We start from the raw sequence: 57,671 nt of genomic DNA, 5'->3' as shown, positions 1-57,671 counted from the left end.
CTGAGTTAAATCATGCTGCACTGTTAACCAACATTGATGATGTCTCATTAGATCGTGTCCATAACACAGTGCGCATGAAACCGGGAATGAGCATAGATTTAGGCGGTATAGCAAAAGGATGGATGGCTGAGAAGGTCTACGATCAATTAAAGGTAGATGGTGCAGAGCAATTTATAATTAATGCTGGTGGCAATATTAGACACTTGGGGTTGCATCCTGAAGGAAGACAGTTTGCCACTGCGGTTGAAGATCCTGTGTGTAAAAAGAGTAACTATCAGCTTGCCAAATGTAATGAACCATCAGGTCAATATCATGAAGTGATCACAGGCAAGGATATTACAGTTGTCAGTAGCGGTAACTATTTGCGTTACTTTGTGGTTAATGGCCAGCAATACCACCACCTTATCGATCCAAAAACGCTTTATCCAAAACCTAAAGGAATCGCTACAACCGTTGTACTAAATAGTCATCAGTTGTACGCTGATGTGATATCGACAATGTTATTTTTAATGCCATTACAAACAGCATTGGACTATGTGAATAAATGGGATTATATCGAAGCCGTTTGGTATTTAAATGAACAAGGTGATAAAGTTAAATCAAATAAATTTGACTCTTTCACTGGCAATTAGTCCTACTTCATGTCTGTTGATATTAATATTGTTTCGCTAGTAAAGATGAATCCATCAATATTATATATAAATAACACTTGATATTTATATAGCGGTTTACCGCATACATACGTTGTCTGTGAGCAAGATCACCACTGCTAATTAAGGGATTAAGAAAATAGTGAGTTATGCGCCATAATAGATTCAATTCTCCGCTGACGTGAGCACTTATGAATCGACGTGCTATTTCTAGTTTTTGCAGTGTTATCTGCCCCACATTAAGACGAACATCGATGACATTGCTGTTGGTATGCGGTGCTTGTTTCGCCGTCGCACAAGAGGATGCGAGTCATTTTACTAATGCTACCGATACCAATGATGTTGCGGAAAAGCTAGGTGAACACAGCGTCAGTACCACGACTATCATCACGCCTCTAAGAGTTGGTGCATTGGCGTTTGCTGCACCCGATGCCGTTTATAAACGCTGGGCACCAACATTAGCACGCGTCAGCCAGGAAACAGGTATTCCGCTAGAGCTTATTCCCCTTACTCCTAATGAGTTGGTAGAAAAGGTATCAAGGGAAGAACTGGACTTCATTATTGGTAATGCTTTGATAACGGTAGCATTCAAAAAAGATTATGGCGTAAGCCATCTGTTGACCTTGATGCCGCGCAATCAAGTCTCACCTGAACATGCAGTGGGTAGTGCTTTAATCGCTAAGCAATCACTTAATATTTGGCATTTTAAAGATTTGATACACCTTAAGGTTGTGTCGTCAGATCCTAATGCCTTTGGTGGTTTTCAAATCCTTGCAGGCGAAATGGTGAAACAAGGGCTCAATCCACTTACTGACTTAAAACACCTAAGTTTTGTTGGATTCCCACAAGATAAACTGCTAGATCAGGTGCTAGATGGTCGTGCCGATGTGGCGATTTTACCAACCTGTGTACTGGAGTCGGCATTAGCTCGTCATATTATTCCTCCCAACGCTTTACATATTCTGCTCCCCAAAACGGATAGCGATATTGGTTGTCAAACCTCTAGCCAACTATATCCTTCCTACGCATTTTCTAAGTTAGGTAAAACCGATCATAAAGCGGCTTCTGCAATAGTGCGTGCGTTATTAGCAATAACCGCGCAAGACACACAGGCGGTCGCTGGTCATTACAAGTATTGGTCGGTTCCGGTCAATGATAGCCATGTCTTTGCGCTATTAAAAAATCTCCAACGTTGGCCATTTGTGACCAACTGGCAACGTTTGGCAGAAGATGCAACACCTTGGGCATTATTAATCGCTATTGGTTTACTGTTAGGCTACTTTCATCATCTTCGAGTTAAACGCCTCGTGGTTAAACGCACCAAGGCTTTAAGCGATGAGATGGCGCAACATAAACATACCCAAAAAGCCCTGTTTGAGCAGCAAAAGCAGTTCTATAAGGCACAGCGTGTACTCTTAACGGGTGAGATGGCCTCGGGTATCGCCCATGAATTAAATCAACCATTGGCAGGTATTAGATACTTAACTCAAGGTTGTATCTATCGTCTGGATGAGACTCAAACAGACTTAAAACAAGCGCTCAATAAAACCATTCTGCAGGTCGATCGGGCCCAGAGCACGATCAAGCGTTTTCGCCAGTTTTGCCAGCAGCCAAGTGTTTATCAAAATTGTGATTTAAAGGATCTCATAGATGAGACGTTAAATTTAATGCAGCCAGATTTTAAACGGATGAAATTAGTCCCTCAGTTGGCGCTTTGGCCGATAACCGTCTCAGTAGACCAAAGTTTAATGCAGCAGGTTTTGGTTAACCTGATCCGTAATGCTTTAGATGCTATGGAAACCAGTCATAAACCAAGATTACAAATTAGTGTGTTAGATGACGCTGGCCAAGTACATATTGTTATTACAGATTCAGGGGTCGGACTGAACGATGACGCACTACAACGATTATTTTTTCCTTTTGAAACGTCAAAAGCGAATGGCCTAGGATTAGGCATGGTTGTATGTAAGCGTATTGTCGAGGAGCATGGTGGTAAAATTCGGGCCTTCAACAATCAAAAGGCAACCACGGAGTTAGATGATTTAAAAGCCCGTGGCAATCTAACGTTTATTTCAGCCATTCCGCCAAAGGGGTTAACTGTATTAGTTACACTTCCATTAAAGGGACAAATAGATGTGTGATCTTTATCTAGTCGATGATGACCAAGATGTGCTCGACTCACTTAGCTGGATGCTTGAGGCGCTTGGACACAGCACTGAATGTTATATAAGTGCCGATAGGTTTCTCGCGAGTGTCGATTTAAGTCAGCCGGCTATCGCCATTTTAGATATTCAGATGCCAGGAACAGATGGTATCGAGCTACTGACTAAAATTAAATCGGCTAACAGCCCTATCAGTGTCATCATGCTTACAGGCCACGGTACCATTTCGATGGCAGTTCAAGCGATTCAAAAAGGTGCAATTGATTTTCTTGAGAAGCCGGTAGATGGCGATAAACTACATCATCTACTTGCCAAAGCGCTTGAACAAACCAATAACGCTTTTACTGAACACAACTTGCAAGCCAGTATTGTAGAGCGAATTAACACCCTAACCCCCCGAGAATTACAAGTGATGCACAAAGTACTGCAAGGTAAACTCAATAAAGTTATCGCCAGTGAGCTCAATATTGCCCAGCGTACTATTGAGTTGCATCGACAAAAAGTGATGCAAAAAATGCAAGTCAGTAATATTGCGGAACTTGCCTATCTGATGGCGAACAGCAAGGTGTGATCTTTATATGCGGCCAATACCTCGCCACGCTAGCGCAACTTGAGCGGACTAATTATACGCAAATGAGACTATTCTGGTCAGCAAATAGCCACTCTCATCGTTTTAGCGCGTCAAAGGCTTACATCTTTAACTTCGCTTGGCTAGTATAGCTATGTGTCAAAAGTGTGACATTTAAAAATAATCTGACGCTCAATGGTAGATGTTAAACCGATAGAACGCGAAAGCTCTTATGCGCCTAACTCCTTGGTTAAACTTGCTAATGCGAAGCAACTAAACGAAAAAACACTGACCAACTATAATAACTAATACCGTATTCATACGGATTTCTGGGTATTTTCATGTCTTTAAAAATGCTGTTTACCTCACTAGCCGTAGTACTGGGTGTAAGTGCTAATAGCTTTGGTGCCCAAACTTCACAATATCAAGCTGTGAGTGATAACTTTAAGCAAGAGTTCCATCAGAGCCTGAAAAAGAACAAGGTGCCAGGCGGTGCGTTTGTCATTGTCGAAGGCGATAAAGTGCTGAAACTCAGTACTTATGGTAAACGCCAGAAAGGCGGTAAGCAAAACATCAACGCCGATACGGTATTTCGGCTCGCGTCGGTATCAAAGACCTTTGCTGGCGCCCTAGCCAGCCTATTAGTGCATGAACACAAATTAAGTTGGCAACAGCCCATTACAGGCTATCTACCTGAGTTTTCCTTAGCGCCACCCGCTAAGAGCGAAGATATTACTATTGGTCACATTATTGGCCAAAGCACCGGCCTGATGCCAAACAGCTATGACAATTTGATCAATGCCAATATCAAGGTTGATAAAATTGTTCCTAAATTTAGTAAGCTCACGCCCATGTGTAATCCCGGCGTGTGTTACAGCTATCAAAATGTCGCGTTCTCTTTTATCGAGCAAGCCATTGAGCAACAAAGTGGACAAAGCTACGAAAGCTTGATCACCCAACGTTTGTTTGAGCCCTTAGGTATGCAAACCGCCTCAATTGGCTATAAAGCGTTTACCCAAATAGAGAATCGTGCAGCGCCGCACATTAAGACTCGCTTTGGTTTTCGGCAAGTAAAGGTGAAACCCAACTACTATCAACTTTCTCCCGCAGCAGGGATAAACGCCAGTATCACAGATATCGCAAAATGGTTAATGGCCAATATGGGACAACGCCCCGATGTCATTAGCCCTGTAGTGCTTGAAGATATCACCACCCCTGGCGTGAGAACCACTAGAGAACTTAGGCGGCGCGAATGGAAAGCTTACTTGGATGACGCCCATTATGGCAAAGGTTGGCGTGTTTATGAGTTTGAAGGTCGACCGCTTATCTATCACGCGGGATGGGTTGCAGGTTATGTGGCTGAAATTGCCTACTCGCCAGAACTGAATCTCGGGATGGCGATGCTCATGAATGGTGAATCTCGTGTCATTGCTGAACTCGGAGCCAACTACTGGCATCAAGTATTTGAACACGCTAAGTCCTTAAACAAAAGTGTAAAAAAGTAAACTAACGGCAAACAGTCATCACCAGTGATCGATTAATTAGCTTGCACAAGAGTGTGCCATAAAACAGTTGCTTTAGTAGTAGATTGGAGCAAGTTCTCACGATTAGACAAAAAAAAGAAGAGACCGGAGGGAGTGGTCTCTTCAAAAGGGTGTCTGACATAACTAGAAGTAGAATACACACGGAGAGCGACGTATTCTAATTCATGTCACACAGTTCTGGCGACGATGGATACCAAAACCATAACAAGTATTACGCCCTGCCTTTTGAAATCGATCACTTAGATTAAAAGTTTTTTTAATGTTAAGCCTTAAACTAAAAAGGCAGTTGGTTAACTCTCTACCGAAAGTGAATAGCTATTTATATTTATGCACTTTAGAAAGTATAAGCCCGGAGATATTTTTAACGATTATGCAAATAAGTGCGTAAAAATGCATCGAGCGAAAGTGGCTTTTGCTATTATTTTCTAAATCACTGCTTTTTTAGGTCGATGCGAGTATCACATTTTCCCTGAAATAAGCTTTTGATAGTGTTGCCATCCTTGATCGCCCGCAATGCCTTGGGACTGAACCGCACTATGCGTGATCACCGATTCATCCTCTGGCAATTGACAAAAGCGCAATAGCGTGCTGAGTTGTTTTTCTGCTTTGCTAATCAAGCGTTCACCATCTAGATCGAACACGACGCCGGGCAATGTTTTGTCCCAATGCGCCATAAGGCTGTTGTAGGCATGCTGATAGTGTTCAAATTCAGTTAGCGAACAAAAATAAGGCTGATTGCCGGCAAAGCAGCGCTGATATACCGCCCATTTTACTGCGTTGGCCTCACGACGAACATTTATCACTTTGGCATGAGGGAACAGTTTATAAATCAGTCCTATGGATTGAAAGTTTGCAGGTAGTCTATCTATGATATGGGTGACTTCGGGATGAAACCTTTGATTACTATGACTGAGCGCATTAGCATCAAATTCTGGGTTCACAAACTGCTTGAGCCGATTGAGATAATGCTCTGCTAGATGATTGAGCTGCTCGGTACTCAGATCAGACAGGCTTCGTGGATAATGTTTAGCAGTAAGTTTATAAGCGGTCGTGAGTACATCGTCAGCTAAATAACTGCACTCCCCTGCACTGTCAACTTGTGGGTGAGCACACAACATCTGCTCAAGTCTTGAAGCGCCGCTGTTAGGCAAGCCTAAAATGAAGATTGGCGTAACATCAAATGTTTGATCACTTTGAATGGCCAACGCATCAGGCCCTGCAAAGGCTTTAATTAAATCAAAGTAAGCGGTTAACTCTGAGGTTGTCACTTTACATTGCTCAAACTGTGATCTATTGGCCTGTTTATAATGGGTTAACGCTTGGGCGTAGTGAGTTTGACGATGAAATTGGTTCGCTAAGGCGTAGTGAAGCCTCACCTTAATGCCATCGACGGAGCTGTGTTGGCGATAGTTTTTATCGCAAAGTTCTAGTAATGCATATGTCTGTGTTTGAATTTGACTATCGAAGTGGGCGTTAGCGCTTTGGCAAGTTAACGGCGCAACCTGTTGTCTATCGAATTGCACTTTTTGTAAGCAACTAAATGACAACAGGCAGTTAGCAAATAGCGATAACGCTTCTATGGAAAACAGATCGGTTGCATCAAGATAACGTTGGGATAATTGTTCAATAGCCAGCTTTAGATGTGCCTTAGCTTGTTCACTTTCCCCCATCAAAATTTGTTGCTGTGCCAATTGATAGCGCAGCGTTGCAGATTCCGGAACAACTTGGTTGGCGTAGTTAAGCACAGTTAGTGCATCTTCGTGAGCGTTGACCATATTAAATGCATCAGCAAGTAAACAGAGCGGCTTTATTTCACCGGACAAAAACTCACAGGCATGACTTAGGTGCTCAACCGCCGCATCCCCTTTTTTTGCCATCAATGCTAGCTGCCCTAACCCCATAAAGGCATAGCCAGTCTCTTTGCTGCTAGGCCGATTATGAGTCAGCTCGGTGAAGGTTTGCTCTGCTAATCGATATTCACCTTTGACCAAATATTGCTCTGCTTGCGATAAAGAAGACACACCCAATTTCCTTGTTCATCTCTTTTTATTAGCAACAACGACTCATCATAACACTGATTAATGTCAGTCAATTGCTTGCTAACAAGTGGTTCTACCATCATCCTTTTTCTATTAAACAATGTTAAGCGCTTGTTGTATATGGAAATGAAATTTTTATTTAGGCTAAACGAGTAACTTCAAAGCTTGCCCAACGTTGACAAAACTCCCAGCGGCGTTGCTTGCAGAAGTAAGTGGCCTGATAACGATTAAAACTAAGAAGAGAGTCGTTTGCTTGGTCAATAGCGTTTCTAAATGTCGCGTCAGAAGTATTTGGCACTGCGGCGGTTAACAACAAGATTAAGGCAAATAATGTCGTGGTAAAAAAAGCTAACAGATTTGCAAAGATGTGTGACAAACGCGTTCCCTATTCATTGACGTGAGTTATTACTATAGGGAACACGCATGTAAAAGGCAAAAGTGAACGGCTTCGACGCTGTTCTAGGTAGTCATGGCAACGGTTACAGCCTATAACCACAGCTACTTGTGCAGACTTTGATGAAAAGCATAGGTAAGTTGATTAAGTGGTGTTCGGTCTAGCGTGCTCTTACGGCTCCGACTGAACATCGAAGACTCTATAAACAACGCAAACCAGGCATTTAGACTTGCTGCATTATGCGCTTCGCCAGCGACACCTAAGGCCAATGCCGCAACCTCTGCTGTCCCTAACTGAAAGTCTCGACTGCCTTTACGTAAACCATATTTAGCTGCAGTTTCAGGTGTAAAAGATAGCATAGGTAAAGAGTGTAAATAGGGACTCTTATTAAACATCTTTATCGCTTCTCGCCAACTGCCATCGAGCAATACAAATAACGGTCGTTTGTTGACTCCCGCACTACAAGGCCCGATCGGTTCGACCTTTTCCACCACGGTTTGTCCAGGCTGTGCATATTCGCTAGGAAACACCAGATAGGCTTGATACTGCGGGTCGTTAAGTAGCGCCAATAATTTTCGGTTTACTTGGGTGCGTGACCAGATGTATGCATGGGTATCGGGCACTAAATCCGCGATTAAGCGTCCTGAATTGCTGGGTTTTAAGACCTCATCATCATACATGATCAACAAAAAACTGGCATTCGAGGTGAGCTGACGTCGAGATCCACAGGTGCAAAACTGTTTTGCTAACAGACAAGCGTCACAACGGACCAAGTTTTTACCACGCGCATTGTAAGGCCTGGTTGAAATTGCTTTTCTATATTGATAGCGCAGATGCACTGCGTGCGATGGAAAACCCATAGAGGTAGCGGTTGCCTTTAAAATTATTGAACGCTTTATATGTGCCATAATATCAGCCTACCATTGAATTTGTATAGCTTTGGTAAATATTAAACGCTGTCGCGGGTAGATGATTTAATGCAATTAATGATTTAGGTGTGAGATTTTTTGATGGTGCTACTAACGTCACAATTCACAAGCATAATCACATTATGAGCAGATAAGATACAAAAAGGCGGCTTCTAAACGAGCCGCCTTCCCTTTTCGTTAACCACCTACTAGTGGCTAAAGAATACGCCGTAGTAAAAAATCAGCTTTCAATCGACGAATACGATTCATGATTTTCCTCACCGGCGCAGGATAATCATTTAGCGTTTCAAGTTGACTGTAATGATATAGACGCTCAGTGTGTTCAAGAATATGTTGCTGCTCTTGTTCAAACTTATCCGTCCACGCATTTGATTCATCTTGCAGCAGTAGACCATTCTCTAAATCTAGCGCCCAAGCACGTGGATTGAGGTTAGAACCGGTAATAAGGTGCAGTCTATTGTCGGCGCTGATCCCTTTTAAGTGATAGCTATTGCGGCCGTGTTTCCACAAGTGAATATTTAACTGCCCCGACTCAATCGCCCACTGTTGGCGCTTGGCAAACTTGCGCAGCGATTGCTCATACATGTATGGCAATGCTCCGATAGTGGAAAAAGTTTCTTCTGGTGGAATAAAGAAGTCGTTTGATGTCTTATCACCCACCACAATATCGATCCGTTTCCCCTGCTTGAGATGCTTCGATAACGCTCTAGACAAAATATAGGGCGGATTAAAGTATGGTGTGCAGATAAACAGTGACTTAGATGACTGCGACACTAAATCTATCACCAGTTTATTGAGCTTGTTGCGTTTACGACCTAACCCGATAACCGGTGTGATACGGTTACCAATCTTTGTCGGTTTAAAATCATATTTAGCCTTGGCTAAACGCGCTTTTAACGTACGCACGTCTTGCTTATCCGGTAACTGCTCGCTCTCTTTGGGTTGAGTCAATGATGTTACGGCTTTATCGCTGACGATATAGTCTTGCACCATTTGACGCATTGAGCGGGCTAGCTCAGCAGATTCAATCACATGGTACCGGTCGAAGCGATACTTATCACCTTGGTGTAGGTAAATATTGTTTAAGCTTGCCCCGCTATATATTACCGTGTCATCAATAATAAAGCCTTTAAGGTGCAGTACGCCCATGAATTCGCGTGACTTCACGGGGACACCCAAAATCTTGATTGGGTGTTTGGCGGCTTCGATGACTTTGCGGTACATAAAATAGTTACCGCTATCGCCTTTGTGGCCAATTAATCCACGACGCGCGCGATGAAAATCGACCAATACAGTTACATCGAGCTGTGGATTATTGGCTTTGGCCTCCATCAGCGCTGTAAGTATTTCGCGCCCCGCTTCATCATCTTCAAGATAAAGCGCTGCTATGGTTATCGCAAATTTAGCCTTGGCTATCTGCTGCAATAATTCGGCTTTAAGTGCCGCGGGCGTTAACAACCAGCGAATGGCATCGGGTTGTAACGCAATTCCACCTAGCTTATCCAGCAAGGCATCCTCCTTTAAAAATGATGTCCATCACGATAGTAGTAACTTGGCGTTAATGCCGTGAACATGATTGAGATATGCTTCGCAGATGAATAAACCGATAATATGGCTTGGCGAATATCTTGCTCAACTACGTGATGCGTTTCAGGGGCTTTGGGAAACCAGAGCACTTCTACTTGTACAAAGTCTCTGTCTACCTCTCCGTGGCGATAACTAATACTAGGTACCCAATCAAGCGTAAAACCGTCTGCGCTGACATTACAGCGAGCGGCTAGCGTATCGAGAAGATCCCTGCTTAAGTCAATAACCGCCTCTTGCGGTAAGCCTCGCATACGAATGTGTGGCATCTCAACCCCGTCCCTAATCTTAAGGGGATAGAAATTACCGATTTAAACCCGATGGAGCAAGGTTTTTCTCCATTAATGAGATTGATAGCGAGGATTTTTGTTTCTAATTTAATCAAATAGTGATGCTTGGTGCTAATTTTAGCCGCTTGGTTGGATATTCAGCTGCAATCACGGCTTTTTGGGTCATAACCCATTACAATCGATCTAGGTCTATTGGGAAGGTGAAACATGAACATTAAAATCTTAATCACATTGGTTGTTACACTGGCGGCTGCTTGGGCAATTTTTCATTTTAAAGCGCAGCTGGGTTTATTCATTCTGCCGCTATTTATGGGGCTCGTCGTATTTGTTACTTTACGTTTATATCGTTTAATGGAAAAAGATGCGCCTTCACAAGATGACTAGAAATAACCATATCCATTTAGTCTAGCTACTGACGTACACTCATATCAAGTTGTTGAGATAGAGGGAAATGTTCATACTTAATCTATATCGCAGTGTTAAAAGGCATCCTACTGCCATGCGTAAAACACGCCATTATTTCGTTACAGCCCCAAGTTTAGCTGTCGCCTTTTTGTGTCAAGCCCCTGCATGGGGAAACGACTATTTTAGCAATCTCATGGGGATTATCGAGCCTCGACACTCTCAGGTAGCACTCAGCGCCACTGACCTCACGACAGGTGAATTGATCTATCAGCAAAATGCCGACACCTTGCTGCTGCCTGCAAGTACCCAAAAGCTGCTGACGGCTGTGGCTGCGACGGCACAGCTTGGCAATGGATTTAAATTTGATACTCAAGTGTTTTCCCACTTTCCTATTCGGCATGGCAAAATAGCTGGTGATATCTACATCACCTTTAGTGGAGATCCTACCCTGACAACGGATAATTTAAGGGATCTCTTTAAGCAGTTAACTGACCAAGGCTTGTATGAAGTGAGCGGTAATATTTACCTTGTCGGAGAACCTGGTGAGCAAACTAAGGCTCCTGGATGGGTATGGGACGACCTAGGCATCTGTTATGCAGCGCCTGTATCTGCATTCGTGATCAATCAAAACTGTATACATGGGCAACTCAGGCCTAAAATGGCGAGCAACGAAAGCCAGTTAAGTTTTGCAAGTTATCTTCCCGTAAGTTTATCGACCAGCGCAGTCTTTGATAAGCGGAAACAAGGTTCATTTTGTGAGCTTGAATTAAGCCGGCTGGCAAATAACACCTTTCACCTCTCCGGTTGCCACGCTGGCGACAAACCCATTAACTTAGCCATAGCCATCAACGATCCGGCGCTATTTGCCTCAAAGATGATTGAGCAGCTATTAAAGTCTTCACAGATACGCGTCAAAGGCAAAGTTAAAGTCAGCAGCAAACGGGCTAAATACCATAAGGTGATCGCAAGCCATAGCTCTGAAGCATTACCAGCTCTGGTTGAAACAATGCTACTCAAGTCAGACAATTTAATTGCAGATAGTTTATTTAAGGCAATTGGTAAATCCTATTTTGGAGAGCCTGCTAACTTTAGTCACGGCGCAAAAGCTGTTGAGCAAATTCTAACGGCTGCTGGTGTTGACTTGAGCCATTCGCAAATTGTCGATGGTTCAGGCCTTTCTCGGTATAACCTATTAACAGCCAATCAACTCTCGCAAGTGCTGATGCTCATTTATGAAGATAAGCGCTTTCAGGGACTAATTGAACAACTTCCAGTCGCAGGTATCTCTGGTACGCTCAGGTACAAAGCGCACTACAATAGAGCGCCATTAAAACAACGAGTGGTGGCAAAGACGGGATCAATGCAAGGTGTCGACAACTTAGCGGGGTTTATCTCGTTAAATCAAACTGGCAAGGCGCTGTTTGTGGTACTTGAAAATGGTCAAAGCCCAAAAACGAAACATGATCAAATAGCACCTTTTAGTGCGCTGTTTTTACAAACCTTATTGGATAGTGCCCCCTTATCGGCAAAAGAAGAACCGCCTCTAGATACGCCCATTCATCAAAATGAGTCTGTTAAACGACAAACTGAAGCTAAATAGGATTCATGTAACAAAAAGCCCAGAATGAAATGCTCATTCTGGGCTTTTTTTCTGCAGTGTTCACTTAAAAAAGCGATTCATCCATCGTCATGATAGTCGCATCGCCTGCCGATACCTGTGCCAGATGGTAATCGACTTTAGGTAGTAGCTTAGCTAAGTAGAACTGAGCAAGATGCTGCTTAGTTGCGGCGAACTGTGCATCTTCATGATTGCTGGCACGATCGGCCATTAATAACCAGAAGTAACCATAGACTAAGTGACCAAAGGCATCGAGGAAATCGACCGCACAAGCATTGATAAGCGCTGGCTGGGCTAACTTATTATCATTGACGCTATTAGCAACGTGGAGGAGCGCTTCGAACCTCGATGAAATCTGTGCCTTTTGCTCATCAGAAATAGATTCTAATGTTGCCAACGTATGCTGATGTTCAGTGACAAACTCTGTCAATGCAGCCACATTGTCACCTGTCGTCTTTCGACCTAGGAAGTCGATGGCCTGAATACCGTTAGTTCCTTCATAAATCTGGGCAATACGTGTATCCCGTACGAGTTGCTCAATACCCGTTTCACGGATATAACCATGGCCACCAAACACTTGCTGCGCCATAATCGCAGCATCGAGACCGCGGTCACTCAAAAATGCTTTTGCAACGGGAGTGAGCAATCCAACATAACGACTTGCTTTGGATTTAACCTCACCGTCACCATACTTGGCGAGGTCAAGCTGTTGCCCTGTGTATACCGAGAGTGCTCTGCCAGCTTCGGTATAACAGCGAATATTTAGCAGCATGCGTCTAACATCACCGTGTACCAAGATAGGATCGCTCAAGGCCCCAGTAGGTGAACCGCCTGCGGCAACACCTTGGGTACGCTCTTTGGCATAGTCTGCAGCCATCTGGTAAGCCGCTTGTGATGTGCCTAGCCCCTGAATACCGATAGCCAAACGCTCATAGTTCATCATAGTAAACATGCAGACTAAACCACGATTAGGCTTGCCGATAAGATAGCCCTTTGCATCGTCAAAATTCATCACACAAGTGGCAGAACCTTTTAGTCCCATTTTGTGCTCAATAGAACCGACTGTAACGCCGTTGGTTTCAGCGAGTTCACCGTTATCATCGACGTTAATTTTAGGGACTAAAAATAAGGATATGCCGTTTGAGTCTGGCAATTTTGCAAGGACCAAATGAATAACGTTCTCAGTTAAATCGTGGTCACCACCTGTGATAAAAATTTTGCTGCCACTAATAAGATAGCTGCCATCCTCTTGAGGGACGGCTTTGGTGCGTATGTTACGCAGATCCGAACCCGCTTGCGGCTCGGTCATGTCCATCGCACCAGCCCATTGGCCACTATAAAGATTAGGTAAATACTTTTGTTTAAGCGCGTCAGTACCATGGGCATTAATACACAATGCTGCGCCAGCCGTTAATGAACCATAAAGGGTAAAGGCGTTACAAGCGCTATAAGCCATTTCGTCGACTAAGACACCCAGCATTTTAGGCATACCCATGCCACCGAGTTCAGGTTCGCCACATAACCCTACCCAACCGCCTTCGGCATATTGGTCATATACCGCTTTGTAGCCGTCAGGTGTGATCACTTTATCACCTTGATGACGAACGCCTTGTTCATCGCCATTGCGGTTAATAGGATGAATAAGATCCCGGGCAATTTTGTTGGCTTCATCCATGATAGCTGCAGCGGTGTCCATATCAACAGCTTCGGCTAACGCAGGGATACTTTCCCAGGTTGTCGGTGCATCAAACACCCTTTCTAACAGGAATTTCATGTCGGCCAATGGCGCTTGGTAAGGGTTCATTTATTGACTCTCAAACGTAGGATTAAAACGGTTGTTTTAATTTAACCTAGATAGTCATTAGAATAAAGTCTTTTGTCTTAGATTATCGTGATTTGGCTTGCAGCCTGATATAAAAAAGCCCCGCTAGGTGCAGGGCTTATAAATAGTCATTACCACATGAGATCGTCTGGAATCACGTAGTCTGCATAGGGATCATCCTCTTCAACCACTTGTTGATTATCATCTTGTTGCCACAAATAGCCACACCAATCAGGAACCAATAGCTGTACCCGTTCGGCTAGTTTATGGGGAACTAGGTAGCTAACCTCTTCGTGGCGGACAATACCAAGTTGGCCACTAAGCAGTTGGTTTTGTAGTTTATCATTGACATAGAGCGAATAGATTTTAGTGCCCAAGGTGTAGTTAAATTTAACTTCCGCGTCTCTTGGTGTAGCAATCGCTAGACGTTTAAATTCGGTGATAAGCCCTCTTACCTGGCCTTTTTCTGTAGCCTCGGCAAAACGCTGTTCATTAAGTACTTTATCTTTCTCGGCTTGCTGACGCTTCTGATCGGCTATCTGTGCTTTTAGCGCTGCACTGCCATCATCAACTTTAGCCTTGCGGTCACGACGTTTTTGCGTCTTGGCATTTTGAACCTTTTGCTTACTCACTAAGCCCGCTTTTAATAATTGCTCTTGAAATGGGTTTGCCATTGTACTTCTCACTTTCGGTGATGGAACTTATGCCCATCGCTTTTCTATTAATAAAATTTAGCGCATTTGCGCCAACTTACCGAGTTCACTCATTGCCATACTTGCGCCACCTAATGACCAGCCGCCGTCTACAGGTAATACAGTGCCAGTAATGTAATTCGCCATTGGAGAGGCTAAAAACAGTGCCGCATTGGCAATATCTTGACACTGACCATTGCGCTGGAGCGGTACGCTTTGCGCTACGCGCTGTTGTAGGGCTTCACTTGGCGCCAATCGATTAAAGCCTTCGGTATCGGCAATGGGGCCAGGCACTAAAGAGTTAACTCTTATTCCTTCAACGCCCCACTCCAACGCTAAGCTTTTTGTCAACATATCAACCCCTGCTTTTGCAGCGCTGACATGGGCCTGCATTGGCATTGCAATATACGCTTGTGGTGCTGAGATCTGAATAATGCTCGCGCCAGGTCGAGTGAGCAACGGATAAGCTTGTTTTAATACCTGAAAACTGCCCAGTAAATCGATATCCATCACTGACTTGAAGCCGTTCTCACTCAAGTTTGCCGCAGTGGCTGGGAAATTACCTGCCGCACCACTGACCAAAATATCGATATGACCAAACTGCTCTGCCACATACGCAAAACCAGCTTTAACTGCCGCTAGGTCTCGCACATCAAAACTAACACCTATCGTTTTACCATGAGGGTTAGCAGCTTGTAGCTGGCTCACCGCATTGTTGACTTTATCTTGGCTGCGGCTAGCAACGGCTACATTGGCCCCCGCTTGCGCAAAAGCGATTGCGATGCCCAAATTGATGCCACTGGTTCCGCCGACAACAACGACGTTTTTTCCTTGGTAATCGAACATGTTAGCTCCATAGGTATTATTTGCGTTAATGCTCTAACCTAAGTGCTTTGAAAATTTAGTCAATCTATTTTAGCGAGTCATGAATCGCTTTGAGTGCAGCCAAAGGATCGGCAGCTTTAGTGATAGGTCGACCAATCACTAAGTAATCAGACCCAGCCAATAATGCCTCTTTAGGTGTCATCACTCGATGTTGATCCCCTTTATCAGCGCCTGCTGGACGGATGCCGGGAGTGACCAATTTAAACTCTTTCCCAAAGGTTTCTTTAAGCATGCTTGCTTCTTGTGCGGAGCAAACAATGCCATGCAAACCCGCTTGCTGAGTGAGTGAAGCTAAACGCTTTACATGCTCTGCGGCTGGCACATTGATGCCTAGTAGTTTGAGGTCATCATCACTCATCGAAGTCAATACGGTAACAGCAATCAGCAGTGGCGCTTTATCTCCGTATGGGGCAAGTGCTTTTTGCGCCGCTTCCATCATGGCGAGTCCACCACTGGCATGAACGTTTGTCATCCATACCCCTAACTCTGCAGCAGCAGTTACGGCTTTAGCGACAGTATTGGGAATATCATGAAACTTGAGATCTAGAAACAGATCGAATCCACGATTGTGGATCTCTCTCACTAAATCAGGACCAAATAGGGTAAACATCTCTTTGCCGACTTTTAAGCGACACATGTTGGGATCTAACTTATCAATTAGCTGCAAAGCTTCGGCTTTATTATCATAATCTAAGGCCACTATAATCGGTTTGTCGCTCATTTATCTCTCCTGTTGCTTTGCATTATTGTGTTCTACTCACCGTCTAACCCTTTGATTCGCTTAACTGTGCCCCAGCTTTTACAGGAGGGACAATGCCAATAAAGCGTGTGGGACGGGAAACCACACTCTACACAACGATAACTTGGACGAAATTTAATTTGTTGCTCAACTAGCTCGGCAAGCATATTTAAGCTTTTTTTCGCTTGTCCATCTTCCGCATGTTGAATCTGCATCTTCATCAGGTGTTGAAAACTTTTCATTGTTGGGTGACGATAAAGACCGTCTAGCACCAACTTTTCAGCATCTTGCTTCTCTCCCTGCTCAATCATATGTTGAGCAAGTGTGATGGCTACACTTGCTCCCGCGCCCAGCTCGATGGCTTCTCGCAATAGTTCTCGGTAAGCCTGTTGGTCGCTTTGTGCTTCATAAGCTTGTTTTGCCATTGCTAAGGCTTCGGGAAATAGCTCAATATCAGCCTCTTTTAAACGATGTAACATCTCTTTGGCACGATCAGTCTGGTGCTGAACCAAATAATGTTTGGTGGCATTTAGCAGCGCCCGGCCGCATTGACCATCCTGTTTTAGCGCTTGATTAAGCAATTTAATTTTTTGCTCTATATCTTGCTGCTCATCACTTAACTCACAATATAGATGCGCTGATAGGTGCTTTAATGCTTGCTGACGTTTGCGTTTTAGCGATTTGATAATGTCGAGGGCTTTTTGCCAATCTTTGGTGACTTGATAAATGGCAATAAGTTGATCTTCGGCTTCTTGGCTGTGATCTTCTTGGCGAACCAGATTAAGAAATATCTCTTCTGCGCGATCATAAAAACCCGCAGCTAAATAATCTTTACCTAGTTCCATCATAGCGATATCACGTTGCTCTGTGGTTAAGCTGGGTCTGGCGATGAGATTTTGATGAATTCGAATAGAGCGATCGACTTCACCGCGTTTACGAAACAGTGAACCGAGAGAAAGGTGGGTGTCTATGGTGTCATCGTCGACATCTAACATCGAAATAAACAGATCAACGGCTTTGTCAGACTCATTAGAGAGAAGAAAATTCAATCCAGTAAAGTAATCTCTACTCAGCTGTTTTCTCTTACTATTCTGTTTATGCCGTATACTACGGCGCCCCATATACCAACCATAACCGGCAGCAATAGGGAGTAACAGAAAAAGGATCTCTAACATATTAAGCGTTTAGTTCCTTAGTCTCAGGGCCGTTCAGTTGTTTCTTATCACTGGCCAGCGAACTTGGATTCTTAGCTTCAAATTGCTCTATACGCTTATTAGCTTGACGAAGTACCAGCTTTAACTTTGCAATGTGATACATAGCAAAAATCCAACTAACCAGAAACCCAGCTAGAAACACCACACCTAACACGACAGGAAGACGATACTCCCCTTGTGCAACAAAATAGCTGATGGTTACCAGTTGTTCATTGCGAGCACCAAAGACCAATGCTAGGACAAAAAATAGAGCGACAAGTATGGTCGCAATCAATGACTTCACGTCACACTCCATAAACGCGTTGTGGTTGGTTGATTATCTAAGAATTTTAGCTAACTAGCTAGCTATACCTAGAATTTAGACATAAAAAAACCTCCTTTCGGAGGCTTTTAAAACAATGTCATTTACGAGTTGATTGCATCAACGCGCTCACGCAGTTCTTTGCCAGGCTTAAAGTGCGGTACATACTTGCCTTCCAATTCGACTGATGTGCCAGTCTTTGGGTTACGACCTGTACGTGGTGCACGATAATGTAGAGAAAAACTACCAAAACCACGGATCTCTATACGATCACCGCCTTCCAATGTTGTCGCCATCTGCTCCAACATCTCTTTGATTGCACCTTCTACATCTTTTGCCGACAGCTGCGACTGCCTAGTGGCAAGTTTTTCGATCAGTTCGGATTTAGTCATCCTGTACCCTCTATAATCAAGCCAAACACAGTCACCTAACGGGGATGAAACATCCCCGAACTTCAGGCGATTTACTTACGAGCTGCTTTGAACGCTTCAGCCATGGCACTGCTCATAGCAACGTCATCTTGCTTGTTCAAGTTAGCCATCGCTTCCTTCTCATCAGCTTCATCTTTCGCTTTGATAGATAGGCTGATAGTACGGTTCTTGCGATCAACACCCATGAACTTAGATTCAACAGCGTCACCTACTGAGTATACAGTAGACGCGTCTTCAATGCGCTCACGTGAGATATCTGCTACACGTAGGTAACCTTCTACAGTTTCAGCTAGCTCAATAGTAACGCCTTTCGCGTCAACAGCAACTACAGTACCGTTTACGATAGCACCTTTCTTCTTATCTGCAAGGTATGCATTGAAAGGATCATCTTCAGTCTGCTTAACACCAAGGCTGATACGCTCACGCTCTGGGTCAACAGAAAGAACAACTGCATGGATCTCGTCGCCTTTCTTATAGTCAGATACAGCTTCTTCGCCAGTACCGTTCCAAGAGATATCAGAAAGGTGAACTAGACCGTCGATGCCGCCGTCAAGACCGATGAAGATACCGAAGTCAGTGATTGACTTGATCTTACCAGAAACCTTGTCGCCCTTCTGGAAACGCTCTGCAAAGTCATCCCATGGGTTAACTTTACACTGCTTAAGACCTAGAGAGATACGACGACGTTCTTCATCGATGTCTAGAACTAGAACTTCAACTTCATCACCTAGGTTAACAACCTTAGATGGGTGGATGTTCTTGTTAGTCCAATCCATTTCAGAAACGTGTACTAGACCTTCTACGCCTTCTTCAATTTCAACGAAACAACCGTAGTCAGTTAGGTTAGTTACGCGACCAGTCAACTTAGTGTTTTCTGGGTAGCGCTTGCTGATTTCTAACCATGGATCTTCGCCAAGTTGCTTAAGACCTAGTGAAACACGAGTGCGCTCACGGTCATACTTAAGTACTTTAACGTTGATTTCATCACCAACATTTACGATTTCAGATGGGTGCTTAACGCGCTTCCAAGCCATATCTGTGATATGTAGAAGACCGTCAACGCCACCTAGATCTACGAATGCACCGTAGTCAGTAAGGTTCTTAACGATACCTTTAACCGCTTGACCTTCTTGAAGGTTTTCAAGAAGAGCATCACGCTCTGCACTGCTTTCTGATTCGATAACAGCACGACGAGAAACAACAACGTTGTTACGCTTCTGGTCTAGCTTGATAACTTTGAATTCTAGTTCTTTGTTTTCTAGGTGAGCAGTATCGCGAACTGGGCGAACGTCAACTAGAGAACCTGGTAGGAATGCACGGATACCGTTTAATTCAACAGTGAAACCGCCTTTAACCTTACCATTGATGATACCGATTACAGTTTCAGCATCTTCGTACGCTTTTTCTAGAACGATCCAAGCTTCGTGACGCTTCGCTTTCTCACGAGAAAGCTGAGTCTCACCGAAACCATCTTCAACAGAGTCTAGGGCTACGTCAACTTGGTCACCAACTGCGATTTCAAGAGCGCCTTGAGCGTTTTTGAACTGTTCAGCTGGGATTGGGCTTTCAGACTTCAGACCTGCGTCAACAAGTACCATACCGTTCTGGATTGATACTACAGTACCACGAACGATAGAACCTGGACGGAACTCAAGTGTTTCAAGGGATTGTTCAAATAGATCAGCAAAAGATTCAGTCATGTTTAAGTTACTTTCTTTAATAAACCACGGACCATCCTGGACGTGGAGTCAGATTAATAATTTGTCGCATCCATTCGACAAATGATAAAACGCTAGCCTTTACAGACTAACGTTAGGTAATTTTTTGGTGATGTGTGCAAGGCAAAGTGCCAATACTTCATCAATATCTATCGTTGTCGTATCAATAACGAGTGCGTCTTCAGCCGGAACTAAAGGTGCTACGGGGCGATTCATATCGCGCTCATCTCGTTCGATGACCTCGGATAAAAGACGGTCGATATTAACACCGAAGCCCTTGTCCTGCAACTGATTATAGCGTCTTTGGGCCCTTTCCTCAGCAGTCGCCGTTAAATAAAGTTTAGCTGGCGTTGTTGGGAATACCACTGTGCCCATATCACGACCATCAGCGATAAGCCCTGGCGCTTCTGCAAACGCGCGTTGACGGCGAAGTAATGCTTCTCTAACCGTAGGAAAAGCCGCTACTTTAGAGGCAGCGTTTGAGCATTCTTGACTACGGATGTCATGGGAAACGTCTTCGCCTTCTAAAACAACTTTAATGCCATTTCCATTAGCCGTGATGAATTGCACATCTAAATGCGCGGCTAATAAGGCCAATGATGATTCGTTGTCGAGTTCTACATTGTGATGGATCGCGGCTAACGCTAATACCCGATATATGGCACCGCTGTCTAGCAGTTTCCACCCTAATCGAGTTGCAAGTAACTGACTAATGGTACCTTTACCTGCACCGCTTGGGCCGTCAATGGTGACGATAGGAGCCCGTTGTGACATATGATTCTCCAAATTAAAATCTATCTTCCCTAAAGATCTTGATATTCATCCACTAAAAAAGAGCGCGCGCATTATAAACCAAATCTGATAACAAAGCGGTAAAAACTTAAGATTATTCAGGTGCAGGTATAAACTCTGTAGATAAATGAGAGGTCAATTAGACTTAACCTCTCATTCTCTTTACCAATTTTATACGGCTAACGCGGCAAATTTTTCAAAGTAGTTTGGAAAGGTTTTTGAGGTGCAGTCAGGGTCGTTGATAGTGATGCCACAATCGGCAAACGCCAGCATAGAGAAACACATGGCCATACGATGATCGTTATAAGTGTCGATATCGGCGGTGTTAGGAGCCACCGGTGGTGTGACACTGATGTAATCATGGCCCTCATCGACGATGGCCCCGACTTTACGCAGCTCTGTTGCCATTGCTGCAAGTCTATCGGTTTCTTTAATGCGCCAGTTGTAGATATTGCGCAAAGTTGTAGTACCTTGGGCAAATAAAGCGGTTGTTGCGATCGTCATCGCAGCGTCAGGAATATGGTTCATGTCTAAATCGACCGCCTTGAGTTGTGCAACCCGCGAGATAATATAGTCATCCCCCCACTCTATTTCGGCGCCCATTTTCGCTAACACATCGGCAAATTTCACATCGCCTTGAATGCTCTTAAGGCCAACGCCGGTTACTTTAACTTCTCCGCCCTTAATGGCGCCAGCCGCTAAAAAGTATGAGGCTGATGATGCATCGCCTTCAACTAAGACGGTTCCTGGTGAGACATAAGCTTGTCCGCTGAGAATTTCGAAGCGTTCATAGTTGTGGTTTTTCACCTCCACACCGAACTGTGCCATTAGTGCAATCGTGATATCGATATATGGCTTAGAGACGAGTTCGCCTTTGATTTTGATATTTACTGTGCTTCTTGCAAGCGGTGCAACCATCAATAAGGCGGTTAAGAATTGACTGGATAGGTCACCCGCTATCTCTACATCACCGCCATTTAAGCCCGTAGCGTTAATCGTTAACGGTGGAAAGCCAGGGTTCTTCAGGTAGGTTACATCCGCACCGAGTTGTGCCAGAGCGTCAACAAGGTCACCAATGGGGCGCTCTTCCATACGAGGTTCGCCCGTTAAAGTAAACGTACCGCTTCCTAAGGTTAATGCAGCGCATAAAGGACGCATCGCGGTGCCAGCGTTACCAAGAAAAAGCGTTTGGGCATCAGAAGCGTTCATCGCGCCGCCAATACCGTCGAGTTCACAGATCGTTTTATCTTCAGAGAGACGATAATTCACACCCAGTTGCTTGAGTGATGCAAGCATGTAGCGAATATCATCTGAATCAAGCAGGTTAGTCAGTTTAGTCTTACCTTTGGCTAACGTCGCTAATAACAATACGCGATTAGAAATACTCTTAGAGCCGGGAATATTAATCGTGCCTTGGACTTTACTGATGGGTTCGAGTCGTAGTTGCTTCATGAATCACTTCTTTTATCATTGCATGACGCCTTAACGGCCATGCGGGTTATCATTAACGTTTGTACCATCACGACAAAATGGCGACCTGTTCAAAAAGACTTTGAACCTCGTGGTTATAAAGTTACTGATCGTGGCCCACTATTCAACACTTTTTTGCAATTAATAGGGCTTAATGAGTAATTTTCTTACCTAACAGGTCAAAAGGTGTGGCTTTGTTAGTGAGAGTTGAGCCATTTTGCCGATTTGTTAACCGCTGGCATAAATATTTTCCTTTTCTCTTGCGTGGTAAAATCAACACAAGCACTGTTATTTGTCTGCCAAACTGGTTTATCCTAGGTTTTCACGCCCGAGGCCAAGAAAGGCCGATAAACTTAATAAAAAGGTTGTTGGAGCTATGTTCGAAACACTTACCCCTATGCCCGCCGATCCTATCCTTGGATTGATGACCAAATATCGCGAAGATACTCATGCTAATAAGGTCGACCTCGGTGTCGGTGTTTATAAGGATGAGCAAGGTCACACCCCTATTTTGCACTGTGTGAAGATTGCAGAGCAGCATCGCATAGACACAGAGGAAACAAAAGTTTACATAGGCCCGACAGGATCAGCATCATTTAACCAACTGCTTGGTGAGCTGGCTTTTGGTCAAGATAACCCTGCACTGCTGGCTGACCGAGTACGGACAGTATCTACCCCCGGCGGAACGGGGGCACTGCGCGTCGCTGCCGATTTTATCAAACGTCTTAATCCAAACGCCGTTGTATGGGTCAGCGATCCAACTTGGGCAAACCACACTGGTCTGTTTGAAGCGGCGGGCCTATCTGTTAAAACCTACCCTTACTATGATCACGACAATAAGACGCTGAAATTTGACGAAATGCTCTCTACTTTGTCGCAAGTGGGTAAGGATGATGTTGTGCTACTGCATGCATGTTGTCATAACCCAAGCGGCATGGATTTGACCACACAGCAATGGGACAAAGTGATTGAGTTAACCAAGCAACAAGGGTTTACTCCACTTATTGATATGGCGTATCAAGGTTTCGGTGATGGCGTAGATGAGGACGCCTACGGTGTGCGTCAAATGGCTGCTCAGGTTGATAATATGATCTTATGTAGCTCATGCTCGAAAAACTTCGGTCTATATCGCGAGCGCATCGGCGCCTGCTCTATCCTGGGTCGTGATAGTCAATCGGCTAACGTGGCTTTCTCGGTGCTACTTTATGTGGTGCGTTGCATCTACTCTATGCCACCTGCTCATGGTGCTGCAATTGTCGAAACTATTTTAGGATCAAGTGAACTTAAGCAACAATGGTTAGATGAGCTAAAAGAGATGCGGGATCGGATCAACGGTAACCGAGTTATGTTGGTGAATAAGTTGATAGAAAAAGGTGTCACACGCGACTTTAGCTTTATTGCAGAGCAAAAAGGAATGTTTTCTTTTTTAGGAATTACTCCCCAACAAGTCGCACAATTACAACATGATCACAGTATCTATATGGTTGATTCAAGCCGTATTAGTATTGCAGGGATAGGTGAAGGTAATGTGGATTATCTCGCAGAGTCCATTGCCAAGGTGCTGTAATAGCCATTTATAAGTAGGCCCAATTTATTGGTTAACTAAAGTCGCGCGGCAAATTTCCGCGCGACTTTTTCGATGCAAATAAACATTAAAAATCAGACGAATAGCGTAAAAAAAGCAGGATTGGATTTTAAATATCAAAAACTTCGACACCCAAAACGGCTAGCCAGTCGTCCAGGTTAAAATGGGTATCATCTTCCTTGTGCACTCGCACCACATAATAGATTAGCCTATTTAGCAAATGGTCTCGTTTTGCTAGAGCGGCATCGGTAACCACCCCTGTACCGCCCCAATCTAGTTGATGTCCCTGAAGATAGGCATCATGCTGAATAGCATCACAGTCTCTCTCTATTTTATGCCGAGTATCCGCCTCTGAAAGCCCCTCTATATAGGATTCTATCGGAACCAAGTAATCCACAATAAGCGCTGATTATGCCGCTATCGCTTTGGCGACTTTCGTGGTTTCCCCTGTACCCAAGTCGAGGCTATGCTCATCTAATACAGTCTTATGCGCTAAATGAAACTCCATAATTAGCGATATGGGCACTTCTTTTGGCGCAGATTTTTTGTTTAGCCCTACGTCAACACCGTATGCCGATACACTGAGTGGTAGTAACAAAGTTAGAATTAATAACAGCTTTTGCATTAATACTCCCTTTTTCAAAATCGTCATTATTTGTAATTCGACAAGGCAACAAAAAGGATAACCCCGCTAACGATGAATAACTGTCGAGCAAGCATGAAAATAGCGAATAACTCAGGGTATTCGCTATTTATTTACTTATCTAAAGCTGACAGTTATCACGCTAGGCGTTGCGCTGAGCAAACTGTTTCATAAAGTTAACTAACGCTTCAACCCCTTCAATTGGCATCGCGTTATAAATACTGGCTCGCATACCGCCAACACTTCTATGCCCCTTTAGTGCGACTAAGCCTGCCTCCTTCGCCTGGCGAATAAACTGCTCGTTAAGTGACTCATCTTTGAGATAAAAGGTGACATTCATTTGTGAGCGGTTAGCGTTAGCAACTCGACTTTCGTAAAAGTCACAACTGTCGATAAATGCATAGAGTAGTTGTGCTTTTTGTTGATTAATCGCTTCCATTGCAGCCACGCCGCCATTGGATTTTAACCACTTGAACACTTCAGCAGCAAGGTACCATGCAAATGTCGGCGGCGTGTTGTACATCGAGTCATGTTTAACTGCCAATCGATAATCCATGATTGATGCTTGTGGCTGTTGTGGCAGCGCAAGTAAATCATCTTTTATGATGACGATACTTAAGCCTGATGGACCGATATTCTTTTGTGCTCCCGCATAGATTAATCCATAGCGGCTGACATCAATTTTACGCGACATAATATTCGACGACATATCGGCAACGATGGGCCAAGGAGCATTTAACTCTTCAAAAATTTCGATACCATCAACGGTTTCGTTTGGACAGTAATGAACATAGCGATAATCTTGGTCTATAGCAGATAGATCAGGTAAAGAAATACTATTGATATTATTATCTTTATTTACAATATTAAGGATGTCTACCTGTTCTTTTCCGGCGAGTTTTACCGCCTCGTCGACAGCCGCTGAAGACCAGCTGCCATCAACAAGATATAGAGCTTTTCCTTTACTACCTAAAAAATTATTCACAACAGCAGCAAATTGTCCCCGTCCACCACCATGCATAAACAGTACATGGTAGTTAGCTGGGATTGCCATCAGCTCTCGGATATCCGCTTCTGCTTGCTCTGTTAGCGCTATAAACTCTTTACTTCGATGGCTGACCTCCATCACTGAGACACCTTGGCCATTCCAATCTAATAACTCCTTTTGTGCCTTTTGCATTACCTCAGCGGGTAACATTGCAGGCCCCGCACAGAAATTATATGTCGCGCTCACTTGCTTCTCCTTTGACGCTTAGGGTCAATTGCGTTGATACAATAGTTGTTGCCACTGGCATTATTATAAGAATTATCTGTTTACGTTTTTTGCTTGCAGAAACAAAACGAGCGTCCAAATGGACGCCCGTTAAATTGTTTAACCGTTATTCGTTAGGCTCTTCAGCCTCTGGCGCTTCACCTGGTGTTTGCTCAACTTCACCCTCAATAGCTTCGGCATCAACGATGATAGGATTACCCTCTTCGTCAAGTTCGATCTCATCTTGGATTTCGTCAATACGCTGCAGGCCAACAACACTTTCATCATCACCTGTACGGATAATCGTGACACCTTGTGTGTTACGACCAATCGATGATACGCCTGTTGCTGGTGTACGGACTAAAGTGCCTTTATCACTGATCAGCATGATCTCGTCGTTCTCTAGCACTTGCACCGCGCCAACTACAGCACCGTTACGCTCGCTAACTTTAATTGACACCACACCTTTGGTTGCACGGCTCTTGGCTGGATATTCATCTAGCGCAGTACGCTTACCATAACCGTTTTCTGTCACGGTTAAGATAGGGCCGTCGTTCTTCGGTACGATTAACGATACTACGGTTTGACCATCTTCAAGCTTGATACCGCGTACACCAGTCGCTGTACGACCCATGCCACGAACTTGATCTTCGCTAAAGCGAACGACTTTACCTTCATTAGAGAACAGCATTACTTCGTTATCACCATTAGTGATATCGACACCGATTAGCTGGTCGCCATCTTTAAGGTTAACCGCAATAATACCGTTAGCACGTGGGCGAGAGTATTGCTCCAGAGAGGTCTTCTTCACTGTACCGTGAGACGTTGCCATGATGACATACTTGTCTGCGTCGTATTCACGAACAGGCAAGATGGCAGTAATGCGCTCGCCTTCAGACAGCGGCAATAAGTTAATAATTGGACGACCACGAGCCGTACGGCTAGCTAGCGGCAATTGATAAACCTTCAACCAATACAGCTTACCGAAGTCAGAGAAGCACAAGATGGTGTCGTGGGTATTGGCAACTAATAGTTTTTCGACGAAATCCTCATCTTTCACTTTAGTTGCAGCTTTACCTTTACCACCACGGCGCTGCGCTTGGTAATCAGAAAGTGGTTGATACTTGGCATACCCTAAGTGAGATAGCGTGACAACAACATCTTCTTCATTAATAAGGTCTTCAAGACTCATATCAATTTCGTTAGCGTTAATCACGGTACGACGACTATCACCATACTGCTCTAAAATCTCTTCAAGCTCTTCTTTAATCACTTCCATTAAGCGTTCTGGGCTACGAAGGATCAATAGCAAACCAGCGATTAAGATAAGTAACTCTTCATACTCGGCAAGGATCTTTTCATGCTCTAGACCCGTTAGACGATGCAGGCGTAGCTCAAGAATTGCCTGAGCTTGTTGCTCAGTCAGGTAATATTTGCCGTCGCGGATACCAAACTCAGGTTCTAACCATTCTGGACGCGCTGCATCATCACCTGCTTTTTCAAGCATGCCTTGTACATTACCTAAATCCCAGCCTTGAGCAACGAGTTGCACTTTTGCATCAGCAGGGGTTGGCGATGCTTTAATCAACGCGATAATAGGGTCGATATTAGCTAAGGCAATCGCCAGTGACTCAAGGATATGAGCACGCTCTCGAGCCTTACGTAGTTCAAATACTGTCCGGCGAGTAACCACTTCACGACGGTGAAGAATAAAGCACTCTAGCATCTCTTTGAGGTTAAACAGTTTCGGCTGACCATTGGTCAATGCCACCATGTTTATACCAAACGAGCACTGCATCTGTGTTTGTGCGTATAGGTTATTAAGTACAACCTCACCCACTTCGCCACGCTTAATTTCGATAACGATGCGCATACCGTCTTTATCAGACTCATCGCGCAGGCCACTGATGCCTTCAATCTTTTTATCTTTAACAAGCTCGGCAATCTTTTCAATTAAACGCGCTTTGTTAACTTGATACGGGATTTCGTGAACAATGATACGCTCACGGCCATTGTCTTCGGTTTCGACTTCGGCTTTAGCGCGCATCACGGCGCGGCCACGGCCAGTCATATAAGCATCGATAATGCCTTTACGACCATTAATACTTGCAGCCGTTGGGAAGTCCGGGCCTGGGATATATTCCATCAACTGTTCGATAGATAGACTTGGCTCTTCAATCAGTGCTAAACAGCCTTGTACTACTTCAGTCAAGTTATGCGGAGGAATATTGGTGGCCATACCGACAGCAATACCCGATGACCCATTAATTAATAGGTTTGGTACGCGCGTTGGCAATACTGCTGGAATGAACTCTGTACCGTCATAGTTAGGTACAAAATCAACGGTTTCCTTTTCTAAATCGGCTAAAAGCGAATGGGCCAATTTCTGCATACGAATTTCGGTATAACGCATCGCCGCTGCAGAGTCACCATCAACAGAACCAAAGTTACCTTGGCCGTCAACTAGGGTGTAACGTAGCGAAAATGGCTGCGCCATACGAACGATAGTGTCATAAACCGCCGTATCACCGTGTGGGTGATATTTACCGATCACATCACCGACAACACGTGCCGACTTTTTGTATGGTTTGTTCCAATCGTTCTTAAGTTCGTTCATCGCGAATAATACGCGACGGTGAACCGGTTTTAGCCCGTCTCTTACATCAGGTAGAGCTCGGCCAACGATTACACTCATGGCGTAATCTAAATATGAATTCTTTAATTCGTCTTCAATATTAATTGGTGTTATAGATGAAGCCAGATCAGTCATAAACTGCTCGATCCCTTGAAATTTAGCTGACAAAATACTGTTCAAAAACCAGACAATATAACGTCAAGCCTGAAAACGTGATTTGGCATTCTAACACAGATATTTAATGTCGCTAGACCCTATTGAAATTTCCCTGAAAATATCTGTTTCGGCCCGTAAACATTGATAGAAATCAATCGCCGAACGGTTAACCAGCGATCTGCTGCTTATCTCGTCAGTCTGTACGCTATTCTCCTTTGTTTCTGAAAAGCGATAGGTATAATGGCGAAAAATAAAATCTCGGCAGAGGTGCTAAACATGTCAGAAAACATCAATGTTGATCCGCAAGAGATCGCTAAATTCGAAAAGATGGCGGAAACCTGGTGGGATCCCGCTGGCGAATTCAAACCATTACACAAGCTCAATCCACTGCGTCTTAACTTTATCGATCAAACTGTTGGTGGGCTATTTAGTAAGCAAGTTTTAGATGTAGGCTGTGGTGGTGGCATTTTATCTGAGAGCATGGCACGTATAGGTGCAAATGTGACCGGTTTAGATATGGGCACTGAACCATTAGATGTGGCTAGTTTGCATGCATTAGAGACTGGCGTAGAGATAGACTACATTCAAGACACCGCCGAAGCGCATCGAGATTCACATCGCGGCCATTATGATGTCGTGACATGTATGGAGATGTTAGAACACGTGCCTAACCCCGCCTCTGTCATTCAAGCATGCGCTGAGATGGTTAAGCCTGGCGGCCATGTGTTTTTCTCTACAATCAATAGAAATATTCGTGCCTATGTTGAAACCGTGTTGGGTGCCGAGTACCTATTAAAGATGCTTCCCGTTGGCACCCATGATCATAATAAGTACATCAAGCCAGCCGAGCTTATCGCCATGGCAGATCGTGTTGACCTTATATGTACTGATGCTACTGGTATCACTTATAACCCTATTACAGACATCTTTCGCTACACAAAGAGTTTGGATGTTAACTATATGATAGCCACCGTCAAAAATGACGATGCGTAAATTACCCGCCATCAAGGGCGTGTTGTTCGACCTTGATGGCACCTTAGTCGATACCGCTCCCGATCTGATTGCTGCGCTTAATCTGGCGTTAGTTGAATACGGCTACCCTCAAGTCGCTTTATCGGCAATTCGCGATGAGGCATCCAATGGGAGTATGGCGTTAGTCAATGCGGCGCAACCTTATATAGGCGATGTTGCTCAAACTCAACTGCAACAAGCTTTGCTAAAGCATTACGGTCAGGTCAACGGCCAGCAGGCGATCTATTTTGATGGGGTAAAGAAGCTCATTGATTTTTTAGTCGCCGAGCAGATCCCTTTTGGCGTAGTCACTAATAAAGCGGCTTGCTTTGCCAGACCACTGCTTCACCATTTAGGGCTCATACCATTAATGCCTGCGGTGGTTAGTGGCGATTCAGTTCGTTATACCAAGCCCCATCCAGCACCAATGTTACTCGCGGCTCAACAGATAGGGGTTGATGTGGCCCAGATACTCTACTTGGGAGATGCATTACGAGACCTTCAGGCGGCACAAAATAGTGGCATGCAGGGAGGAATTGCACAATGGGGTTATATAGGGCAAGCGGATAACAGTAGCGAATGGCCCCACGACTTTAGTTTTGACAATCCAGATGAGATAATTGCTCTACTGAACGCCAATCTTAAGTAACAAGCAAGTTATCGATACATTTTGTGTTAGCGCTTTTGGTCACCATCAGTCATTAGCCTGACAACGATCGTTTTTTGACTAATCGGATCGAAACGATCGTTTATAAAACTGGCGATCTTCACATTTAAATTTGTGTGGTTAAATGTTAACCCAAGGGGGCTATCGTAATTGAAAACAAGGCTTAAAGGTAAGTCGTTACTAACCCTGATTGTTACCCCCAAGATATCCACAAGTTGTCCAGTAAATTCTCTCTTGCAAAATCGCCCTAACCTCACTATCTTGTATCCTATAATTTAAAAAACACCATATATTGTGTATAGGTGATGGTCGAAGACACTAGAAACTAGGTGTAGTATCGACGTATTTCTTAACCCATCTATTGTTTTTACATGGAAACGTTGGGCCAAAGTAACTCCTCATCTTTATCACAATAGTCAATTCAGGGCTTATCGTTAATGAACAGCAATATGCAAGTCACGAAACGCAGTGGCGAACGCGAAACCATCGATCTTGACAAGATCCACCGTGTCATCACCTGGGCGGCAAAAGGACTTAAAAACGTCTCGGTATCAGAAGTTGAATTACGCTCTCACCTTCAGTTTTACGACGGTATTCCAACAGAAGCTATTCATGAAACTATTATCAAGGCAGCCGCAGATCTTATCTCGCCTGAATCGCCTGATTATCAGTTTTTATCTGCCCGTTTAGCCATTTTCCATTTGCGTAAAAAAGCATTCGGTCAGTTTGAGCCTCCAAAGCTGTACGACCATGTCGTAAAATTGGTAGAGCTTGGCAAATACGATACACATATCTTGAATGACTATAGCCGTGAAGAGATCGATATCTTAGGTAGTTATATCGACCATTGGCGTGACATGAACTTCTCTTATGCTGCGGTTAAGCAGCTAGAGGGTAAATACCTAGTTCAAAACCGTGTAACCCATGATATTTATGAGAGTGCTCAGTTCCTTTATATTCTCGTGGCGGCGTGTTTATTTGCTAAATATCCAAAAGACACTCGTTTGCAGTATGTCAAAGATTTCTACGACGCCACGTCGACCTTTAAGATCTCTTTGCCTACACCGATTATGGCTGGTGTCCGAACACCAACTCGCCAGTTTAGCTCTTGTGTATTAATTGAGTGTGGTGACAGCTTAGATTCTATCAATGCAACCGCGTCATCTATCGTTAAGTATGTATCGCAACGTGCTGGCATAGGGGTCAATGCAGGACGCATTCGTGCGTTAGGTAGCCCAATTCGCGGCGGCGAAGCATTTCATACTGGTTGCTTGCCTTTTTATAAGTATTTTCAAACCGCGGTTAAGTCTTGCTCTCAAGGCGGCGTGCGCGGTGGTGCTGCGACCCTGTTTTATCCGATGTGGCATCTGGAAGTCGAATCACTCTTGGTTCTAAAGAACAACCGTGGTGTCGATGATAACCGTATTCGTCATTTAGATTACGGTGTACAGATCAACAAACTCATGTACCAACGTATGATTCAAGGTGGCGTGATCAGTCTCTTTAGTCCATCAGATGTACCTGGTATGTATGATGCGTTCTTTGAAGACCAACAAGAGTTTGAACGTCTTTACTTAAAATATGAAGCAGACAAGAGCATTCGTAGAAAAGAAGTCAAAGCCGTGGAGCTGTTTGCCTTGATGATGCAAGAGCGCGCATCTACGGGTCGAATCTATATCCAAAACGTGGATCACTGTAATACACACAGCCCGTTTGATTCTAAAGTTGCGCCAGTGCGTCAATCTAACTTGTGTTTAGAGATTGCATTACCAACTAAACCACTGAACAATATCAATGACCCTGATGGCGAGATTGCCTTGTGCACGCTATCGGCATTGAACCTAGGTGCCATCAAGAAGCTTGAAGAGTTAGAGCCATTAGCGGATTTAGCTGTACGTGCGTTAGACAATTTATTGGATTATCAAGATTATCCAATCACGTCAGCACACAAAGCCTCGATGAATCGTCGTACCTTAGGTATAGGGGTGATCAACTTTGCTAATTACTTAGCTAAAGAAGGTGTGCGTTACTCTGATGGTTCAGCAAACGGTATTACTCATAAAACCTTTGAAGCCATTCAATATTACCTATTGAAGGCCTCTGTAAACTTGGCTAAAGAACAGGGTGCATGCCCACTGTTCCATGAAACCAATTATGCTAAAGGTATTTTGCCAATCGACACTTATAAGCGCGATTTGGACAAGATCTGTGATGAACCCTTACATATGGATTGGGAAACGTTACGAGAAGAGATTAAAACTCACGGCCTGCGTAACTCAACACTGTCTGCGTTGATGCCGTCAGAAACCTCTTCACAGATCTCTAACGCGACAAATGGTATCGAACCACCGCGTGGTTTAATCAGCGTTAAGTCAAGTAAAGATGGCCAGTTAAAGCAAGTCGTGCCAGATTTCGACAAGTATCAATACAGCTATGAGCTGCTTTGGCAGATGCCTAACAACGATGGTTATCTTCAACTTGTCGGGTTGATGCAAAAATTTGTTGACCAATCGATCTCTGCAAACACTAACTATGATCCAAGCCGTTTCCCGGGTAATAAAGTTCCTATGCAAGTGTTGCTTAAAGATCTATTAACCGCCTACAAATATGGTGTGAAGACACTTTACTATCACAATACTCGTGATGGCGCTTCAGATAGTCATGACGATATCACTGCCATTGAGAAAGAAGATGACAGTTGCGCTGGCGGCGCATGTAAAATCTAACCAACCCTAGATTTTAATCACCAGTATTTAATGCGAATTAAAGGGGGCTTGCCCCCCATGTATCGGAAGATAGAAAAATGGCCTACTCAACATTTTGTCAGACAGCAAATAACGCTCAACTAGAACCTATGTTTTTAGGGCAGTCAGTTAACGTTGCACGTTACGATCTCCAGAAATATGAAGTTTTCGAGAAACTTATTGAAAAGCAGTTATCTTTTTTCTGGCGCCCAGAGGAAGTTGATGTCAGTAAAGATAAAATTGATTATGCGGCCCTGCCGGACCATGAGAAACATATCTTTATCTCAAACCTAAAATATCAAACCTTGCTTGACTCTATTCAAGGTCGCTCACCAAATGTGGCATTTTTACCACTGGTATCGTTACCTGAATTAGAGACCTGGATTGAAACTTGGTCGTTTTCTGAAACTATTCACTCGCGTTCATACACACATATTATTCGTAATATCGTTAATGACCCCTCTGTTGTGTTTGACGATATCGTTGAAAACGAGGAAATTTTAAAACGCGCCACTGACATTGCAATCTACTATGACAAGCTTATTCAGCTAAGTCAGGCTTATCACCTACTCGGCGAAGGTACCCACGAAATCGATGGAGAAATGATTGATGTCACTAAACGTGAAATCAAAAAGGCGCTCTATTTGTGCATGGTATCGGTAAACGTACTTGAAGCTATCCGCTTCTATGTCAGCTTTGCCTGTTCGTTTGCCTTTGCTGAACGTAAAGTGATGGAAGGTAACGCTAAGATCATTCGTCTTATTGCTCGTGACGAAGCGCTCCATCTAAATAGCACCCAACACATTCTTAAAATCATGCAAGGTGGCAAAGATGACCCTGAGATGGGTGAAATTGCCAAGGAGTGTGAACAGACTGCTATCGATATTTTTATTAAGGCTGCAGAGCAAGAAAAAGAGTGGGCGAAATACCTATTTAAAGATGGTTCTATGATAGGTTTGAATGAACAGATTTTATGTCAGTATGTTGAATATATTACTAACGAACGCATGAGATCCGTTAACTTCCCTAGTCCTTACGAAGAGCAGAGTAACCCGCTCCCTTGGATGAAGAACTGGCTAGAGAGTGATGCAGTACAAGTTGCACCACAAGAAGTTGAAGTCTCCTCCTACCTTGTTGGTCAAATCGATTCATCGATTGACGAAAGCGAGTTTGCAGACTTTGACCTTTAATAACGCCACGTTTACAAAGGCACCTATTGTCAGTCTTCAAGGTCAACCTGCGCTGTTATACACAGCGCAGCACACCAGCTTGTTAGACGCATTAGAACAAAAGAAAGTAAAGATATTCTCAGAATGTCGTAACGGCTTTTGTGGTGCCTGTAAGACAAAAATCAATAAAGGCACTGTGCGCTATCACACCGTGCCTTTAGTTGAACTTGAGGCTAATGAATGCCTACCCTGCTGCTGTTCTCCAGAGACGGATCTCGACTTAGCGCTATCGGCTAATGGTGCTGAAGTAGTGACTCCGCGCCAACATTGCCATCAAACAAACAATATTGAGCAAGAACCACAACTGGTCAGCAATGAAAATTAAATCCCTTCCTTAGCAATCTGTTGATGAACAGCATTGACCTGTATCAATGCAGCACTGCCATACCAAGGATGAAGTTCCATCACCAAGCGACCAGCTTTAATGGCAGGATCTGATTCGGTTAATGCAGTTGCCTCTTTCACCGTGGCTACATTAAAAATATAGATCCCCCGTATATCACCTTCGTCCATAAAGGGACCGGCCAGTACTAGCTTTCCAACTTTGGCTAAACGGCTAATATTATCTAAATGCGCACGTTGAAGACGTGCAGCCTCCGCTTCAGTCTGTCCTCGATTGGGACCGCGTTTTAAAAACGCCATCACATAACTTTTCATCCCATATTGATCAGCCCCAAGCTGAGCGGCTAATTCAGCATCAAACTTCGCTGATGCCTGACTGCCGTACAAAGCCAATATTAATCCGACTAATAATTCGTTTAGTTTCACCAGTATCTTCTCATTCAGTGGTTAACGATTGATGATAACATGGCAATAATATGGCTATTTGGCAAACTCTAGCCAAAAAAAAGGGTCTGTAATCAGACCCTTTTACACTGACTAATACTGAGCTACAACTGTGTTGCTAGCTCAGCACCTTGACGAATAGCTCGCTTAGCATCGAGTTCAGCCGCCACGTCTACGCCGCCAATAAGGTGCACCGGCAAACCCGTGCTTTTCATCTCATCGACCAAAGTACGATTTGACTCTTGCCCTGCACATAAAATGACATTGTCAACGGCGAGTACGCTCGCCTCACCATCCATACTGATATGTAGACCCTGTTCATCAAACGACTCGTAGTTCACCCCAGTCTTCATCTCGACTTGGTGATGTTTAAGCACGCTACGATGGATCCAACCTGTGGTTTTACCCAGTCCTTTCCCCATCTTGCTAGTCTTACGCTGCAACAGGTAGATTTTTCGATGGGGTGAATCAAGCTCTGGCGCTATGAGCCCACCTCTATCAGCGTAACTTTTGTCTATGCCCCACTGCTTCAACCATTTTTCAGGATGTAGGGTAGATGATTCATCTTCACCTAAGAAATGCGCCATATCAAAACCTATGCCACCGGCACCAATTAAGGCCACGCGCTCACCAACAGTGACTTCACCACTGAGCACTTGCTGGTAGGTGACGACTCTTTCATTATCAAAGCCAGGCAGATCGATACGACGCGGCACGACACCTGCAGCAATGACCACTTCATCAAACTGCTCATCCCTCACAACTGACGCATCCAGGCGCGTGTCAAGGCGTAGTTCTACATGGTGACGTTTCATCTGCTCGGTGAAGTAACGAATGGTTTCGTCAAACTCCTCTTTACCCGGGATTTTTCGTGCCAAATTAAACTGTCCCCCCACCTCTGACTTTGCTTCAAACACCACAACTTTATGGCCGCGGCTTGCCGCATAGATAGAGAATGCCATACCTGCAGGACCCGCCCCCATCACAGCAATACGCTTCTTTATCTGCGCAGGGGTGAAGTTAAGCTCAGTTTCATAACATGCTCTAGGGTTAACCAAGCAGGTCGCACGCTTGAGTGAGAAGGTATGGTCGAGACAGGCTTGATTACAACCGATACAGGTATTAATCAGCTGACTCTCGTTTGCAGCGGCCTTATTAACAAATTCAGCATCTGCAAGAAATGGCCGTGCCATAGAGACCATGTCTGCTTGACCCGAGGCAAGAATATGTTCTGCGATCTCTGGCGTGTTGATACGGTTGGTCGCCACTAATGGCAACTTAACCTCGCTTTTCAGTTTTTCCGTTACCCAAGCAAAGGCACCGCGAGGAACACTGGTCGCAATTGTCGGTACTCGAGCCTCATGCCAACCAATACCCGTATTAATAATCGATACACCAGCTTGCTCCAACGACTTAGCAAGCGTTACCACTTCATCCCATGTCGATCCATTATCGACAAGGTCGAGCATCGACAGACGGAAAATGATAATAAAATCCTTGCCCACTTTCTCCCGAATAGCGTTGACGATTGCTAGTGGGAAGCGAACACGATTTTGGTAAGCACCACCCCACTCATCGGTACGTTTATTGGTACGTGCACAGATAAATTGATTGATTAAGTAGCCTTCAGAACCCATCACTTCAACACCGTCATAACCGGCTTTTTTAGCCAGTGCCGCTGACGTTGCGTAGTCCTTAATAGTGCCTTTAACTTGGCGCGATGACATTGCCGAAGGCGTAAACGGGGTGATGGGTGACTTGATCTTACTTGGCGCTTGTGAAAACGGATGGTAACCATAGCGGCCAGCATGCAAGATCTGCATACAAATTTTGCCGTCTGCTTCATGTACTGCTTGCGTGACTATTTTGTGCTTGTTTACTTGCCATGGAAAACTTAACTGGCATGCGTGTGGCGCTAATCTGCCTCGCAGGTTTGGCGATATGCCACCTGTAACGATCAGTCCTACGCCCCCTATTGCGCGCTCTTTATAAAATGCTGCCAGTTTCTCAAAACCGCCCTTTTCTTCTTCTAAACCTGTGTGCATAGAGCCCATTAACACGCGGTTTTTAAGCTGGGTAAAGCCCAAATCTAAGGGTTCTAATAAATGCGGAAACGACATTCAAACATCCTTTTTAAACAAGTGATTTAAATCAGCATACCTCTTGTTGGTTTTAAGCTCAACAGTCAAAAGATAAGATTCATTTACAATTGTGTTTAGCTACGTAATAGAATTTCAGTTAGCATAGAAGCAATGACCTAATATAGGAGTGGAGAATGTCCGCTAAACCTTCAATTTTTAAAAGGATCTTAACCATTTTGTGGAACACCATAAACGGTACCCGTAAAGTGATCCTCAACCTGTTTTTCTTTGGTTTCTTAGCCATTGTCATCGTTGCATTGAGCAGTGATGATATGCCTGTAGTCGAAGATGGTTCTGCTTTAGTATTGGACCTTGCTGGTGCTGTTGTTGAACAAAAACGACAAATTGATCCCATTGAAGCTGTAATGAAAAATGGTAAAGCCAATGACGGAAGCGGAGAAATTCTACTGTCAGAGCTTATTCATACCATTGATAACGCAGCGAGCGACAAACGCATCTCTTCAATAGTGTTAGATGTAGGTCACCTACAATGGACCGGCATCAGTAAATTACAAAGCATTGGTGATGCACTCAGCCGCTTTAAAGAGTCAGGTAAACCGATCACTGCTATAGGTAATTGGTATGGGCAGAATCAATATTTCTTAGCGAGCTTTGCCGATACAATTTATCTCAATACTCAAGGTTCTGTCGAAATTAATGGTTTAAGCCGTTATCGCCAATATTACAAGTCTGCGTTAGATAAGCTAAAAATTAAGGCTCACGTGTTCCGTGTTGGTACCTTTAAGTCTGCAGTAGAACCATTCCTACGAGATGACATGTCAGATGCTGCAAAACAAGCCAATACCGAACTGCTCGGTGATATCTGGTCTAGCTATGAAGCCACAGTCGCGAAAAATCGTAACATCAACCCTGAAGATATAGTGTTGAGTGCCGATCGTTATATCAGTGAATTAGATAAAGCCAAGGGGCGCTCTTCTGATATGGCACTTAATATGGGCTGGGTTGATAAGTTAGTTTCGGCTGAACAATTTCGCTTAGATATGATTGCCCAAGTGGGCGAAGCCAGTGACGGTGACCAGTATAAACAGATTAGCTTCTATGATTATCAAACCTTAGTGCAGGAGCAACCACCGCTTATTATCGAAGATGCCGTTGGCATAGTCGTCGCTAAAGGCAACATTCTTAATGGTAACCAACCAGCGGGCCAAATTGGTGGCGAAAGTACCTCGGCGTTGCTACGTAAAGCTCGTTTCGACGAGACGGTTAAAGCCGTTGTGCTTCGCGTTGATAGTCCTGGTGGCAGTGCTTTTGCATCAGAGCAGATCCGCCAAGAGGTACTCGCACTTAAAGCAGCTAACAAGCCTGTAGTGGTCAGCATGGGAAGCTACGCTGCGTCCGGTGGTTATTGGATATCGGCGAGTGCAGATTATATCTTTGCAACGCCTACTACCCTCACAGGCTCTATTGGTATTTTCGGCATGGTCACCACATTCGAAGATTCCCTCGCCAGTATAGGTATACACACTGACGGCGTAGCAACCTCTGATTGGGCAGGGTTCTCCACCACTAAAGGGATTAGTGAGGACTTAAAAGCGATAATTCAACGTCACATTGAACGCGGCTACCATGACTTTATTTCTTTGGTTGCCAACGAACGTGATATGGACTTAGAACAGGTCGATGGCATAGCGCAGGGCCGGGTTTGGTCCGGTAAAAAAGCGCTTGAGCTTGGGTTGGTCGACGAGCTAGGAGATCTAGACGTTGCCATCACTAAGGCCGCTGAGCTCGCAAAACTTGAAAAGTTTGACACTCAACTCATTGAACAGGAGTTAACGCCTCAAGAACAGTTTATTCAAGAGATGTTTGCCACGGTTTCAGTGTACCTGCCGATGAGCAGTCAACAAGGCGGAATGCTAGAGCAACTTCTATCGCAATTTAGTCATATAGCTGAAGAGTTTAATGCCTTTGATGATCCTAATGGCGTTTATCTGTACTGCGATACCTGTAACTTTTAGTAACCATTAAACAAAAGCCCGCTGAAGCGGGCTTTTTTATTATTCCTTTCCTCAGTATAATCTCGCCACCCTCGGCAATAACTATAGTAAGAAGCACAATGAAAAAACGTTCCATCTACGTTGCGTACACTGGTGGCACCATAGGGATGCAGAAAACCGCAAATGGCTTCGCGCCTGTGCCTGGGTTTTTAACCGATTGTGTCAATGATATGCCGGAGTTTTTCCATGAAGAGATGCCCCACTTTGAGATCAGCGAATATCAGCCGCTAATAGACTCTTCCAATATGGCCCCTACCGATTGGCAGATGATTGCCAACGACATTAAAGCCAACTATGACAAATACGATGGATTCGTTATATTGCATGGTACCGACACCATGGCATTCACCGCTTCAGCACTCTCTTTTATGCTTCAAGGGCTGACCAAACCTGTAATTGTCACTGGATCACAGATCCCACTGGCGCAGCTCCGTTCAGACGGTCAAACAAACTTATTGAATGCGCTGTACATTGCCGCCAACTATCCCGTTGCCGAAGTCTGTCTGTTTTTCAACAACAAACTGTTTAGAGGAAATCGCACCACCAAAGCACATGCCGACGGTTTTGATGCCTTTGCCTCGCCAAATTTCCCTATGCTGTTAGAAGCTGGAATCAAGATAAGAATGAAGGCTGGCAAAATCAGTCACACCAGTGAAAATAGATTGGAAGTGGCGACGATTAGCCCGCAACCTATTGGTGTAGTCACTCTTTACCCGGGGATCACCAATCAGATCATCGACAACATTTTACAGCAACCTGTTAAAGCACTTATTCTGCTTACATATGGGGTTGGCAATGCGCCACAAAACCCACAATTACTCGATTGTCTTAGAAAAGCAAATGACCGCGGCATTGTGTTAGTCAATCTCACCCAATGTTTGCAGGGCAAAGTAAATATGGGCGGTTACGCCACTGGCAACGCTCTTGCTAAAGCCGGTGTTATCAGTGGCTTTGATATGACGACCGAAGCTGCACTGACAAAATTACATTATCTGTTATCGACCAAATATGGCGTCGAAGAGATCAGAAGCTTGATGCAGAAAAATCTATTTGGCGAACTTACTGAAGATTAAAAAAAGCCCCTAATATACTGAGCAGTATTAGGGGCTTTATTACTTTCATTGGGCCAATTATCGACGGGCCAAATTACAACTCATCTTCTTTAAAGGCTGCAATATTCTCGCCTTTAAATTGACGCTTAAGCTCCGCTTTAGAGAGCTCATTGACCCCTCCTTGACGATTAATGGTGAAATGATCGGTTTGATTTAAACGCCTGGCTTGGTAAAGCATCACTAACTGCTGAGTAGAATCTCGCTGCTCAGCTGATAACACGCTACCATCTTCCCATTTCCCCAGTTCTACGGCGCTAAGTAAACGCGCGTAAACCTCATCGGGCATCTCATCAATCATCTTATTAATATCTGTCATACACTTTTCCGCTTATGAAGCACAATACGAACTCTAGCTATTAGATAACCCACAAATCCAAAGACAAAACAGGCGCCAGCAACGGTTGCACGCACTCCCTCTGCAGGCTCTCCGCCCCAAAACCATATTACGACGCCAGCAATAAACAGTGTCATGGCAAAAAAACTCTGATTCATTAACTGATTACTGCGCTTAATGTGGCTAATACGGTTAAGCGATTCGTTTTCACCACTCAGTTTAGATGAACAGTGCGGACACGCCTTAGCAACACTTGAAATGCGCTTACTACAACTTGGACATTCAACTAGCGCCATCTTGTTACCCTATTTCAATTTGTCAACAACAGCCAACATCGCAAGTAATGAGGCTTCACCTAGGTAAATTGAACGCTCAGGCGACCAACCAGACATAGGATCAGACATATTGGCGTTGTCTTTAAACGGCATCTCTAAAGTATTGGATAAGCAACCAAAGGTTTCTGCAACCCAATTAGAGGCGACGGTGAGGTTGGCTTTGCCTGGCTCATCCTTGTCATAGCCAAACTCATTTTGAAAATCAGCACTGGCCATCAGTAGAGCATCGACAAATGAGGTTTGTAACGCGGCCATAGACTCCGTGTAACGAGGAACACCTTCACAACCGGCTAAGAAGACATAAGGTAAGCCCTCATCGCCATGCACATCGTAATAAAGGTTAACCCCTGTTTCCTTCATCTTGTTGACCACATGGTAAACTTCAGGACTTTTCTCTAGTGAAGGGCTTTGCCATTCGCGGTTAAGGTTAACCCCTATAGCATTGGTACGCAGATGACCACGAACACTGCCATCTGGATTCATGTTTGGCACGATGTAAAAGTTCGCTTTATCTAACAGCGCTTTTGCTGTTGGGCAATCGCTATCTAACAAGTTATTCAGTAGACCTTCAACCAGCCATTCGGCCATGGTTTCACCTGGGTGCTGTCTTGCTGTGATCCAAATGTTGGCTTTATCTTCATCATCATCACCGACCTTAACTAACGTCAAATCACGTCCATCAAGGGTCAATCCTAATTGCTCAAGTGACACTAATGGATGCACTTGAACCGCACTTAACAAGTCTTGGTGGCGCTCATAACTGTATGGTGCAAAATACGCAATTTGAATTGTTTCACAATCAAGATCCACCTCAATTGTGAGCTTACCATCTTGATAAGAGGTCGGCAGTCTAAACCACTGTTGTCTGTCGTATGTAGCAACAGCTTGGTAATCTTCCCAGCCTTTAGTATATGACGCTTTATCGGCATTAACGATATTGAGCGTGTAACGTTGACCGACATTGCCGTGGAGTTTGAAGTTAAACCATTGAAAAAACTCACCACCTTCATCTGGCCTAATAGCAAGTTGCACATCATTAATATCGTCTTGGTTAATGACTTCTATATTTCCGCCATCAAAGTTAGCAGTGATCAACATATCTATTCCTTTATTAGGGTAAAAACGCAAGGCTCGAAGCCTCGTCAATGCCCATAGGATAAACTAATTAGCTGCAATTTCGCAGTGGCGAACGATAAAAAAACTGCATCTTAGTGTCGAGTGATTATTTATTCCCAAAAGAATATAGTGAGAGCAAAACGCCCAATGCCAAGACTTAAGCACTAAAGCTGTAACCTTGCCCTCGAATCGTATTGATCAGCGACTTGGGTAGCTCGGTCTCCGCCAGTTTACGTCGGGTATTACTAATATGCATATCGAGGTTACGATCATACTGGCCTAACTCTTTATTGAGCACACTACGCTGTAACTCCTGCTTAGTCACGACTTCACCCTTTCGATCAAACAGATAGCGAAACAAGTCAAATTCGGTTTGAGTTAACTTTAGCTTTCTATGGCCCACCATGATGCTGGTATCCACCTCATTAAAATCTATCTCTCCAACCTTAAATCGACTTGAGGTTTCATCATTAGTTTTAACTATGTCTATTCTTCGTATTAATGCGGTCATTCTTGCCGATAACTCCCTGATGCTAAAAGGCTTAGATAAAAAATCATCTGCGCCAAGTTCATATCCCTTTACGCGTCTATCCTCACTATTCTTGGATGAAACAAGAATGACTGGTAGTTTATTGGTTCTTGTTTTTAAGAAACCAAAACCATCGAGTTTAGGCATATCTATGTCTAATAAAATCAGATCAAAGGTATATTGATTAAGCGCTTCTAAAGCTTGTAGTCCATCATCGACACAGTGCACAATATAACCTAATGATAATAAAGAGTTTGCCAACATCTCTCGTGACACCAATTCATCATCAACCACTAACACCTTACACATCACACAACCTTAACGATAATCATTATCATTAAGGTTACCGTTTTTTTTGAGTGGTTGCTAGTAGATTTTTATTATTTGCTTAGGGTTTGAGACCTGTATCAAACGCCCACAAAAAAGGCTGCAATAAGCAGCCTTTTTTTATATTAACGCTTCTAGTTCATCATTAATGTTCTAATGTGCTTAACAGGCGCACTTCCATAGCTTAAGAAGGATTCGTGGAAATTTCTAAGATCAAATTTATCCCCCTCTTTGACTTTCAACTCCTCGCGAAAGTCATAAATCTCGCGATAGCCAGCATAGTAACTGGTTAATTGAACTTGGCTCAATGTCGCACGTCGCCATTTACCTTCGGCTTCAGCACGTTGTTGAAATGCTTCTTCCGTCATCAGTTTTATTGCTTCATCTTCTGTCATGCCATTAACTTGAATGCTGTAATCGAGAATGGTGTTAGCAATCACCCGTAAATTCCATTTGTAGTACATCAGCCACATCTCTGGCTCAAAATTACCATAGCCCTCTTCTAACATCATACGCTCTGTGTACACAGCCCAACCTTCGACCATAGCGCCGTTACCAAACAGGCTTTTAATCAAACTTGGTGATTCATTAGAGTAAACCAACTGAGTGTAATGGCCTGGTATCGCTTCATGGATATTGAGTACCTGCAGTATCCAGTGGTTGTATTCACGTAGATAACTCTCCGCAGACTCTTCGCTCATACCATCTAACGGGGTGACGTTGTAATAGGTATTGCTTGACTTCTCATAGGGGCCAGGAGCACTGATAGACGCGCCGGCAAAGCCTCGCATATATTCTGGGGTTTCACGCACAACCAAAGGTTTGTTTGGATCGAGTGTGACCAACTGTTTCTCGTTGACAAACTTAACCAACTCCGGAATTTGCGCACGGACTTCATCGACAAAGTCCTGGCGTTTAACATGTTTAGTCGACAGTTTGTCGATCAGTTGGCGTGTTGCCAGATTAGCATCCGACGGCATAGGGGAACTGAAATACTTGGACCAAAGGCTCGTAGTGATCTTTGCCATTTCACGCTGCACACGATTTTTATCTGCAACCGCTTTCTCATATAACTGCTTTGCCGTCATGCCGGATTGAATATCAAAAGCAAATTTTTGCTCGTACAGCGCCTCTCCGATACGGAAACTACGTGCGCCGTCAGTTTCAAGTTTACTTTCTAGTGACGATAGCCATTCAATGTGTTGTTTAATTGATGTCGTTGCCAACTCAAATCGAGTGTTGAACAGTGCTTTTTCTTCTTTGCTTAGGCCTGACTTATCGACCATCTCTAACAATTGATCGGAGAACACCGAAAATGCACCTTGATTTTGCATGACCGCAAGTTGTGTATGTTCTAGAGTTGGGTTGCTGATATTTTCTCTAGCAGCCACATAATAAGCGGGTACATTTTCCATACGTGCTAAAAATGAGCGCAAACGATCATCGAGCGGTGCAAACTCTTCATTTATCAACTGAGCAAAACCACCTGCAACATTGTATGACGACGGATCCCATTGCCAAGACTTAAATGTCTCTATCTCCCAACGGTCACGTTCAAGAAGGTTTTCAATCAAACGGTAGTCAATTAGATCTTTAGGGCTTAAAGACTGGAGATCAAACTGTTTCAGCTGTGCAAGTTGACCATTGATAAAGGCTAGAGAATCGGTGCGGCTGGCTGAATTTGGCACCTTAAGCACACCATCATATTTATGATAACCACTGTATAGCGCCCAGGTAGGCGCTTCTTGCCAAAATGCTTCGATGAACTGCTCAGAAAAATGGGTAAATGCACTGGCTTGCTCAACACTAGTCACTGCGGCTTCTGGTGCCTTTTTTGACTGACATGCAGTCAATCCAGTTAGACCGATTAGGATGGCTGCCGCCAACATCGTTTTTTTCATTATGCTATTCCCTAATTTATTTTGTTTTTATCATTGTTACTATCGGTGATCTCGCGCCGTAGTTAATCATGTTCGCTTGCAAAATGCAGCTAAAGCCTTGCGCTTGAAAAAGCTTGTTACAAAGTGTTGTATTTGATCAGTTAACATCACCGCGGTGCGCTGTTACCCAATCTCTTACCTCAGAAAATGGATAGCGCTCTAAGAGACCAAAGCCGCTGATTTGTCGCAACCTAAGCTTGGCAAATATTGGTGTAGTCAGTCCACATAGGGCTCTAGTCAGCAAAATGTTACTTGCGGCTGAGCCAAGTTTCGCAATCAAGTCGGCGCAAGTTTGCTTAAAGTCTAAAGATGCCAGAGGCGTGAGCTGGCTACTACGAGGCAGAGTGGCCTGCCCTGATAGACAGACAGAACAATGACCGCAGTTGTGAGTGAGCTGATGATCGGCAAAGTAGTTAGACAGCGCACGACTAAGACAAGTCTCACTGGCTAACATGGCGATCATGGCATCTATACGCGCAATCTCGCTGACCTCTTTATCAATAAATTTTTGGTATAACTGCGCAGAAAGGGACTCAACGTCGATATGTTGTACAAGTACTTCGTAAACTTGGGTCATCTGCTTAGTTTGTAGCTCTATTAGCCCCTGCTCTTCAAAATAGTTGATTGCTGCAACGACTCGACCTCTGTCGCTAGGATAAATGTGGTTTAACGCACCAAAGTCCAAGGTATACCATATTTTTGCTTTCGCGCTGCTAGCAAGTATCGCGGAAATAAATTGGCCTCGCTCTGCGTCAAACTTGGCGACTAACTGTTTTTCATCGATGAGTAATTTAAACCGATACTCTGCAAAATAACTCAATGTGGGCTTAATAAACGCAAGCATCTCTAAGTACACTAATAACGTTTTTAAACTGAGTATTCTGATATTAGTTTTAGCCGACAGGCTGTTAAACATGATTTCCCATCGAGTTCCAGAAGATGCAGCACAGGCTATATCAGCTAATACATCAGCAATGGCGCTTTTTTCTGGCGTATCACCATAAACAAAGTTTTGCAGCACGTTAAGGTTGTCGGTATTGGCTAAGACCAGACAATCTGAGGCTTGCCCGTCTCTTCCCGCCCTACCTATCTCCTGGGCGTAATTCTCAATCGACTTAGGGAGATCATAGTGAACAACAAACCGAATATCACTCTTGTCGACTCCCATGCCAAAGGCAATTGTGGCCACGATAACTGGGCATTCTCCGGTCATGAACGCACCTTGAATAGATTGGCGCCGCTCGTTGTCCATTCCGGCATGGTAGGCCATCGCATTAATACTTGCGCCGCGCAGTGCCTTAGCGACCACCTCAGCAGTTTGCTGTAGAGTGACGTAGACAATGCCACTTTGATTAGCACGTGCTGCGATCCACTTAACCAACACAGTTTCTTTGGCGGATTCTTTGGTACCTTTAACGTGTAAATTTAAGTTGGCTCGATAAAAACCTGTAGTTGTGATATCCGCAGAATCTATTGCAAACTTACGCCCCATATCTTCAATCACTTTTGTCGTTGCCGTTGCCGTCAACAATAACGTCTGTGGGATCCCCAATTCTCTCTGATAACTTGGCAATTTCAGGTAGTCAGGCCGAAAGTTATGGCCCCATTCAGAGATACAATGCGCCTCGTCGACAACTAATAAAGACACTGGAATATTGCCAATAAACTCTCGAAATCGTTCATTGTTAAAACGTTCAACCGAAATCATTAGTATCTTGATTTCCCCAAGCTTAACCCCTTGCATCACCCTCGCCGCTTCTTCTCGTGTTTGAGTAGAGTCAATGCTTGCGGCTGGGATCCCTCTGCTTGCCAAAAAAGATAACTGATCTTGGATTAACGCAAGCAGTGGCGACACGACTAACGTTAGATGAGGCAGGCATAATGCAGGCAATTGATAACAAAGGGACTTTCCAGATCCCGTAGGAAAAATTGCGGCAGCGCTGCGACCAGACATTATGGTGTCAATAACAGCCTGTTGACCTGCTCTAAAATGTTCAAAACCAAAATGCTGTTTAAGGAGTTTTTGCAAGACCTAGTGTCCGTCAGATATTAATGAAACAAGTCTGCCTTGCTGTGCATCCGCGCGCAAGACACATTATGGGATTAAATCTCGGCAAATTAATGGGATCGAATACGTTTAAGCTTTGGGCCAACCATCACCACAGCGGCAACTATCCTTTGACAACCCCCACAAGGTTACTACAATGATCTCAGTGTTCGCCTAATAAAAGCGCGTATTAAATTGATTTTCAATAACCTAATTAGAATTGCTAAACCTTATTGTTACGCACTTTATTCACTATTTTTTGTGAGTGGCTTTGCTACTGCAACAGATTCCGAATTTCCTAACCATATCACCATAGCGACTCAACACTGGCCACCGTATCAACAAGAGGTCAATGGCATACAAACAGGCTTCAGTATTCATGCACTGCGTTGTGTAATGGCTAAGATGAAACAAAGATATAAGGTTGTATTCGTACCATGGGGCCGCGCCCAAAACGGTGTTAAGACAGGCCAATATGATGCATTTTTTGCCGCCTCACAAAATGAGTGGCGCGATGAGTTTGCAGTACTCAGCAACACTTTTATCGAGCAAAAATGGAAGTTCTATCTGCACAAAGATAGCACGCTTAGCACTGACATTGATTCACTCAAAGCCAGCGCAGTATTTGGTACACGAATTCACTCTAATACCGACCACTGGCTGCATAAAAATGAATTTCAAAAAATACGACAATTTGGAAGTATTGAGCAATTGGTCAAATTACTGAGTAATAAACGTATTGACGCCATTATGGAAAATGCACTGCTGTTTGAAGAAGAAGTATTGAAAGCTGGATACACAATGTCCGATTTTAAAGTCATTGAAAATATGGATTACAACTTAGGAGTCTACTTTAGTAAACGCTTACTAAAAAAATACCCACAGTTTTTATCGACATTTAATAAAAATACCAATGCATGCATCTATGCGCACGATTAGTGCTCTGAGGCCATCAAGGTAAATTGAGCTACGATAGGGTTATGATCGGATGCGGCTGTTTTGAATGAGGCGGCGTGTACCAAGTTTAAGCCCCTGTAATAAAGGTGATCAAGGGGATATCCAAATACCCTATGGCGAAAATCGCTCTTATAACGGGCTTCTTTTAGTTTCAATCGAGCCGTCAATTCCTCGACAATCTCCAGACGTTCATTGCGCCAAGTATTAAAATCACCCGCAAGAATCACTGGCCCCTGATGTAATGCAATTTTCTTAGCAACAACCTGCCACTGTTGTTCATAACGCTGTAAACGCCAATCAAAATTGATCCCATGAAGGTTTACCACTAGTAAGGTTTGTCCATTAGAGAGTAAATAGCTTGATACCAGCGATGATTTGGCGAATCTAATCCAGGGTTCAATAGCATGAAAGGCACAACTGTGTGAGGGGCTCGCAGTTGAAAGGTTCATCACACCGACAGGTGTACTAAAGAGCTTAAAGGCTTTAGCCATGGCTAAATGGAGGCCATTAGCCGTAATGAACCTATCCAGTTTTAGGGAGAGTTTTGCTTCCTGTAATAAGATTAAATTAGCATCGTTCTCAAGGCTTGTGAGCGTCTGTTGCCACTGCGGTTTTTTCTGTTTATAGATATTCCAAACCGCGAGGTTGAGTACGCCCTTATTATCAATTGGCTGAGTAGAATTATGCTGACCACAGGATGAACTGATTAAATGGGCCTGCTCATCCATCACAACCTCCGCTTTACCGTTCATTAAGGTGACACTGAAAAGATAGCCCACGGTTAGCCATAACACCATCACAGTAGCGGTTTTAACAGACCTGAGTTTCATCCTAGTTCCTTGCACATTCCTTAGACACCAAACGCGGAGCTAGTGTAAACGAATTCACTGCCCCAAGTTGATTAAAATAGCGATAAACTTATCTATTTAAAGAAAAAGGCTTTACAATTTGGTCATTAAAAGCACGTTTTATTCTGGGTATTATTAGCCTCCATGGAAAATGTACATCAATTTATAGCCATCGCTGGGGTCATTCTTTATTGGCTGATTCTTGGCGCCATCTCTATCAGGCTGGTAACCAAGCGGCGTTCGATTGGCGTAGCGTTCTCCTGGCTACTTGTGATCTACTTTATCCCTCTTCTGGGCATTTTTGCCTACATTCTATTTGGCGAGCTAAATTTAGGTAAAACCCGTGCAGATAGAGCTAAGGCAATGTATCGACCTTATGCACTCTGGTTTAAGTCGGTGACTGACAACCATCCGCACCGGCCAACGTTTCATAGCGCCTATGCAGAATCCTTAACTCAACTGTGTCTCAATAGGCTTGGAATACCCGCGCTCCCGTGTAATCATCTAGAGTTACAGACGACGCCAGCACAGATTTTAGGGGCGCTGGTTGACGATATTAATTCCGCCACAGACAGTGTTCATATGGAGTTTTACATTTGGCATCCAGGTGGTATGGCTGACAAGGTCGCACTTGCATCAATTGACGCCGCCACACGCGGTGTTGATGTGAAAATTTTATTGGATGCCGCCGGCAGTCGCGACTTTTTTAAATCACACTGGCCAGAGTCGATGCGCGCGGGCGGAGTGACCATCACTCAAGCCCTTAAAGTTAGCCCTTTAAGGATGTTTTTTCGACGATTAGATCTCCGTTTGCATCGCAAAATTGTTGTTATAGACAATACCATCGGCTACACAGGCTCCATGAACCTAGTGGATCCCGCCTATTTTAAACAAAATAATCATGTTGGACACTGGATAGATATCATGGTCAGGGTAAACGGCCCTGTTGTTCCGGTGTTGAGCGCCGTTAACGCTTGGGATTGGGAAGTTGAAACCAATGAGCGAGCACTACCTGCCTCCCCTAAGAGCTTTGACACATTCAAAGAATCTATGTCGCACGGTACCAAGATCGTGCAGGTCATCCCATCAGGTCCGGGCATGCCCGATGATTTAATCCATCAAGTACTACTGCAGAGTCTTTACCAAGCGCAAAAACAGATCACCATCACAACCCCCTACTTTGTTCCCAGTGAAAATCTCCAAAAAGCACTAATTAACGCAGCGCATAGAGGTCTTGAGGTTGATATCATCGTCCCGCGCAAAAATGATTCAACCATGGTGAAGTGGGCAAGTCGGTCATTCTTTGGCGAACTATTAGAAGCAGGTGTGAATATTCATCGGTTTGAAGGAGGTTTACTGCATACAAAGTCGGTATTGATTGACGAAGAACACTGTTTAATAGGCACTGTGAACCTAGATCTGCGCAGCCTATGGCTTAACTTTGAGGTCACTCTTCTGGTAGATGATCAAATGTTTGCACAGCAACTCGCTAAGCTACTTAAGGAGTATAAAGCCAAATCGCAAACATTAGATAACAAGCGTTGGCAAAAGAGGCCTTTATACAAACGTTTTATAGAACATCTGTTTTATCTTTTCAGCCCATTGTTATGATCATCACTGATTAATGATTTAAGGGTTATGGCCATCCCACTTTAACTGTTGATAAAATGGATATTTTTCTAACAACCACCAAGATGATGCCCCATCCGTTGGACGGTGCAGAGGATTGGAGAGTTGAATTAAGGTTCTATTATTCCATTTTTTTAGTGGGAACAGATGGCTGGTGACGCCATGCTCTTGCATTAACTTTAGAAAAGAGCCATTAGCAATAGCGATCTCTAATCCATAAGTGAGGCGTTCTGCCAATGCACTGTTATCTTTATCGACATAGAACCACATGTTAAACGGATAGGTGATGAGAAAATCATCAAAAATAACCAAATCATTACCATTAAGCATATGATATTGTTCTATTTCACTGTAGCCTTCGTGGATTCCTCTAGGAAAATAGTCACATCGTCCCTTTGATAGCATCAAAAAGTTTGACTCAAACTTATTGACCGTTAACACCGATAACTGAGCAGCTTCAAGTATTGCAGTATCAGGCCAATGTTGACCTTGGCATGCCGTTAGCCCTTTTAAATCTTCACGGCTTTTTATCGCCAAAAATTTATGTCTATCTGATTTTCTAATAATCACTGCTCGTATACCTAAAATCCCTCCTAATAGATCAACGGGTATCAAACGATAGTCGACATCACGAGAAATACTTGCCCCAGCCCAAACCACATCGAGATAAGCACTGCCATCAAGTAACCGAAACCAACGACCTTGGGTCATCGGCTCTGAACTAACAACAAGCTGTGCTTCACCAAATTTAGGTTCAGATAAGTTCAAAGCTAGCGAAATGAGACTGGTAAAGTAGGAGTGTGCCGTATCGGTGTCAGATTGCGCAGAAACCGTTCTAACAACCTCAACTTTCTTTTCATTTGCAAACAAGGTCAATGATATACACGATAAGAAAAAAACAAATAATGCTTTAAAAGGCTTATTTACCATACCAAAGGAGCTTTAAAGAGGGGCTATTTACAAAGTGTAGACGTTTTTATCTGAGACAGTATCAACGACCACTGAATGAGCTGGACTGGATTCAAACACTATCGATGAGACCGTTGATGAGATATAACTAAATAACAATAAGCGATAAAATCAGAAGACAATTTAGAGAATTTGCTACCGGAAAGGACTCGACCTATTGAGTGTTACTCTGGCGCTAAAACAACAAAGGGAACCAGTATGACTGATTCCCTTTGTTTTATTTGGCGGTGAGAGAGGGAGTCGAACCCTCGATACGTTACCGTATACACACTTTCCAGGCGTGCTCCTTCGGCCACTCGGACACCTCACCAATTTTTGTTAGCAGTAGGTGTAAACACTACTTTCGCTTGCTAACGGGGCGCTACTTTACGCAAAAGGCCAAAGTGGGTCAAGTTAAATAACTGCTGCGTCAAGCGTTTGCGTAATTGATCACCAATTACCGCTAAATTCCTAATGCTTGCACTACTGCTTAAACTTAGCGACAAGTTGAGACATTGCATTTACATCCGTCAACAGAGCTTCATTTAACATGCTTAGTTTGTCAGATACTTCTTGGGTGTTTCTATATATATCACTGATTTTCATTGCGTTTTGATGTACTTCTTCAGACACCGCTGACTGTTCATGGGTGGCAGCAGCGATCTGCTCATTCATGCTATCAATAATACTGACTTCACTGACAATTCTAACTAACTCCTCACCAGCTTTCTTAGACTCCATTACGCTGCTTTCTGCGCGTGTTTTACCCGTCGCCATGGCTTTCACGGCTAGTTGTGCACCGCGCTCGAGCCGCTCTGTCATGCTACGTATGTCTTCTGTTGACGTTTGAGCACGTTGAGCAAGGCTTCTAACTTCATCTGCAACCACCGCAAAGCCTCTCCCCATCTCTCCTGCTCTTGCCGCTTCAATGGCTGCATTCAAGGCTAATAAGTTAGTCTGCTCTGCGATACCACTAATGACACCTAGCACATTAACAATACCTTTAATGTCTTCATCTAGATGATGAATCGCTTGAGATGCCTCTTCAATTTCTACTGCCAGAATATTTATCGACTCAGCAGTCCGCTCAACCTCAATACTGCCCTCTTTCGCTTCTTTATTGGCCAAAGCAGAAGCTTCTGAGGCCTGCACCGCATTTTGTGCAATCTCCTGCACCGTAGCGCTCATTTCTGTCATTGCTGAAGCAACCTGATCGACCTCGCTATGGCCTAACGCCACGTCGTTTCGCATCTCTTTTGCGTAGCCTTCCATCTCTTGGGACGCTGTAACGAGTCGTTCAGTATTAGTGCGTACGTGGCCAATAACCACTTCAAAATCTTCCATCATGTGGTTAAACGCTATGCCTAGCTGACCGATTTCATCTTCACCTAACAGATCGACTCTGACACTTAAATCGTAGTGCTTTTGCGATTGCGTAACTTTATTATGAAGGTGGTGCAAAGAACGGTGCAAATATCGACCAATAGCCAATGACAACCATATGACCGTCAAACCGGAACCCACCATCACAGCAATAATAAACCAAACCAAGCTGTTGGCCTGATCATAAGCCATTTGCGTTTTTTCAATCAACGATGTCGATAACTTTTGCTCAAATTGGCGAATATTATCGATACGAGCAGTAGATTTGGCGAACCACTCAGTTGCACTTTGCGCCTTAAGCTCTGTAGCGTCTTGCTTGAAGGCAACGAGTCTTAAAGCGTTAACCGAAGAAAACGCGCTGCCCGCCGTAAGCTGTTTGTAATCGTTTTGCACATTAGGTTGTGACAACGCAATAAAACGCTCTTGGTAAGTATTTTGTTCTGACACTAAGTTAGCAAACTTTAAAAACATGTTGGGTTTAAAACTTGAATTACCAAAGGTAGAGCTCAGCACGGCTCGCTCAATGCCTGCTCGCTCTTTCATCTGTAAATAGGCACTGAATGCCGCCGCTTGAATTGCAATAGCCTGATTCGCGCCAGCTTGTGCTGTGCTATCGACGATAGACAGCAAACTTGCGTTTAACTGGCTGTAATAGCCAACTTCGTCAGCGACCGATATGGACAATGAGTCGACACGACTTCGCATAGTCGCCAATTGGCTCAACTGATTATTGACCTTGGCTAATTGACTAGCAAAATCATCTGGCAATGGGTTGTTTTTAATAAACTGAGTATATGCATCATGCTGCGTATCTGTAGCGCGTCGTTGCTGTGGTAATTTATCGCCAAAATTTCTACCACTGGAACCTAAGAACCCAGCACTCATACCGCGTTCTTTTTGTAACTCGTGTACTAAATTGCCGTTAACGACAGCAAGCTTAGACAGCACTTCCACTTGTGCTAAACCAACGCTTAACAGGTATTGGCTGTACACAACATATAAGCCGAACATCAGCGCACCAACGATTGGTGGAACAATCACCAATAGCAGCTTGTTTTTAATTTTAAGATTGCTAATCCATTGCATATTAATCATTTGTCGTCCCTAACATATCTGTTTTCTGTACGTGGCCACAATGTGTGCTAATCAAACCCTAAATCAATGTAACTGCGAAACTTGAGCTACCATTTAGCGCAGTGGTTAATTCGTTAATAACTGAAAATAATTGAGTTTTACTAAGTTATAAGGTTTTATCACTAAGTGCGATACCTAGCAATTGGTATTAAGTCTAGTATAAGACTCATCGGAATAAAGCCGTATTCGCTCAACAGGCAATTATGCCCTCGTAGGAAAAATACGCTAAGCCTATACACCAGGTTATTTCGACACTAAATTATTAGCTGTTTGCGACAAACAAGTGAAAAAATGCTGGCGAAAAAAATGCCTAATTCGCAGTTAGCGATTAGGCATTTTTTATAAGGTTTACATCGTGGCGATGCCACATTAATCAAGCTGTTTAAGCGTTACCTTTGACTTTCATGTTGAGCGTTTTAGCAAAGTTCAGCATACGATCTAGCGGTATTAAGGCTTTCTCTCTTAGCGAATCGTCAACAAAAATCTCATGATCAGAAGGGGTATTGTTGATTAATGCCGATTCAATGGCTTTGAGTCCATTCATTGCCATCCACGGACAATGTGCACAACTTCGACAGGTTGCACCGTTACCACCAGTTGGTGCTTCAATCAGCGTTTTATTTGGCGCAGCTTGCTGCATCTTGTAAAAAATGCCGCGGTCGGTGGCAACAATAAACATATCGTTGTCCATGGTTTGCGCTGCTTTAATCAGCTGACTGGTAGAGCCCACAGCATCGGCCAGCTCTACCACACTAGCGGGCGATTCAGGGTGAACTAACACTGCGGCATTGGGGTGTAGCAGCTTGAGCTCTCGCAGTGCTTTAGCTTTAAATTCATCATGGACGATACACTCGCCTTGCCACATCAGCATATCAGCGCCGGTTTCTTTGGCAATATAGCTACCTAAATGGCGATCTGGCCCCCAAATAATCTTTTTCCCTTCACTGTCTAAGTGCTCAACGATTTCAAGTGCAATACTCGATGTCACCACCCAATCTGCACGGGCTTTAACAGCCGCTGAAGTATTAGCATAAACCACCACGGTATGATCGGGGTGAGCATCGCAAAACGCCGAGAAGCTTTCAATTGGGCAACCGACGTCTAATGAACAAGTAGCCTCTAGCGTTGGCATCAATACCGTTTTTTCTGGGCTCAAAATTTTTGAGGTTTCTCCCATAAATTTAACACCAGCGACAATAAGGGTTTTAGCTGGGTGGTCACGGCCAAAACGGGCCATCTCGAGCGAATCAGACACGCAGCCGCCAGTCTCTTCGGCTAAAGCTTGAATTTCAGGGTCGGTATAATAGTGGGCGACCAACACTGCTTCTTTTTCAACCAGCAGCTGTTTAATTCGTGCTTTATACGCCTGCTTATCAGCATCGCTTAATGGCACGGGCTTTGGTGGAAAAGGATATTGGATATTTTCAATACTTGGGGCTATCTGACTCATGCTCAAACCAAAGAGTGGGACTAATTAGCGGCATTATACTTAATCTAATTAGAAAGATTAACCATAGAAACAAAAAAGAGCGCATAGCGCTCTTTTTATCACATCCGTTGTTTAGCGCATCGCTAACAACATCTCTTGAGGTTGCTCTAGATAGTGCTTCCATAGATTACAGAATCGCGCGATGGTGCCACCATCAATAACACGATGGTCGCCAGACCAACTGATCTGCATGATCTTACGTGCCTCGACTTCACCTTTTTCATTAAACCTGGGCAAGGTTTGCAATTTGCCTAACGCAACAATGGCAACCTCTGGCTTATTGATAATAGGTGTTGCGATGGTACCGCCTAGTGCGCCAATATTCGAGATAGAGATGCTTCCCCCCTTCAAATCTTGTGGTGCGACTCTACCGCTGCGGGCATCTTTAGTTAGACGGGTAATTTCACTGGCCACATCTAAAATCGACTTTTGCTGCACGTCTTTAACATTGGGCACTAACAATCCCACTTTTGAGTCAACGGCCATGCCAATATTGTGAGAACCAACATAGGTTAGCTCGCTGCAATCAGCGTTAACACGACTGTTTATCACGGGGAACTCAGTCAATGCTAATGACATTGCCTTCATGAAAAATGGCATCATGGTTAGCTTTAACTCATCAGTTGAGTAGCGCTGTTTCATGCTTTCACGCAGTGCCACTAATTCAGTTAAATCTAACTCTTCACAATAGGTAAAGTGTGGAATAGATGATACTGATTCCATCATCAACTTAGCCATCACCGCCTTAACGCCACGAATGGGTTCGACTCGGTCTCCTGTTGAGACACTCAATGTTGAGGTGACTGGTTTAACAGGTTCTGCCTCAGTAATGGCTTTGTTAGTGTTACCGCCGCGATAGCGTTCAACATCTTCTTTATAAACGCGGCCGTGTTTGCCACTGCCAGGGACAGCTCCCAAGTCAATATCGTAACTGCGTGCTAAACGTCTCACAGCAGGGCTGGCAAGTGCTTTACCCTGCGACGCAGGCTCAGCTGTTGCTTGAGTCTCGCTATCAGCAAGCGGCTGCTGTTCAACCAGCTTAGTTACCAATGGGGCATTTTCGCTTTCCACTTCAATGGCAAATAGCGGCGAGTGGACACGGGCCAACTGACCTTTACGATAATGTAGCTTAACAACTTTACCGCTCTTGATGGCAGGGATTTGCACCAAGGCTTTATCAGTCATTACATCGGCAATGGGCTGATCTTCAACGACGACATCGCCCTCTTCCACGAGCCATTCAACCAATTCACATTCGACAATGCCTTCGCCGATATCTGGTAGCAAGAATTCTTCAATAGCGGTGCCATGAGTTACAACGTCTGCTGCAGGCGCGCTTTCAACTCCGACTTCAGGTTCGCTTACTACGTTGCTGGTTTCGCCATCAAGCTCAACTGAGTAAAGAGGGGCGTGCACTTTGGCAATTCCCCCTTTTTTGTAATACAGCTTAGTGATCACACCGCCATGGGGAGCAGGGATCTGGACTAAGGCTTTATCGGTCATAACGTCAGCGATAGGCTGATCTTCGGTGACAACATCACCCTCGCTCACGAGCCATTCAACAAGCTCGCACTCTACGACCCCTTCCCCAATATCGGGCAAAATAAAATCTTTAATCATGCCTTTAACTCCCTAAAATTTCATTGATGCTTTAATCGCTTCAAAAGTTTTGAGCGCATCAGGCATATATTCTTTTTCATGAACTAATGGATAAGGCGTGTCTAGTCCGCACACTCGGCTAATGGGTGACTCTAAATAAAGAAAACACTCTTCTTGTATTGTTGCGGCAATTTCCCCCGCAAACCCACCCGTGAGCGGTGCTTCATGGTTAATGAGCAGACGGCCTGTTTTCTTTACTGAGGTGGCAACGGTTTCAACATCCCAAGGTGATAAGGTTCTTAAGTCAATAATTTCACATGAGATCCCTTTCTTAGCCGCCATTTGAGCCGCTTCTTCAATAATCTCCATCTGCGCGCCCCAAGCTAGTAGGGTAATATCTTTACCCTCTTTAACCACTTCTGCTTTACCTAACTCGATTTCATAGGCTTCATCAGGGACTTCGCCAACATTGGCACGATAAAGGCGCTTAGGCTCGAAGAAAATCACTGGGTTTTTGTCTTTAATCGAGGCGAGCAAAAGTCCCTTAGCTTGATAGGCATTACGCGGCACAACGACTTTTAAACCCGCAGTTTGCGTAAAGTATGCTTCTGGCGACTGAGAGTGATAATGACCACCGGCAATACCACCACCATAAGGGGTACGATAGGTAATGCCCCCAACATCAAATTCGTTACCGCTGCGGTATCTAAACTTGGCCGACTCATTAACAATTTGGTCAATTGCAGGGAAGATATAGTCTGCAAACTGAATCTCAGCAATCGCCGTCATACCATTTGAGGCTAAGCCGTTGGCAAATCCAGCGATACCTTGCT

At 44.0% G+C, this 57,671-nt stretch carries 49 protein-coding genes and 1 tRNA gene (2 of these 50 cut by a window edge); 16 read left to right on the top strand and 34 right to left on the bottom strand.

Annotation, left to right across the window (positions count from 1 at the left end):
- The 4 genes from BEL05_RS20435 to BEL05_RS20420 all read left to right on the top strand — a co-directional run.
- On the top strand, positions 1-632 hold the 3' portion of the coding sequence (locus tag BEL05_RS20435) for an FAD:protein FMN transferase (RefSeq protein WP_069672238.1). It extends 550 nt beyond the left edge of the window; 632 of the gene's 1,182 nt are visible here — the last part of the coding sequence; its start codon lies off the left edge, out of view; it ends in the stop codon at positions 630-632.
- A 209-nt stretch (positions 633-841) separates the two neighbouring features.
- Positions 842-2,791, top strand: a complete 1,950-nt coding sequence (locus BEL05_RS20430; RefSeq protein ID WP_245687042.1) for a sensor histidine kinase — start codon at positions 842-844, stop codon at positions 2,789-2,791.
- Positions 2,784-3,383: a response regulator transcription factor gene (locus BEL05_RS20425; RefSeq protein WP_069672237.1), complete on the top strand. Its 600-nt coding sequence runs from the start codon at positions 2,784-2,786 to the stop codon at positions 3,381-3,383. The genes BEL05_RS20430 and BEL05_RS20425 overlap by 8 nt, the downstream gene beginning before the upstream one ends.
- A 338-nt stretch (positions 3,384-3,721) precedes the next feature.
- Positions 3,722-4,885 carry a serine hydrolase domain-containing protein gene (locus BEL05_RS20420; RefSeq protein WP_069672236.1) on the top strand — a complete coding sequence of 388 codons (1,164 nt, stop codon included), beginning with the start codon at positions 3,722-3,724 and terminating at the stop codon, positions 4,883-4,885.
- 497 nt (positions 4,886-5,382) lie between these two features.
- Here the strand turns inward: BEL05_RS20420 and BEL05_RS20415 are convergent, their stop codons facing one another.
- The 5 genes from BEL05_RS20415 to BEL05_RS20395 form a co-directional block, all read right to left on the bottom strand.
- A complete protein-coding gene (locus BEL05_RS20415) occupies positions 5,383-6,945 on the bottom strand; it encodes a tetratricopeptide repeat-containing sulfotransferase family protein (protein WP_069672235.1) in 1,563 nt (520 codons plus the stop codon).
- A 157-nt stretch (positions 6,946-7,102) separates the two neighbouring features.
- Positions 7,103-7,339 carry a hypothetical protein gene (locus tag BEL05_RS20410; RefSeq protein WP_069672234.1) on the bottom strand — a complete coding sequence of 79 codons (237 nt, stop codon included), beginning with the start codon at positions 7,337-7,339 and terminating at the stop codon, positions 7,103-7,105.
- A gap of 122 nt (positions 7,340-7,461) precedes the next feature.
- Positions 7,462-8,217, bottom strand: a complete 756-nt coding sequence (locus tag BEL05_RS20405) for a tRNA-uridine aminocarboxypropyltransferase (protein WP_028763901.1) — start codon at positions 8,215-8,217, stop codon at positions 7,462-7,464.
- Between the two features lie 264 nt (positions 8,218-8,481).
- The gene (gene pssA / locus BEL05_RS20400) at positions 8,482-9,795 is read right to left on the bottom strand and encodes a CDP-diacylglycerol--serine O-phosphatidyltransferase (RefSeq protein ID WP_069672233.1); all 1,314 of its coding nucleotides are present in this window, start codon (positions 9,793-9,795) and stop codon (positions 8,482-8,484) included.
- A gap of 11 nt (positions 9,796-9,806) precedes the next feature.
- Positions 9,807-10,139, bottom strand: a complete 333-nt coding sequence (locus BEL05_RS20395; protein WP_069672232.1) for a DUF1904 family protein — start codon at positions 10,137-10,139, stop codon at positions 9,807-9,809.
- A 228-nt stretch (positions 10,140-10,367) separates the two neighbouring features.
- Here BEL05_RS20395 and BEL05_RS20970 point away from each other — a divergent pair, with 228 nt between their 5' ends.
- Positions 10,368-10,544 carry a hypothetical protein gene (locus BEL05_RS20970; RefSeq protein ID WP_139151927.1) on the top strand — a complete coding sequence of 59 codons (177 nt, stop codon included), beginning with the start codon at positions 10,368-10,370 and terminating at the stop codon, positions 10,542-10,544.
- A 115-nt stretch (positions 10,545-10,659) separates the two neighbouring features.
- Positions 10,660-12,165, top strand: a complete 1,506-nt coding sequence (dacB, locus tag BEL05_RS20390) for a D-alanyl-D-alanine carboxypeptidase/D-alanyl-D-alanine endopeptidase (RefSeq protein ID WP_069672231.1) — start codon at positions 10,660-10,662, stop codon at positions 12,163-12,165.
- A 64-nt stretch (positions 12,166-12,229) separates the two neighbouring features.
- Here the strand turns inward: dacB and BEL05_RS20385 are convergent, their stop codons facing one another.
- From BEL05_RS20385 to aroA, 10 genes are all read right to left on the bottom strand, one after another.
- Positions 12,230-13,987 (bottom strand): acyl-CoA dehydrogenase C-terminal domain-containing protein, encoded by a 1,758-nt coding sequence (locus tag BEL05_RS20385; RefSeq protein ID WP_069672230.1) that lies wholly within the window; start codon positions 13,985-13,987, stop codon positions 12,230-12,232.
- A 149-nt stretch (positions 13,988-14,136) separates the two neighbouring features.
- Positions 14,137-14,679 (bottom strand): DUF2058 domain-containing protein, encoded by a 543-nt coding sequence (locus BEL05_RS20380; RefSeq protein WP_028763897.1) that lies wholly within the window; start codon positions 14,677-14,679, stop codon positions 14,137-14,139.
- 57 nt (positions 14,680-14,736) lie between these two features.
- Positions 14,737-15,543, bottom strand: a complete 807-nt coding sequence (locus tag BEL05_RS20375; RefSeq protein ID WP_028763896.1) for an SDR family oxidoreductase — start codon at positions 15,541-15,543, stop codon at positions 14,737-14,739.
- Positions 15,544-15,607: 64 nt separating this feature from the next.
- Positions 15,608-16,303, bottom strand: a complete 696-nt coding sequence (gene pyrF / locus BEL05_RS20370) for an orotidine-5'-phosphate decarboxylase (RefSeq protein ID WP_069672229.1) — start codon at positions 16,301-16,303, stop codon at positions 15,608-15,610.
- A gap of 32 nt (positions 16,304-16,335) precedes the next feature.
- The gene (lapB, locus tag BEL05_RS20365) at positions 16,336-17,496 is read right to left on the bottom strand and encodes a lipopolysaccharide assembly protein LapB (RefSeq protein ID WP_069672228.1); all 1,161 of its coding nucleotides are present in this window, start codon (positions 17,494-17,496) and stop codon (positions 16,336-16,338) included.
- Position 17,497: 1 nt separating this feature from the next.
- Positions 17,498-17,818 (bottom strand): LapA family protein, encoded by a 321-nt coding sequence (locus BEL05_RS20360; RefSeq protein WP_051413086.1) that lies wholly within the window; start codon positions 17,816-17,818, stop codon positions 17,498-17,500.
- Positions 17,819-17,940: 122 nt separating this feature from the next.
- Positions 17,941-18,228, bottom strand: coding sequence for an integration host factor subunit beta (ihfB, locus tag BEL05_RS20355; RefSeq protein ID WP_028763893.1), 288 nt, complete (start codon positions 18,226-18,228; stop codon positions 17,941-17,943).
- 71 nt (positions 18,229-18,299) lie between these two features.
- Positions 18,300-19,967 (bottom strand): 30S ribosomal protein S1, encoded by a 1,668-nt coding sequence (rpsA, locus tag BEL05_RS20350; RefSeq protein ID WP_028763892.1) that lies wholly within the window; start codon positions 19,965-19,967, stop codon positions 18,300-18,302.
- A gap of 99 nt (positions 19,968-20,066) precedes the next feature.
- Entirely contained in the window at positions 20,067-20,759 is a 693-nt protein-coding gene (gene cmk, locus BEL05_RS20345; RefSeq protein WP_069672226.1) for a (d)CMP kinase, read from the bottom strand.
- Positions 20,760-20,948: 189 nt separating this feature from the next.
- The gene (aroA, locus tag BEL05_RS20340) at positions 20,949-22,229 is read right to left on the bottom strand and encodes a 3-phosphoshikimate 1-carboxyvinyltransferase (RefSeq protein ID WP_069672225.1); all 1,281 of its coding nucleotides are present in this window, start codon (positions 22,227-22,229) and stop codon (positions 20,949-20,951) included.
- Between the two features lie 394 nt (positions 22,230-22,623).
- Between aroA and BEL05_RS20335 the strand changes: the two genes are divergently transcribed.
- On the top strand, positions 22,624-23,814 hold the full coding sequence (locus BEL05_RS20335) for an amino acid aminotransferase (protein WP_069672224.1): 1,191 nt from the start codon (positions 22,624-22,626) through the stop codon (positions 23,812-23,814).
- Positions 23,815-23,941: 127 nt separating this feature from the next.
- On the opposite strand, the gene BEL05_RS20330 is transcribed toward BEL05_RS20335, so the two are convergent.
- The 4 genes from BEL05_RS20330 to gyrA all read right to left on the bottom strand — a co-directional run bounded on the left by BEL05_RS20330 (position 23,942) and on the right by gyrA (position 28,497).
- On the bottom strand, positions 23,942-24,229 hold the full coding sequence (locus BEL05_RS20330) for a hypothetical protein (RefSeq protein ID WP_069672223.1): 288 nt from the start codon (positions 24,227-24,229) through the stop codon (positions 23,942-23,944).
- Positions 24,230-24,241: 12 nt separating this feature from the next.
- A complete protein-coding gene (locus BEL05_RS20325; RefSeq protein ID WP_069672222.1) occupies positions 24,242-24,457 on the bottom strand; it encodes a hypothetical protein in 216 nt (71 codons plus the stop codon).
- Between the two features lie 160 nt (positions 24,458-24,617).
- Positions 24,618-25,709, bottom strand: coding sequence for a 3-phosphoserine/phosphohydroxythreonine transaminase (gene serC, locus BEL05_RS20320; protein WP_069672221.1), 1,092 nt, complete (start codon positions 25,707-25,709; stop codon positions 24,618-24,620).
- A 145-nt stretch (positions 25,710-25,854) separates the two neighbouring features.
- Positions 25,855-28,497 (bottom strand): DNA gyrase subunit A, encoded by a 2,643-nt coding sequence (gyrA, locus tag BEL05_RS20315; protein ID WP_069672276.1) that lies wholly within the window; start codon positions 28,495-28,497, stop codon positions 25,855-25,857.
- 297 nt (positions 28,498-28,794) lie between these two features.
- Here gyrA and ubiG point away from each other — a divergent pair, with 297 nt between their 5' ends.
- The 5 genes from ubiG to yfaE all read left to right on the top strand — a co-directional run bounded on the left by ubiG (position 28,795) and on the right by yfaE (position 34,494).
- On the top strand, positions 28,795-29,511 hold the full coding sequence (gene ubiG, locus BEL05_RS20310; RefSeq protein WP_069672275.1) for a bifunctional 2-polyprenyl-6-hydroxyphenol methylase/3-demethylubiquinol 3-O-methyltransferase UbiG: 717 nt from the start codon (positions 28,795-28,797) through the stop codon (positions 29,509-29,511).
- Positions 29,498-30,178 (top strand): HAD family hydrolase, encoded by a 681-nt coding sequence (locus BEL05_RS20305; RefSeq protein WP_069672220.1) that lies wholly within the window; start codon positions 29,498-29,500, stop codon positions 30,176-30,178. Before ubiG ends, BEL05_RS20305 begins: the two co-directional genes overlap by 14 nt.
- 455 nt (positions 30,179-30,633) lie before the next feature.
- Entirely contained in the window at positions 30,634-32,922 is a 2,289-nt protein-coding gene (nrdA, locus tag BEL05_RS20295; protein WP_028763881.1) for a class 1a ribonucleoside-diphosphate reductase subunit alpha, read from the top strand.
- A gap of 77 nt (positions 32,923-32,999) precedes the next feature.
- Positions 33,000-34,130 (top strand): class Ia ribonucleoside-diphosphate reductase subunit beta, encoded by a 1,131-nt coding sequence (nrdB, locus tag BEL05_RS20290; RefSeq protein WP_069672218.1) that lies wholly within the window; start codon positions 33,000-33,002, stop codon positions 34,128-34,130.
- Positions 34,120-34,494: a class I ribonucleotide reductase maintenance protein YfaE gene (yfaE, locus tag BEL05_RS20285; RefSeq protein ID WP_245687041.1), complete on the top strand. Its 375-nt coding sequence runs from the start codon at positions 34,120-34,122 to the stop codon at positions 34,492-34,494. Before nrdB ends, yfaE begins: the two co-directional genes overlap by 11 nt.
- On the opposite strand, the gene BEL05_RS20280 is transcribed toward yfaE, so the two are convergent.
- Both BEL05_RS20280 and BEL05_RS20275 read right to left on the bottom strand, forming a co-directional pair.
- On the bottom strand, positions 34,491-34,937 hold the full coding sequence (locus BEL05_RS20280) for a YciI family protein (protein ID WP_245687040.1): 447 nt from the start codon (positions 34,935-34,937) through the stop codon (positions 34,491-34,493). The two genes, yfaE and BEL05_RS20280, sit on opposite strands and share 4 nt — an antisense overlap.
- A 122-nt stretch (positions 34,938-35,059) precedes the next feature.
- A complete protein-coding gene (locus tag BEL05_RS20275; protein ID WP_069672215.1) occupies positions 35,060-37,075 on the bottom strand; it encodes an NADPH-dependent 2,4-dienoyl-CoA reductase in 2,016 nt (671 codons plus the stop codon).
- A 155-nt stretch (positions 37,076-37,230) separates the two neighbouring features.
- Here BEL05_RS20275 and sppA point away from each other — a divergent pair, with 155 nt between their 5' ends.
- Together sppA and ansA are read left to right on the top strand one after the other, a co-directional pair.
- Positions 37,231-39,072 carry a signal peptide peptidase SppA gene (gene sppA, locus BEL05_RS20270; protein WP_028763877.1) on the top strand — a complete coding sequence of 614 codons (1,842 nt, stop codon included), beginning with the start codon at positions 37,231-37,233 and terminating at the stop codon, positions 39,070-39,072.
- Between the two features lie 98 nt (positions 39,073-39,170).
- Positions 39,171-40,184: an asparaginase gene (gene ansA, locus BEL05_RS20265; RefSeq protein WP_069672214.1), complete on the top strand. Its 1,014-nt coding sequence runs from the start codon at positions 39,171-39,173 to the stop codon at positions 40,182-40,184.
- A gap of 73 nt (positions 40,185-40,257) precedes the next feature.
- Here ansA and BEL05_RS20260 read toward each other — a convergent pair whose 3' ends face one another.
- The 6 genes from BEL05_RS20260 to BEL05_RS20235 form a co-directional block, all read right to left on the bottom strand.
- Entirely contained in the window at positions 40,258-40,539 is a 282-nt protein-coding gene (locus BEL05_RS20260; RefSeq protein WP_028763875.1) for a YeaC family protein, read from the bottom strand.
- A complete protein-coding gene (locus tag BEL05_RS20255) occupies positions 40,536-40,853 on the bottom strand; it encodes a hypothetical protein (RefSeq protein WP_028763874.1) in 318 nt (105 codons plus the stop codon). Before BEL05_RS20255 ends, BEL05_RS20260 begins: the two co-directional genes overlap by 4 nt.
- A gap of 9 nt (positions 40,854-40,862) precedes the next feature.
- Positions 40,863-41,990: a M14 family metallopeptidase gene (locus BEL05_RS20250; RefSeq protein WP_069672213.1), complete on the bottom strand. Its 1,128-nt coding sequence runs from the start codon at positions 41,988-41,990 to the stop codon at positions 40,863-40,865.
- A gap of 175 nt (positions 41,991-42,165) precedes the next feature.
- On the bottom strand, positions 42,166-42,846 hold the full coding sequence (locus BEL05_RS20245; RefSeq protein ID WP_028763872.1) for a response regulator transcription factor: 681 nt from the start codon (positions 42,844-42,846) through the stop codon (positions 42,166-42,168).
- A gap of 152 nt (positions 42,847-42,998) precedes the next feature.
- Positions 42,999-44,765, bottom strand: coding sequence for a DUF885 domain-containing protein (locus BEL05_RS20240; protein WP_069672212.1), 1,767 nt, complete (start codon positions 44,763-44,765; stop codon positions 42,999-43,001).
- Positions 44,766-44,901: 136 nt separating this feature from the next.
- Positions 44,902-46,833: a RecQ family ATP-dependent DNA helicase gene (locus tag BEL05_RS20235; protein ID WP_069672211.1), complete on the bottom strand. Its 1,932-nt coding sequence runs from the start codon at positions 46,831-46,833 to the stop codon at positions 44,902-44,904.
- A gap of 279 nt (positions 46,834-47,112) precedes the next feature.
- Here BEL05_RS20235 and BEL05_RS20230 point away from each other — a divergent pair, with 279 nt between their 5' ends.
- Positions 47,113-47,790 (top strand): substrate-binding periplasmic protein, encoded by a 678-nt coding sequence (locus BEL05_RS20230; RefSeq protein ID WP_175427357.1) that lies wholly within the window; start codon positions 47,113-47,115, stop codon positions 47,788-47,790.
- On the opposite strand, the gene BEL05_RS20225 is transcribed toward BEL05_RS20230, so the two are convergent.
- On the bottom strand, positions 47,787-48,638 hold the full coding sequence (locus tag BEL05_RS20225; RefSeq protein WP_069672209.1) for an endonuclease/exonuclease/phosphatase family protein: 852 nt from the start codon (positions 48,636-48,638) through the stop codon (positions 47,787-47,789). The two genes, BEL05_RS20230 and BEL05_RS20225, sit on opposite strands and share 4 nt — an antisense overlap.
- Before the next feature lie 162 nt (positions 48,639-48,800).
- On the opposite strand from BEL05_RS20225, the gene cls reads away from it, so the two are divergent.
- A complete protein-coding gene (cls, locus tag BEL05_RS20220) occupies positions 48,801-50,267 on the top strand; it encodes a cardiolipin synthase (protein WP_069672208.1) in 1,467 nt (488 codons plus the stop codon).
- 18 nt (positions 50,268-50,285) lie between these two features.
- Here cls and BEL05_RS20215 read toward each other — a convergent pair whose 3' ends face one another.
- The 6 genes from BEL05_RS20215 to BEL05_RS20190 form a co-directional block, all read right to left on the bottom strand.
- Positions 50,286-51,161: a substrate-binding periplasmic protein gene (locus tag BEL05_RS20215; RefSeq protein ID WP_139151926.1), complete on the bottom strand. Its 876-nt coding sequence runs from the start codon at positions 51,159-51,161 to the stop codon at positions 50,286-50,288.
- A gap of 315 nt (positions 51,162-51,476) precedes the next feature.
- Positions 51,477-51,564 (bottom strand) — tRNA-Ser (locus BEL05_RS20210).
- Positions 51,565-51,716: 152 nt separating this feature from the next.
- Positions 51,717-53,708 carry a methyl-accepting chemotaxis protein gene (locus BEL05_RS20205; RefSeq protein ID WP_139151932.1) on the bottom strand — a complete coding sequence of 664 codons (1,992 nt, stop codon included), beginning with the start codon at positions 53,706-53,708 and terminating at the stop codon, positions 51,717-51,719.
- A gap of 424 nt (positions 53,709-54,132) precedes the next feature.
- Positions 54,133-55,200: a quinolinate synthase NadA gene (gene nadA, locus BEL05_RS20200; protein WP_028761896.1), complete on the bottom strand. Its 1,068-nt coding sequence runs from the start codon at positions 55,198-55,200 to the stop codon at positions 54,133-54,135.
- Between the two features lie 111 nt (positions 55,201-55,311).
- The gene (locus tag BEL05_RS20195; RefSeq protein ID WP_069672206.1) at positions 55,312-56,859 is read right to left on the bottom strand and encodes a dihydrolipoyllysine-residue acetyltransferase; all 1,548 of its coding nucleotides are present in this window, start codon (positions 56,857-56,859) and stop codon (positions 55,312-55,314) included.
- A 12-nt stretch (positions 56,860-56,871) separates the two neighbouring features.
- On the bottom strand, positions 56,872-57,671 hold the 3' portion of the coding sequence (locus tag BEL05_RS20190) for an alpha-ketoacid dehydrogenase subunit beta (RefSeq protein ID WP_069672205.1). Its footprint extends 178 nt past the window's final position; 800 of the gene's 978 nt are visible here — the last part of the coding sequence; its start codon lies off the right edge, out of view; its stop codon occupies positions 56,872-56,874.

The organism is Shewanella colwelliana (genome assembly GCF_001735525.1).
GTDB lineage: Bacteria > Pseudomonadota > Gammaproteobacteria > Enterobacterales > Shewanellaceae > Shewanella > Shewanella colwelliana.
The sequence above is the reverse complement of the archived record's forward strand: the minus strand, read 5'-3'. Positions and strand labels throughout refer to the sequence as shown.

Bases quoted from the DNA above. Each gene is read 5' to 3' on its own strand.
- BEL05_RS20430 (WP_245687042.1), top strand. From the start codon at position 842: ATGAATCGACGTGCTATTTCTAGTTTTTGCAGTGTTATCTGCCCCACA.
- BEL05_RS20425 (WP_069672237.1), top strand. From the start codon at position 2,784: ATGTGTGATCTTTATCTAGTCGATGATGACCAAGATGTGCTCGACTCA.
- BEL05_RS20420 (WP_069672236.1), top strand. From the start codon at position 3,722: ATGTCTTTAAAAATGCTGTTTACCTCACTAGCCGTAGTACTGGGTGTA.
- BEL05_RS20405 (WP_028763901.1), bottom strand. From the start codon at position 8,217: ATGGGTTTTCCATCGCACGCAGTGCATCTGCGCTATCAATATAGAAAA.
- BEL05_RS20395 (WP_069672232.1), bottom strand. From the start codon at position 10,139: ATGCCACACATTCGTATGCGAGGCTTACCGCAAGAGGCGGTTATTGAC.
- BEL05_RS20970 (WP_139151927.1), top strand. From the start codon at position 10,368: ATGAACATTAAAATCTTAATCACATTGGTTGTTACACTGGCGGCTGCT.
- dacB (WP_069672231.1), top strand. From the start codon at position 10,660: ATGCGTAAAACACGCCATTATTTCGTTACAGCCCCAAGTTTAGCTGTC.
- BEL05_RS20385 (WP_069672230.1), bottom strand. From the start codon at position 13,987: ATGAACCCTTACCAAGCGCCATTGGCCGACATGAAATTCCTGTTAGAA.
- BEL05_RS20380 (WP_028763897.1), bottom strand. From the start codon at position 14,679: ATGGCAAACCCATTTCAAGAGCAATTATTAAAAGCGGGCTTAGTGAGT.
- BEL05_RS20375 (WP_028763896.1), bottom strand. From the start codon at position 15,543: ATGTTCGATTACCAAGGAAAAAACGTCGTTGTTGTCGGCGGAACCAGT.
- pyrF (WP_069672229.1), bottom strand. From the start codon at position 16,303: ATGAGCGACAAACCGATTATAGTGGCCTTAGATTATGATAATAAAGCC.
- lapB (WP_069672228.1), bottom strand. From the start codon at position 17,496: ATGTTAGAGATCCTTTTTCTGTTACTCCCTATTGCTGCCGGTTATGGT.
- ihfB (WP_028763893.1), bottom strand. From the start codon at position 18,228: ATGACTAAATCCGAACTGATCGAAAAACTTGCCACTAGGCAGTCGCAG.
- rpsA (WP_028763892.1), bottom strand. From the start codon at position 19,967: ATGACTGAATCTTTTGCTGATCTATTTGAACAATCCCTTGAAACACTT.
- cmk (WP_069672226.1), bottom strand. From the start codon at position 20,759: ATGTCACAACGGGCTCCTATCGTCACCATTGACGGCCCAAGCGGTGCA.
- aroA (WP_069672225.1), bottom strand. From the start codon at position 22,229: ATGAAGCAACTACGACTCGAACCCATCAGTAAAGTCCAAGGCACGATT.
- BEL05_RS20335 (WP_069672224.1), top strand. From the start codon at position 22,624: ATGTTCGAAACACTTACCCCTATGCCCGCCGATCCTATCCTTGGATTG.
- BEL05_RS20325 (WP_069672222.1), bottom strand. From the start codon at position 24,457: ATGCAAAAGCTGTTATTAATTCTAACTTTGTTACTACCACTCAGTGTA.
- gyrA (WP_069672276.1), bottom strand. From the start codon at position 28,497: ATGACTGATCTGGCTTCATCTATAACACCAATTAATATTGAAGACGAA.
- ubiG (WP_069672275.1), top strand. From the start codon at position 28,795: ATGTCAGAAAACATCAATGTTGATCCGCAAGAGATCGCTAAATTCGAA.
- BEL05_RS20305 (WP_069672220.1), top strand. From the start codon at position 29,498: ATGACGATGCGTAAATTACCCGCCATCAAGGGCGTGTTGTTCGACCTT.
- nrdA (WP_028763881.1), top strand. From the start codon at position 30,634: ATGAACAGCAATATGCAAGTCACGAAACGCAGTGGCGAACGCGAAACC.
- nrdB (WP_069672218.1), top strand. From the start codon at position 33,000: ATGGCCTACTCAACATTTTGTCAGACAGCAAATAACGCTCAACTAGAA.
- BEL05_RS20275 (WP_069672215.1), bottom strand. From the start codon at position 37,075: ATGTCGTTTCCGCATTTATTAGAACCCTTAGATTTGGGCTTTACCCAG.
- sppA (WP_028763877.1), top strand. From the start codon at position 37,231: ATGTCCGCTAAACCTTCAATTTTTAAAAGGATCTTAACCATTTTGTGG.
- ansA (WP_069672214.1), top strand. From the start codon at position 39,171: ATGAAAAAACGTTCCATCTACGTTGCGTACACTGGTGGCACCATAGGG.
- BEL05_RS20260 (WP_028763875.1), bottom strand. From the start codon at position 40,539: ATGACAGATATTAATAAGATGATTGATGAGATGCCCGATGAGGTTTAC.
- BEL05_RS20255 (WP_028763874.1), bottom strand. From the start codon at position 40,853: ATGGCGCTAGTTGAATGTCCAAGTTGTAGTAAGCGCATTTCAAGTGTT.
- BEL05_RS20250 (WP_069672213.1), bottom strand. From the start codon at position 41,990: ATGTTGATCACTGCTAACTTTGATGGCGGAAATATAGAAGTCATTAAC.
- BEL05_RS20245 (WP_028763872.1), bottom strand. From the start codon at position 42,846: ATGTGTAAGGTGTTAGTGGTTGATGATGAATTGGTGTCACGAGAGATG.
- BEL05_RS20240 (WP_069672212.1), bottom strand. From the start codon at position 44,765: ATGAAAAAAACGATGTTGGCGGCAGCCATCCTAATCGGTCTAACTGGA.
- BEL05_RS20225 (WP_069672209.1), bottom strand. From the start codon at position 48,638: ATGAAACTCAGGTCTGTTAAAACCGCTACTGTGATGGTGTTATGGCTA.
- cls (WP_069672208.1), top strand. From the start codon at position 48,801: ATGGAAAATGTACATCAATTTATAGCCATCGCTGGGGTCATTCTTTAT.
- nadA (WP_028761896.1), bottom strand. From the start codon at position 55,200: ATGAGTCAGATAGCCCCAAGTATTGAAAATATCCAATATCCTTTTCCA.
- BEL05_RS20195 (WP_069672206.1), bottom strand. From the start codon at position 56,859: ATGATTAAAGATTTTATTTTGCCCGATATTGGGGAAGGGGTCGTAGAG.